This window comes from Seongchinamella unica (assembly GCF_004354085.1).
Taxonomy (GTDB): Bacteria; Pseudomonadota; Gammaproteobacteria; order Pseudomonadales; family Halieaceae; genus Halioglobus; species Halioglobus unicus.
Map to the genome: position 1 here is coordinate 1,036,818 of NZ_SMSE01000002.1, position 44,574 is coordinate 1,081,391.

Here is a 44,574-nt window from a genome sequence, read left to right on the forward strand (position 1 = left end):
TGTCTGATTCATTCAATGACTCCTTTGGTTTCGACGGCGCCGATCGCGGCGCCCTGGAAAACACTCTAGTCAAGACGCCGGTAAAGCTCTTTACCAACCGGGTTAAGAATTGTTAACAGCGGGTGACAAATGGCAGGGGCTTCTACACACTGGGATCATGCAAGAACGCGTATTGATCATTGATGACGACCTGGAACTGTGCGCCCTGCTCGGTGAGTACCTCCAGTTACAGGGTTTCGCCGTTGCCGCCATTCATGACGGCAGCGAGGCGATCCAGCACCTGAAAAATACGCGTTACGATGTACTGGTGCTGGATATCATGCTGCCGGGAACCATGGGCCTCGATGTCCTGCGCACCCTGCGACAATTTGATAAAACCCCGGTACTGATGCTCACCGCCAGAGGCGAGGATACTGATCGCATTGTCGGCCTGGAGCTTGGCGCCGATGACTACCTGCCCAAGCCCTGCAACCCCCGCGAGCTGGCGGCAAGATTGCGGGCGATATTACGCCGCGTGCAAAGCAGCGGCTCCGGGGCCGCTGCGGTGGAGCTTGAGGTCGGCGCCACCCGACTGAACAGCGCCAGCCGCACCGCCAGCCACCGGGGACAGGAGCTTGGCCTCACCAGCGCCGAGTTCAACATCCTGCAGGTGCTCATGCAGCACGCCGGAAAGGTCGTGGACAAGGACATCCTCAGCCGCAAGGCCCTGGACCGGCCACTCTCCGCCTACGACCGTAGCATCGACGTCCACATCAGCAAGGTTCGCCGCAAACTGGCCGCTGCCGGCGGCGATGACATCATTCTCAGCGTGCGAGGCCGCGGCTACCAGTTTGTCGCAGACAGGACCGCCTGAGGTGCGCGGCAGCCTGTTTGTCAAAACCTTCCTGGGCTTCTGGCTGGTGTCTGTGGCCATACTCGGCAGCTGGTTATTGATCAGCCGGTATATTGACTCACTGCCCCCGGCAGAACAGCACCGGCCCTCCCATGGCCCGCCCGAGCGATTCGTGCTCAAGCTGATCTACGAGTTGCAGAATATCCCGCGCGCCCAGTTACCCGCGCTCATCAAGGAAGCCCGTGACGAGCACAATGTCCGGGTCTGGTTGCTTGACAGGCAGGGCAGCGACCTGGCCGGGGCCGATGTCCCGCCAGCGGTTCACGACCTGGCGCGCGAGCTGCAGGGACGCAAACGTCGCGCCTTTTCCCGCAGCCCCGACGGCCCCATGGTGGCGCACAAGGTCTTTCTGGAAGAGAGCGGCGTTACGCGCATGGTAATGCTCTTCCCCAAGCCCCGGCATCGGGTGCTCGGTGCCATCGTCGCCAATCACTGGCTGCGCCTGCTCATCGCGGCCCTCGTCAGTGGCCTGGTTTGCTATGCCCTGTCCCGACTGCTGACCAACCGCCTGCGAGAACTGCGCAGGGCATCCCGCCAACTTGCCCGGGGAGAGCTGCAGACCCGCATTCAGGTACGCGAACGCGGCGGGGACGAAACCGATGAACTTGCCAGGGATTTCAACACCATGGCGGAACAGCTGCAGCGGCGCATGCAGTCACAGCAACAACTGTTAAGCGATGTTTCCCACGAACTCCGCTCCCCGCTGGCGCGGATGCGCGTTGCCCTGGCCCTCGCCGAGGAAGCGCCGGACAAGCGCCCGGACTATCTCGACCGCATGGAACAGGAAACCCTGCGGCTTGAAGAGCTGATCAGCCAGTTACTGTCCACCGAAGACGACACGCTGAAACTGGATACGCACATCGATCTTGTGGCCCTGCTGGAACAGCTCTGCAGCGATGCCAGTTTCGAGGGTGCGGTGGTCGACAAAGCGGTGGCCTTCAGCAGCGAAACCGGCGTTGCTGTCATCGCCAGCAGCGGCGACCTGCTGCACAAGAGTTTTGAGAATATTATTCGCAATGCCCTGCATCACACCGCCGAGGGCACAACCGTGAGGGTGACACTGGAACTCCGGGATGGGTGTTACCGCGTCAGCGTGGAGGACGAGGGTCCCGGGGTGGACGAGGACGCACTGGAGCGCATCTTCGACGAATTTTATCGCCTGGACAGCGCCCGCAGTCGCAAGGATGGCGGCTTCGGGCTGGGTCTCGCCATCGCCAGGCGCGCCATACGCCGCCATGGTGGCGAACTGAGGGCAGAAAATTCAGCCCGCGGTTTGATTGTTCGGGCCACCCTGCCCGTGGATCAAGCCCCCGAGTAGTTCCCAGGGGTGAGCCCGGTGCTAGAATAGCCGCTCTATCAGGAGTAGGGACACTATGCTCGATATCAAACCAATGGCGGGCGCCCTGGGCGCTGAAATCTACGGACTGGACCTGGGCCAGGCGCTGGGCGAAAGCGACTTCCTGCGCATCCGCAAGCTACTCAACGAATACCAGGTGATTTTTTTCCGGGACCAGGCGATCAACCCGGCCAATATGAAAGCGCTGGCCCTGTCTTTCGGCCCGGTGCAGACACACCCGGCATACGAGACCGTGGTCGGTTTCCCGGAGATTACCATCCTGGAAAGCACCGCCGAAAAGCCGACCAAGATCGAAGCCTGGCACACGGACATGACATTCCGGCCACACCCGCCCATGGCAACCATGCTGAAGTCGGATATTGTCCCGGACCGCGGTGGCGACACCCTGTGGTCAAGTATGACCGTCGCCTACGACGCCCTGTCTTTCCATATGCAACGGTTTCTCGAGGAGTTAACCGCGGTGCATGACTTTTCCTGGGGGTTCAAGGAGAGCCTCGCCGAACCCGGCGGCAAGGAGCGACTGGCAGACGCGGTGGCGGCCAATCCACCGGTGCGGCACCCGGTGATCCGTACCCACCCGGAAACGGGCAAAAAGGCCATTTTTGTCAACTCCCTGTTTACCACCCACATCGAGGGACTGCGACGGGAGGAGAGCGACGCCCTACTGGCATTCCTGTTCCGCCACGTCACCACCGATGAATTCACCTGCCGTTTCCGGTGGCGCCCGGGAAGCCTCGCTATCTGGGACAACCGCTGTACCCAGCACAAGCCGGTTAACGACTATTTCCCGGCACACCGCCGCATGGAGCGCATCACCATCGACGGCGACAAGCCCTATTAGGGGCGGCGGCTCGAGAGCTAGACTTCCAGGGCACGAAAGCCCAGCGAATCATCCGCCGCCAGCAACTGCCCCAGTTTTTCCAACTGCTGGCTGCCGTTGCCGAGGGTGTAGCTGAGCTGTTTGGCCAGCAGGTAGAAGCGGTGTATCGGGTATTCCACGTCCGCGCCCATTCCCCCGTGCAGGTGCTGGGCCGTGCAAACCACCCGGTGCGCGGCGTCGCAGGCCCACCACTTTGCCGCCCGCACTTCCGCACGGGCGTCCCTGCCATTGCTGAGTCGCCACAGGGCCAGCCAGTAGGTCGTGCGAATCGCTTCCACGTCGATGTAGCTGTCGGCCATGCGCATGGCCAGGGCCTGGAAGCTGCCCAGCGGCACGCCAAACTGCTTGCGCTCACTGACATAGGCCGCGGTGCGCTTCATGGCTTCTTCCGTTACCCCCACCTGCTGGGCGCACTGCGCGACGTTGGCCCGCTGCTCCAGCCAGTCGAGAATGTGCTCTCCCTGGCCGGCCTGCCCCAGCAGCGCATCCTTATCGAGCTTCACCCCGACCAGTGACAGGTGGGCGGCCCGCTGACCCGAAATACCAATCTCCACCGGCGTCAGCGATACGCCGTCGGCAGCCGTGGGCACAATGAATACGCTGGTCTGTCCGTCCAGTTCTGCCGGTACCAGGATGTAGTCGGCCACGGCGCCGTCGGGCACCGCGGCCTTGACCCCATCGAGCACCCAGCCTTGATCGCCAGCGCTGGCAGTGACCGTCGTCCTTACCGCGCTGTTCATTCCCAGGTCGGCCACCGCTGCACTGAGCTTCACCTCGCCGGCGGACATGCTGGCCAAAAGCTGCTGTTGATCTGCCGTGCCGAATTCAGCCAGCGGCAGGCCGCCGAGTACCAGGCTGGAAAACAGCGGTACCGGCGCAACGCGCCTGCCCTGCTCTTCCAGCACCAGGCACAGTTCGGTAAATCCCAGGCCACTACCGCCTGCCGTTTCGGGAACCGCGATACCCAGCAATCCCTGCTCAGCCAACGTTGTCCAGAGCTGCTCGTCGTAGGCATGGTCTCCCCGGGAGAATGTCAGCATAAACTCGTCGGTCGCCCGGTCAGTGAATATCTGGTAAGCCAGCTCACGAATCGCGTTCTGGTCGTCGCTAAATTTGAAGTCCATGACGTTATGCCTCTGTCAACGCCTCGCCGGTCACCTTGCCATGGCTGCGAGGTTGCGTGTGTAATGAAGCTGCTTCTCCTCGGGATGTTCGAGAAACAGGGCGCGATAAAACATGGTGGACATCAGTTCTGCGAACTGCTCCACCGTCAGCTTTGCAGCGAGTAACGGCTCGCTGCGGTTAATGAAATATTCCCGTATCAGGCCCTCACCGATTCCGGCCAGGGAATACACCACCATCAGTGCCTGATGACGCTTGAAGTGCACGTCCCGGAACAGGACCGGCATCAGGTCCACCAGCCACATCAGCTGGCTGCGGTAGTTTTCCCGCAGCATGGCCCCGAACTCGGGATCCTCATCTGCCAGCTGCAACAGGCAGCGCATGATGCCTGGTCGCCTGGCATAACTGCGCACGATCACCAGGTTGTGGGCGTATATCCGGCTGTACCAGTCCCCGGGCTGGACGTCTTTCTCGATTTCCGCGGGGTCCTGGTTTGCCCGGGAAAACTCGGTCAACACCTCGACGGTCAACGACTTCAGGTCGTTGAAATAGTGATAGAACAGCCCCTGGGCCATCCCCGCCTCGCGGGTCACATCCGCGATGCGCATCCTGTGGTAGCCATCCCGCTCCAGCACGGTCAGTGCCGCGTCCTTGAGCCGGGCACGCGCTTTCTCACCCTTGGCACTGAGGGGCTTCATTGCGCTGGTCTTTGTCGCTGTCGATCTGGCCATGACAATAAAATAGTTGAATTTGAATTCAATTTCAATAATATTATGCAGTCTCGACACGAGGAAACTGCCATGCACGTTGAATACACCGACGCCCAGAAAGAATTAAGGCGGGAATTTCGCGCCTATTTCTCCGACCTGATCAAACCGGAGTACCGCGAGGAACTGCGCAACGCCGAAAGCGGCGATCTGTATAAGGAACTCATTCGCCAGCAGGGCAAGGACAACATGCTGGCCGTCGGCTGGCCCGAGGAATACGGCGGTCGCGGGCTGACCCAGTCGGAACAACTCATCCGCTACGAGGAAGCCCTGCTGGCGGAAGCACCCACCCCCTTCGTGACCCTGAATACGGTTGGCCCGGCAATCATGAGCCGTGGTACGGAGGAACAGAAGAAGCGATTCCTGCCCGGAATCGCCGCCGGTGAGCTCCACTTTTCCATCGGCTACAGCGAACCCTCTGCGGGAACGGACCTGGCGGCACTCACCACATCTGCAGTCAGGAACGGTGACCATTATCTCGTTAACGGCAGCAAGGTCTTCACCAGTGGCGCCGAGGGTGCCGACTACATTTTCCTGGCCGCGCGCACCGACCCGGATGCCCCCAAGCACAAGGGCATTTCGATCCTGGTTGCGGACACCAGCGATCCCGGTTTCTCCCGGGGTGACATCCACACCATGGGCGGTGTGCACACCAACGTCACCTACTACGAAAACGTCAAGGTTCCCCTGGACATGATTATCGGCGAGGAAAACGCCGGCTGGCGGCTGATTACCGAACAGCTCAACCACGAACGGGTAGGACTCGCGGCCTGGGGAATACAGGGCTGGAAGCTGTTCCGGGATGTGATGAGTTGGGCCAGGAATACCCGGGGTGCAAACGGTGAGCGGGTAATTGATGACCCCACGGCCCAGCGCAACCTCGCCGAGGTCTATTCCCACCTGGAAGCGATGCGGGTCATGAACGCGCGCATGTCGTGGCAACTGGACCAGCAGACCATGGACCCGGTCTTTCCCTCCGCCATCAAGGTCTACTCCACCGAGATCATGCTGGAAATCTGCCGCCTGCTGATGGACGTGGTCGGGCCGCATTCCCTGATCGCCGGTGGCAGCGAGGGCGCGGTACTCCATGGCAACCTGGAGCATGAATACCGCCGGGCCACGATCAATACCTTTGGCGGCGGGGTGGTGGAAGTGCTGCGCGGGCTGGTGGCGACTCACGGCCTTGGCATGCCCCAGCACCGCTGATCATTCGCAGTACCGGCAACAGGAACCACACTGAGGTTTAGCAATGACACCAGAAGAACAAAAAGCGTTCGAAGACAGAATCTACGCCTACGTCGGTGTAAAGGTCTGTGAGCGAACAGCAGCCAAGGACGCGGTCAACCCGGCCATGATTCGCCACTGGGCCGAAGCGATGGGCGACACCAATCCCGCCTATACCGACGAGACCTGGGCAGCGAACAGCAGGCGCGGCAAGACCATCGCACCGCCAGCCATGATGTATGCCTGGAATCAGGAGGGCTTTACCGTCACCCGCGGCCGCGCCTCTGATCCGCAAACCGACATGGTCGAGTTATTTAACGAGTACGGGTTCACCGGCGTTCTCGGGACCAACGTGACCCAGGAATATTTCAAGGAGGTGAGCCCGGGCGACACTCTCTACCTGGAAATGGAGATAGACAGTATTTCCGAGCGCAAGGCCACTGCCCGTGGTATCGGGTACTTCTTCGAAACCCTGGCGACCTTCAGTGACCAGAACGGCGAGAAGGTCGGCACCCAGCGGTTCCGGGTGCTCAAGTTCATCCCCCAGGAACAGCCGACAGCAGCGACCGGCGACGACAAGCTGGAAGTCCCCACCCGCATTCCCTCCCCCCGGGGCCATGACAATGGCTGGTGGTGGCAGGCCGTGGACGAGGGCAAGCTGTTGATCCAGCGCTGCAAACGTTGCCAGGTATTGCGCCACCCGCCACGCCCGATGTGCGGGGAATGCCAGTCCCTGGAATGGGACTCCATCGAATCAGGCATGGAGGGCGAGGTGATCTCGTACACCTGCCTGCGTCACCCGGCGATCCCCGGCTACCCGAAGGATCCAGTGTGCGCCGTGATCAAACTGGCGGAAGGCACCAACCTCGTTGCCAACATCGTCGGCTGCGACTATGACGACGTGTTCATCGGCATGAAGCTCAAGGGCAGGATCGAACAGGTCGATGAAAAAACCACGCTGCCGCAGTTCTATCCGGCATAAGGAGAGCCAGGCAATGAGTGAGTACACCACACTGAATTACGCCGATGTCCACGTCGGCGACAAACTCCCGGAACTGGCGATCGACATTACCACCGGCCTGATCGTGGGCGGGGCAATGGCGACCCGGGACTATGAGCCCGTACATCATGACAAGTCTGCGGCCCAGGCAACCGGGCTGCCGGACGTGTTCATGAACATCCTGACCAGCCAGGGCCTGATGAGCCGCTTTGTCACCGACTGGAGTGGCCCGGAGGCTGTGATCAGGAAACTGGACCTGAAACTGGGGGCGCCCAACCTGCCAGGCATGGTGATGACGATCAGCGGCGAAGTCACTGACAAGGATGACAGCAGCGGCCAGGTCAGCATTGCGGTTGTCGGTGAGAACAACATCTGGGGCATGCACATGCAGGGCACCGTCACTATCGCATTGCCGCAGGAGGCCTAGACCGTGGTAGCCAATATCAGAGACAAGGCCGCCATTGTCGGCGTGGCCAACACAGCGTTTTCCAAGGACTCCGGCGTTTCCGAACTCAGCCTGGCCGTGCAGGCCATCAAGGGCGCCTGCGACGACGCCGGCATTCATCCCCGAGAAATAGACGGCTTTGCCACGTTCACCCTGGACACCAACGACGAGATCGAGGTGGCCCGCGCCCTGGGCTGCGGCGATCTCACGTTCTGGGGACGTTCGCACTATGGCGGCGGCGCCGCCACCGGTTCGCTGCACCAGGCGGTAATGGCAGTGGCCACCGGCATGGCCGAGTGTGTCGCGGTGTTCCGCGCCCTCAACGGTCGCTCCGGACACCGCTACTCCCAGGGAGTATCGGGCGAACTGCTGACAGCGGACGCCATCCACTGGGGCTGGTATACACCCTATGGACTGCTGACCCCCGCCTCCTGGACAGCCATGATCACCCAACGCTGGATGCACCGAACCGGTGTCACCAAGGAGGCAATGTTTGAGGTGGCCCGCTGCACCCGGGAGTACGCGGTCAGCAATCCCAACGCCTTTTTCCACGGCCAGCCGCTGGATCGTGACACCTACTTCAATGCGCGCATGATCGCCGATCCACTGCAGCTGTTCGATTGCTGCCAGGAGAGCGATGGCGGCTCGGCCATCATTGTCACCACCCCGCAAAGGGCCCGGGACCTGAAGCAACCCGTGGTGACCGTCAAGGGCGTGGCCCAGGCCTCTGCCCAGGGCCAGGAACAGATGACCTCCTTTTACCGCGACGAAATCTCCGACGTCAGCGAACACCGCATCGCCGCGGGTGACTGCTACGAAATGAGCGGTCTGCGCCCAAGCGACATCGATGCCGCGGTTATCTATGATGCATTCACGCCCAATGTGCTACTGCAGCTCGAGGCCTGGGACTTCTGCAAATTCGGTGAGGCGGGAGACTTTGTCCTGGACGGCAACCTCCGCCCGGATGGCCGCCTGCCCACCAACACCCACGGGGGCCAGTTGAGCGAGGCCTACATCCATGGTGTTAACGGCCTGGTGGAGGCCACCCGCCTGGTCCGCGGCCAATCGGTCAACCAGCCGGGCAAACAGGTTGATCACGCGCTGGTCACCTCGGGGGTGGGTATTCCCACCGGCGGGGCCATCCTGGGCAAACTCGACTAGTGGATTCTCCAGGACCAGGGCCCGCCGCCCGGTCCGCTAAGGCCGGCTACTGCCGGCAATCGCATACAAAGGTGATCACATGTTCCAAGGCTGGAAAGTAGTAGGTGGCGGCTTCACCGCGCAATTGTTCGTGGTGGGCTTCCTCACTTATGCGGTAAGCCTGCTGGTAACGCCGGTACAGGCCGAGTTCGGGGTTAGTCTGGAACAGGTGATGTACAGCCTGACCGCCGCCACGTTTCTCGGCCTGTTCATGCAACCCGTAGCCGGCGCGATGATCGACCGCTTTTCGGTACGCGGCATCATGATCGCCGGCTCGGTTCTGTACGCCCTGGGGCTTTACCTCACCTCCATCGCCCAGTCTATCGGCCAGTATATCGCTGCCTTCGCCCTCACCATGGCCATCGCCAATGCCCTGGCAGGCTCGATGTGCAGCTCCGCCGTTATCTCCCGCTGGTTTGTCGCCAGCCGCGGTCGCGCACTGGGCATTGCCGCCCTGGGAACCTCGGTCGGCGGTGTCGTTATTCCGGCACTGGTCAGTTACTGGCTGGGCACCGACGGCTGGCGGGGGGCGCTGGAAAACCTGGCCTGGTGTGTACTGTTACTCATGATGCCGGTGGTGGCCCTGAGCGTTCGCGATCACCCGGCCGACCTGGGGCTCCACCCGGAAGGACTCGCCGAATCCCCGCCGGAGCCCACCGGTACAGCGCCCAACCAGGACATGCGCGGTATTTTGCGCTCCCCGCCATTCTGGTATCTCGGGCTGGCCCTGGGGCTGCTGTTCAGCGCCTACTCGGCCGTACTGTCCAACATCAGCCCTTACGCCATCAACCTGGGCAGCAGCAAGGAACAGGCGTCCGCGCTGATCATGGCGGTGGCGGTCACCGGCTTCATCGGCAAGATACTGTTTGGCATTGCCGCCGACCGCTTCAGCCTGAAGGCCGCCCTGTGGACGGCACAGGGGCTGGTTGCCGCGTCTTTCCTGGTGCTGGCACAGGAACCGGGGCACGGCGTGATGCTGCTGGGGACATCGCTGCTGGGACTGGCTGCCGGCGGCATGCTGCCCGTATGGGGCGCGATGATGGCGCAATTGTTCGGCCTGGGGAGTTACGGTCGAGCCATGGGGCTGATGGGACCGGTTATTACGCTCTGCGTCATGCCGGGTTTTGCGGTGATAGGCCGCATGTATGACAGCCTGGGCAGCTATACGCCCAGCCTCTACTTCTTCGCCGGGGTCTGTGCCGTCTCCGCGCTGCTGCTGGCGCCCCTGCGCTTACCGGCCAGGCGCGACTGAGTGCCACCGGCAGGACCGGGGGCACCGCCAACCCTGCCTACATGTAAATAAACATCAGTTCGTAGATCAATGCCGGGCGATCATCCTGGCCTACCACGTGCACCTGCTGCTCCAGCACCATCCTGGTGCCCTTGGGAGTGGCACTCACCTCTTTTACCCGGCTGCGACTGTGAATCGAGCACCCCACCGGAACCACACCGGTAAAGCGCAGCTTGTCGGAGCCGTAGTTGAGCATGTTGTTGAAGCCGGTGACCTCATAGGTTTGCTCCGCGCGCATTTTCGGCAGCAATACCAGGGTAAGAAAGCCGTGCGCAATCGTGCAGCCGAAGGGGCTGTCAGTTTTCGCCTTCTCCGGATCGGTGTGAATCCAGTAGTCGTCACCGCTCAACTCGGCAAACTGGTTGACCATGTCCTGGGTTATTTCCAGCTCGCTGCTCCAGGGACCGAACTCGTCGCTCACCAGTTCCTGCATGGCCTCGACATCGTCGTACTTATACTGCTTCATAAGGGATGCTCCGATAGTTTCCAAAGCCCGCATTCTAAGCGCGCAAGGCCCGGACAGGAGAGCAAAAACCGTAGCGAAGCGAGCGCGGGATAACCTGCTAAACCACTGTGTTTTATCGATTTTCCCAGCTGTAGCCGGCAGGCTCAAAACGGCAGAATAGGTAGCCTTTAATGACGCAATCTGTCATTGCCCCGGATTTCCAGTGCAGTAGACTGATGCACCCCGATTTTCCGTTTTGCACCTGCGGGTGCGCTTCCAAGAGGATGTGTAATGCGTGAAGCAGTTATCGTAGAAGCAGTCAGGACTCCCATCGCCCGCGGCAAGCCCGGTGTCGGTGATCTCAGTGGATTCCATGCCGTGCAGCTGCTGGGATTATCGCTGCAAGAGATCGTCAAGCGAACCGGCATCGATTACAGCGACGTGGACTACCTGGCTGGAGGCTGCGTCACCCAGGCTGGCGAGCAGGCCGGCAACATCACCCGTAACGCCTGGCTCAACCTGGGCAAGGACTACAGCGCCGGGGGCACCACCCTGGACAATCAGTGCGGTTCGGCGCAGACGGCCAACCACATGATTTCATCCATGATCGCCACCGGCTCGATTGACATCGGTATCGCCTGTGGCGTCGAGTCCATGAGCCGCGTTGGCCTGGGCATGAATGTCTACAATGGTCCCGGCTACTACATTCCCCAGGACTGGCCCTGGGATTCCACCCCCGACCAGTTCTCCAGTGCCCAGCGCATCGCCGACAACCGCGGCATCACCCGGGAGATGGCGGATGACCTCGGCTACAACTCGCAACTGCGCGCCAAACAGGCCTGGGCCGAAGGCCGGTTCGACCGCGAGACATTTACCGTCGAGGCGCCGGAAATCGACGCCGAGGGCAACCCTACCGGTGCAACCCGGACCGTAACCCGGGACCAGGGCCTGCGTGATACGCCCCGTGAAGCCCTGTCCGAGCTGCGCACTGTCACCGAGGGCACCATCCATACCGCTGGCAATTCCTCACAGATTTCCGATGGTTCCGCCGCCGTGCTGTGGATGACTGCCGAGGAAGCCAAAGCGCGGGGACTCAGGCCCCGGGCCCGGATTATTTCCGATTGCGTGGTGGGTACCGACCCTTACTACCTGCTGGACGGCCCGGTGGACGCCACCGCGCGACTGTTCAAGCGCAGCGGCATGACCATGGACGACATCGACCTGGTGGAAATCAACGAGGCCTTTGCCGCCGTTGTGCTGTCCTGGGCACAGGTCTACAACGCCGACCTGGACAAGGTTAACGTCAACGGTGGCGCCATCGCCCTGGGCCATCCGGTAGGTTCTACCGGCGCCCGGCTGATTACCACCGCGCTGCATGAGCTGGAGCGCGCCGACAAGAACACCGCCCTGATCACCATGTGCTGTGGCTCCTCCGTGGGCACCGGCACCATCATCGAACGTATTTAAGGAGAACACTGCATGGGAGACCTGACCGGAAAAGTCGCCGTCATCACCGGAGCCGGCCGCGGACTCGGCCGCGAGGAGGCAATCCAGCTGGCCAGACAGGGGGCACGCGTTGTTATCAATGACATCGACCTGCCCGACGCCAGGGAAGCGGCTGAATCCGCCGTCGAGGAAATCAGGGCGCTGGGGGGCGAGGCCATTGCCGTTTACGGTGATTGCGCAGATTCCGCCGATGCCGAAAACCTGTTGCAGACAACGCTCAACACCTACGGCGACATGAATATCATGGTCAACAATGCCGGTTTTTGTCGCGACAAGACCATATTCGGCATGTCAGACGAGGAGTTCGATTCGGTGGTGCGCGTTCACCTGCGGGGCCACTTCGTCAACATGCGCAACGCCACCCGCTACTGGCGCGACAAGGCCAAGTCGGGCGAGGAAGTCTACGGCAGGCTGGTCAGCACCTCCTCCGAGGCGGCTTTCTACGGCTCTGCCGGCCAACCCAACTACGCCGCCGCCAAGGCCGGCATCATCGCCATGACCATGGGTGCCGCCCAGCTGTTGATAAAGTACGGCATCACCGCCAACGTCATCATGCCCCGCGCCCTCACCGACATGACCGCCGGCGGCCAGACTGCCGAGATGTTCGCCCCGCCCGCCGATGGTGGCTTCCACACTTTCGACCCTGCCAACGTGGCGCCCCTGGTGGGCTACCTGGCGTCGCCGGAGGCCGGCAGGATTTCCGGCGAGGTGTTTGTGGTCTGGGGCAACGAGGTCCAGGTCGCCCAGCGCCCTACCCTGCGCGATGCGTTCGTCAATCCGAAGGGGGCGCAAAAGTGGGAAGTCGAGGATCTGCACTCCACCATGGCGTCTCATTATGACGAGAACTACCTGCCGGTCTGGGGTGGGTTCTCGGTGCCGCCGGTCTGAGGGCTGAACCCACCTTGGCTCGCGCCTTATCCATCGAGAAGGCGCTTTAACCTTTAATGCTAAGCGGTCACCGCGGAAGTGCCTGAACTTCCCCGGCTCGCCTTTCGTGACGCCAAATACGCCGACGCCACCTGGATACACAGCGTGCTCGATGGCGAGGCGGGCGAGCGGCTGAATCGGTTCTCGCAAACAGAGCGCAGAGGGAGCGGCGCGAGACAGCGCTTTTCTGGCTCGCAACCGACCGAGGGTACCCCGGAGGGGCGCTCATGTGAGAGGACCTATTCAGGCACTCGCACGGCGACTCGGCGCTTCACCGACAGCATAGGTAGTGGATAGTCGAGTGCAAATGGACGGAGGCCGTCGGGGATGGGATAGACCTCAAGAGGGAGTGTGCTTTTCGACCGAATGAGGTCTATCCCATCCACGGCGACCGCTTAGCAATAAAGCAATAAAGCAATAAAGCAATAAAGCAATAATGCAATAATGCTCGACTGAATTATAAAAAATACCCACAGGCGAGCAAAGAAAAAGGGGCCCGAAGGGCCCCTTGGTGTCTCAAGCGTCAGCTTCAGGAGAAGCGACGACGCAGACCGCTGAGCATGCCACCCAGGGCCAGGAAGGCACCGCCAACCGCGCCGATCAGGAACAGCGGCGAAGCAGTAGTCGGCATTTCGACGACTTCTTCCTCGATCACGATCAGGTCAGCTGCGTCCGGGCCGTCGTCGTCATCCACCGCCAGGGCGAAACGATCCTGGGGCAGGTACACGTTCAACTGCTGACCGCGCATCAGGTCGCTGGCGCGGTAGCTGCGGCCACCGATTTCAGCGCGCCATGAACTGTCCACCTGGATTGAACGGGTGTCACCCATGGTGCCGTCAGTATGCAGCGGACGGAACGTCATGCGGTTACCGCGCACGCGGATAACTTCAACGGTGGCCTTGGCATACAGTTCACCGTCTTTCTCATACACGGACTGGCAGGACTCGGCGATATCAGGATTCATTGCCAGAACTTCCGCAGACCAGTTCAGGTCGGCGCAGGTTACCGTGCTGCTTACCGCCTTGTCCTGTGCCATCAGCGATCCCGCTGATACCGACAGGGCCATACCTACCGCTACTACCATCTTCTTATTCATGTCAATTCCTCCTTAATTGTGGTTGACATAGGTTGTGTCGAGTGACGCTGTCACGATGAATCGCTGCGGCGCATTTCCGACAAAATAAAACGGGTAACAAGTGACCAGGGTGACGGTCGTGTCACGGGTGTCCTTTAACAACTGCGTATCCGTTTTGTCGACGATATGAATCGCGTCGACCGTGAACCTTTTCTCTCCTTCCAAAGTCTGCAGCACGATGCTGTCACCGACTTCGACATCTTTCAGCACCCGGAAGTAACCATCGCGGTGACCGGAAATTCCGATGTTGCCACCCTCGTGAGGATAGGCCATTCCGTCGATTACGCCAGCGGCCCGGTCCATCACCATGTCCGAGGCGGTCTGGTAAACAGGGACTTTCAAATCAATGTCAGGGACTTCCAGCACACCGAGAACCGGTGGCAGGTCGGCCGACAGGCTGGCCTGGTAATCGGCGATGCGACCCGGGGCCCAGAGCGTCATATCGGGCTCGCCGGCGTCAGAAAAACGTTCGTTTCCGGAAGGGCTTACGGTTTGCCAGGAAAGCCGGGTGTCCTCGACAGCAAGCATCGCCCGCTCTTCAAAAGCGGCAATACGACCCTGCCGTTCCACCTCGCCCTGGGCGAGTTGCACGGCGAAAAAGCCGGTCAGGGCAATACCCACCGAATAACTGAGCACTTCCACGGTTCGGAAGGCTAATGTACGCAGATTTACTGACATACAGCGTTGTGGTTTCCCCTGTCACCAGACTGAATGTTCTTCGACTGCACAACCCGCAGACCCTTGGCCAATATTCTAGTACGTTCTAGTGAAAGCGCTAGTTTAGACACTTTTCGTTAAGGTATTACTAACATATCCTAGGGATAGCGGTATTGTCTAAACAATGCCCCGGTTTATTGACCCCGATCAAACCATAACGAGGACCCCGACGTGAGCCCCCAGGTGCGCCCATTCACGATAGCGATTGAAGACTCTACCCTCGAGGAACTGCGCCGGCGCCTGCTGGCAACGCGCTGGCCGGATGCGGAAACCTGCGCCGACTGGAGCCAGGGCATGCCGCTGGCCTATAGCCAGGAACTCGCGACCTACTGGGCCAACGATTACGACTGGCGACGCTGTGAAAATACGTTAAACAGCTGGCCCAACTACCTCACCGAAATCGATGGCCTCGATATACACTTTATTCACCGAGCCAGTTCCCACCCGCATGCCATGCCACTGATCATCTCTCATGGCTGGCCCGGTTCGGTGATCGAGTTTACAAAAATCATCGACGCGCTGGCCCAACCGGAGCTGCACGGCGGCGACCCGGCGGACGCCTTTCACGTGGTAGCACCGTCACTTCCCGGTTTCGGTTTTTCCGGCAAACCCACCGAGACTGGGACAGGCGTGGAAAAGATCGGGCAGATGTGGGGCGAACTGATGGCCCGCCTCGGTTATGACCGTTACGTCGCCCAGGGCGGTGACTGGGGCTCGATCATCACCCAGAGCATGGGCCAGACGCAGACCCGCCACTGCGCGGGCATTCACGTCACGATGCCGATCGTGGCCCCGGACCCGGAGACCATGGACGACCTCAGTCCGCTGGAGCAATCCGCGCTGGAGGGAATGACCTACTACCAACAACACGATTCCGGCTATTCCAAGCAACAGTCAACCCGGCCGCAGAGCCTGGCTTACGGGCTTGCGGATTCACCCGTCGGCCAGATGGCCTGGATCGTGGAGAAATTCTATGCCTGGACCGACTGTGAAAAAGACGGGTTCAAACATCCGGAACACGTCCTGAGCAAGGACGAATTGCTCGACAATGTCATGCTCTACTGGCTGAACAACTGTGCCGCAAGTTCCGCTCGCCTGTACTGGGAGAGTTTTAACAGCCCCAACCTCGACCCGATTGACATGCCCGCGGGCTGCTCCATCTTTCCCTGCGAAATATTCCGTTCCAGCCGCCGCTGGGCGCAAAAGCGTTTTAGCAATCTGATTCACTGGCAGGAACTGGACAGGGGTGGGCATTTCGCGGCCCTCGAACAGCCGGAAGTCCTGGTCCGGGAACTACGGGACTGCTTTCGCCAGCTGCGCTGAGGACAGCCTAGAGGTCATCGAAGTCAGCGGTGTTCAGGCTGCTGGAGAACGGACGGTTGGGGATAATTTCCGGTTCTGGCTCGGCCTCGGGTTCGGGCTCTGCCTCAACTTCTGCCACCGCCGGCTCCATGCCGCTGGCGGGGGAAAGCCTCGCGTCCAGCGGCGACGCCGCCGGATCGGGCGGCATGCGGTAATCGGAGTCGTCCACGCAATCTATTTCAAACTCGGGGCTGTCGGTCGGCAGGGCCGGCGGCGGACTTTCCCGGGCGTCGATGTCCGGCGACACAGTCATCGACTCAACCCGATACCCGGTGCTGTCCAGCGGGTGCGGTTTCACTCGCGACAGCGAGGGAGCATCAGCTTGCGATGGCCCCGGGGCACGCTCAGGCGGCGGCTCCGGCGGCCCGGTTTTCACTGGGTCCTCTGCGGCTACCGGCTCCTCTGCTTCAACTGGCGGCGCTGCTTCGGGTAGACGACTGGCGGGGGCAGGGCCGTGCCTGCCGATACTTGGCGCCCTGGTACTGCTGCCGATAAACTCAAGATTCTGCAGCGCAGAATCCAGCAGATTTCCGCGTTCGCCGGCAGGCCGGAACGTTTCCCCGGAGGTTTGCAGCGCCCGGGGTGTCAAATGCCGCGCCTGGGATGCCAGGGTATCTCCCACCGGAATGCCCCGTGAACCGAAACTCCTGTCCTGCCTGGCCGCCGCGGATGGTTCCGGCGCCGGTGCCTCGGCGGTGGCCTGCAGCGGCAGGCTCTGCTCCTGCGGTTCCTGCTCGACAACGTCCGGTGTCTCGTCCTCACCGCGCAGTGCGCGCTGTTTCAGCACTTCGTTGGCACACTCTGACCAGCGGCCGAAATGGGCAGATTCCGCCGGATCGGGCATCCGGTGCTTGCGGAAATCACGCATGGCCTGCATGAAGCGATGCTTGACCGCGCGGTAGTGGTATATATGGTCTTCGGTTTCCAGCGGCAGCAGGTCGGAGCCGCCGCGGATAATCAGCATTTGCGGCGGCAGCTGGCCCTGCAGGCTGTGCAGCAGGTCAGCGAGGAAACAGAGACGGAAAGCCGAATTCAGCGTGGTCTTGGCCTGGGTGTCGCAGGGGATATAGAGGTAGTTGCCGAGCTCCGAGTATCCGCTGGTGCGCATCAGCAGGTTGGCGGAGCCGGATAGCGGGCCCAGCGCCAGCTGCCCGTTAACAATAAAGTCGACGCCATGGCGCATGGCTTCGAGGGTTGCTGTGCGCCGCGACGGCTCATCCGCCTCCCAGTCAACCAGGATGACGCGCTTGCCCTCGGCACGCAGCGTTGCTGCCAGTTCATCCTGGCGTTCCATGTAGTTACCGGGGGGAGTGCTGTCGCGGTCTGGCGGGATGCCGTGGTCGGGATTTTCCAGGGTCAGTCGTTCCATCCAGCAGGCGAACGGTGACTCCCTGAACAGGACAATGTCTTCTGAAGTGTAGGTTACGGCATTATCAACACTGTAGCGGTACATGAGCGGCTGTTTGCGTCCCCCAACGGTTGCCAACAGCATAAGTTGTCAAAGTACTTAGGCCGTTTGCATAGTTATATAGGAATGCCCGGCGGGAGGCAACGGCGGCGAGGAAATTGCTGCCACCGCTGCCCCATATGGGGGTTACTGGTAGCGGTAAATGGTGGCGCCGCCGATCAGGGTGCGCTCGACCAGCAGTTCGCGCATGTCCATGGGAGACTCCAGCGGACTGCCCGAAAGCACGATCATATCCGCCAGTTTGCCGGGCTCCAGGGAGCCGATGCGGTCTTCCTGGAAGACCTGCCAGGCGGCGTCGATTGTGACCGCCCGCAGCGCCGACATCACGTCGATGCGCTGCTCCTCACCGATCACATCACCGCCGTGGCTGAGACGGAACACCTGGCTCCAGACCGCCTGCAGCGGCTGCATCGGAACCACCGGTGTATCGAGATGGGAGCTGAACACCAGGCCGTAATCCTGTGCCCAGCGCGCCGGACTCATGGCCGCCGCCCGCTCCGGCCCCATGAAAATATCCCGGTGGCGATCACCCCAGTAGTAGGTGTGGGCGGAGAAGAAACTGGGGGTCACACCCAGTGCTTTCATCCGTGCCACCTGGTCCTCACGAGCCATTTGCGAGTGAATCAGGATCATCCGCGGGTCCTCCTCCGGATGCGCCTGCTGGGCGGCCTCAAAGGCGTCGAGAATATCCTCGATGGATTGGTCGCCGTTGCCGTGGATTGCCAGCTGGTAACCCTCGCTGTGCAGCTCTTTCACGCGCTCGATCAGCGTATCCCGGGGAATGGCCGGGTAACCCCGGTAATTCTCGTCGCCCTTGTAAGGCGTATGGTAGGGATGACTCAGATACCCGGTGTAGCCCTGGATACTGCCATCCGCCACCAGTTTGATGGCCGGCATGCTCACCCTGTCGCTGGTGTATTCGGCGGGATCAAATTCGCCGGTATCAATAAGCTCGGCAAACTCGTCATCAAAGGCAAACAGCACCAGTCGCTGGGGAACAATGCCGAACTTGCTGGCGTAAAGCATACCCGTGGCAGAGCTCGGGGTGGTGCCGCCGGATTGCGCCGTGGTCACGCCCACCCGGGCATACTCCCGCACCGCCGACTTGATCACCTGATACAGGTCTACCGCGGACATGTCCTGCAACCTCATCATGATATCCATGCGGGCTGTTTCTTCCAGCAGGCCATTGGGCTCACGGCTACCCTCGCGACGTCCAATGACCCCGCCGACCGGGTCTTCCGAGTCGGCGCTGATTCCGGCCAGTTCCAGCGCCATGCTGTTGGCCACCACCATATGTGCCGACACGTGCACGGCCACTACCGGGTGCTCGGTGGAGATAGCATCCAGTTCGGCGCGGGTCGGGTGGCGCTGTTCCGCCAGCAGGGTGTCGTCATAGCCGGTACCGAACACCCACGCCCCGGGCTCCGCTGATTCTACCTGCGTCCTGAGCGCAGCAAGGACCTCGTCCATGGTTTGCTTGTCACCCACTGGTGGACTGGAGAGATCGGCGGCTACCGCCGTCAGGCCGGATCCGGGAAAATGCCCGTGGGCATCGACAAACCCGGGCATCAGGGTGCGACCGCGCAGGTCAGTGACCTCGGTGGCCGGCCCGACCAGAGCCATGATCTCGTCGTTGCTGCCCACCGCCTCGATCCGCTCGCCGCGCACCGAAACCGCCTCAACGATGCGGTTCTGCGCGTCCATGGTAAGGACCTCACCGTTAATGAACACCTGGTGTTCCGGCGGCGCGGGCAGACGGGTGGCTATCTTCACCAAAACCGTCACACCACCCAGCAGTGCCAGCAGTACCAGTACGCCTGTTTTCCAGTTCATTCTTTGTCTCCGTATCACTGCGCCGTCAGGCGGCGTTGTCTATCAGCAGCTCCGCCAGCCGGGCGCGATGCCACACCGCATCACCCCACAACATCTCAGTGTGCTTCTGGCGCTTGAAAAACAGGTGCACATAGCACTCCCAGGTGAAGCCGATACCCCCGTGCATCTGCACCGAACGGCTGCTGGCAAAGGCCGCCATGTCGGATGCCGAGGCCTGGGCCATATGGGCATAACGGGCCGCTTTTTCGACTTCGCAATCCACTGCGCAGGCGGCGTTGTAGACCAGTGACTTGGCCTGGTCGATCATCACCATGACGTTCACCAGGGGGTGCTTCACCGCCTGGAAGAACCCCAGGGGCTTGTCGAACTGCTGGCGCTGGTTAACGTACTCCACCGTGGTCTGCAGTTGCCACTCACCGGCGCCAACCATGTCCGCTGCGTACAGGGTCCAGATCGCCGGCATGGCCTCAGACAGCGCACTTGCGGCATCGGTGCACACCCTGCGGGCCGCGGCCCCGTCAAAGCTGATATGGGCCTGGTCGCGGGTGAGATCGACAATGGCGTCCTGGGCCACGGTCACCCCATCGGTATCGACCGGCAGCCAGTAGAGGGCCGGCCCCGATTCGGCGCTGGCACACACCAGCAGGTGGCTGACCTTGCCGGCGTCCTGGACAAAGTATCCCGTACCCTGGAGCGAATCGCCCTCCCCGCTTACGGACGTCTCCGCCCCGGTCCAGGATCCGTGTTCGTTGGAGATGACCAGTGCCGCCGTGGCGCCGCCGGCGATATCCGCCAGCGCGGCCTCGCCCCCGGCGCCGGCCGCCGCGAGGATATAACTGGCAGATAGCGTTGACAGCAGTGGACAGGGGAAGGCCGCTCGCCCGGCCTCTTCCACCAGCCCCGCCACCCCCACCAGTGGCATGCCTACCCCGCCCTGGGCTTCAGGCACCGCCAGCAGGGTCCAGCCAAGGTCGACCATTTGTTGCCACAGTTCCATGTCCCACTGCACCTGCGGCGCGCGATTGGGGTCGGGATCGCCCGCCACCAGTGCGTGCAGGGTGCCGGCGCTGAAGTGCTCGCTGAACAATTTCCGCGCGGACTCTTTCAGCAGCGCGGCTTCTTCACCAAATCCAAAATCATCGGGTTGTGCCATGCCTGTTCTCCTTATTTTGACTTGGCCATGCCGAGCACACGCTCGCCAAGAATATTGCGCTGGACCTCGCTGGTACCGGCGGCGATGGTGAAGCCGAAGGAATTCATGTAGGACATGGGCCACTGGCCGCCAGCCGGGGCAGCGTCATCCGCCAGGTACAGGGACGCTGCGGCGCCCTCGATTTCCATGGCGATAGCGGCGGTGTCCTGGGCGATTTCGCTCATCAGCAATTTATTCTGCAGGGCCAGGCGCATGGGGTGATCCTGCAGCGCCGTCACTCTCGAGCGGCGCTGGTTGGCGGCCATGCCCTCCTCGCGGATAACCTGCTGCATCATACGATCGCGGATAATCGGGTCCTCGCAGGCCGGCGCACCGTTGCGCCAGGTCTGCCGGGACAGTGCTACCAGGGTTCGGGCACTGGTGATGTGGGCCGAGCGGGTCTGCATGCCACCTGAGCGCGGCGTGACCAGGTCACCGGCCCCGCGCTCGTGTAACAGCGTGGTCATCGCCACCTGCCAGCCCTTGCCGAGTTCATCCAGGCGATAGCTGTCCTCCACCTCCAGGTCTTCGAAAATCACCTCGTTGAAACCGGTCTCCCCGGTCATTTTAATCAGTGGGCGCACAGTGACTCCCTTGCCCAGCGCAGGGCGGATGGGGACCACAAAATAGGACAGGCCGTCGTGCTTCACAGACTTGTCGGTGCGCAGCAGCAGAATCATCCACTCGGCGAAATGGGCCAGGGAGGTCCATACCTTGTGGCCGTTAATCACCCACTTGTCGCCCTTGCGCTCGGCGAAGGTCTGCACGTTGGCCAGGTCGGAACCGGCCCCGGGCTCACTGAATCCCTGGCACCAGATATCCTCGCCGGAGAACAGCCGCGGCAGTAACCGCCGCTTGAGTTCCTCCTGGCCGTGATAGAACACCGTGGGGGCGGCCATGCCCAGGCCGATCACGTTGGGCAGGAACGGCGTGCCGGCGGCCATCATTTCCTCGTTGGCAATGCGCTGGCAGTTCGCGCGCCCGCCGCCACCCACTTCCACCGGGTAGTCACAGCCAATAAGGCCCGCATCGTAGGCGGCTTTCTGCCAGGCCTGCAGGTAGTGGAGCTGGTCTTCGGTCATGATCTCCAGCGGCGTCAGCGGCATTCGAACCGGCGGCTCCCCCGGTGTGTTTTCTGCCAGCCAGGCTCTTGCCTGTTGCCTGAATTGCGCCTGCTCCGGCGTATCCTTGACACCCTGTTCTGCCATGCAATCTCTCCTTTTCTATCGTTATTAACTGTTTGCGGGTCAATCGATCAATAGTGGGGCGGCCTTTCATTGGCCGCCGCGCCGCCCTGGTCAAGCTGCGCGGCCTGTTCTTCCTGGCGCTGTTTCAACAGCGTCAGTTGCTCCCGCAGCACCAGTATCTCCCGCTGCTGATCGGCAACGGCCTCATTCAAGGCTGCGATGGTGTCCTCCTGGAAGGCCATCTGGCTCTGCAACTCCACTAATTGGGCCAGCAGGTCCTGGGTATCCGTCATCGGGCGTTTCCTGTTTGCCTTCATCAAGCGGGCTAATATACTGCCCCGCCAGACGGATTGACACGACAGCGCTTAGACCATGGCAAAAAAACCTTCCCAACGTCTTGTTTATTCAACCGACGGCGGCCGCCTCTGCCCCCAGTGCCACCGGCCGGTTGCCGACTGCGTCTGCGGCAAGGACCGCCCGGCTGTCACCGGGGACGGCATCGTCCGCCTGCAGCGGGAAACCAAGGGCCGGGGTGGAAAAGCAGTCACTGTTGTGACCGGCGTGCCCCTGGCTGGCAAGGAATTAAAGGCCCTTGCCAAGCTTTTGAAGCAGAAATGTGGCGTCGGCGGGGCCCTCAAGGGCGAAAACATCGAAATCCAGGGGGATCAACGGAACGCAATAAAAGCAGAACTGGAAAAACGCGGATTTACCGTCAAAATTGCTGGAGGATAGATTTTTTATCGACGATAACTGCTTTTAGTCATATTTTGTCGGCAAGTACGGCGACGTTTTTCACAGAAGCGTCGCCTTTCTTATGCCTTGCAGGACCACATAAACCGGAGTTACGATCTATTCCCGAAATATTTATTAATTAAACGCCGCAAGGCTTTATTTTTATTGGATTTTATTTTTTTCTGTGTTAAAAAGTATCTTGTGAGCACGGAACTGCGGGGAAACGGGATAGTTCTCGCGACATAAACCAGGCCACAAAAGAACCATAAGTGAAACGGCAGTATCTGACGGATTTGACATCCCTGCGAGGTAGTAGGTTATGTACGTTACCGCAGAACACCTGAGAGACCAGGTCATCCGGCCTACTCTCAAATATCTGGGAAAATGGACGCCGGCGAGTGAATCTTTTCTGCTCAACGCCGCAGTAGACGCCCCGGACCTGGGGTTGTTCTCCGCACGCAATGACGGCCTCGGGCTGTTCCACATCACCGCGTCACAGCACCGCGACCTGTGGGACCGTTACCTGGCCTTCAATCCGGACATGGCAAGCCGGGTGCGGGGGCTGGCCAGCCAGCGGGCGTTCCTCAGCGACCCCGATGGCGAGTTGCAGACCAACCTGAGCTATTGCACCGCAATCGCCTGGCTGCTCTACCAACGTGCCGGTCTGGCCAAGGAAACCGGCGGCGTCGACAACAGCGAAGTGGCCATGGCCTGAGCCGCCAGGGGCCCTGCCCCACCCGGCTCACGCCTCCAGTTCCACCAGTGCCCGCCACAGGGCCAGGTCTTCGGGCCGATCAATATCCTGCAGCTCTGCCAGTGGTTGCCATCCAGCCCCCGTCCGCTCGAACCTGGCCACCGTTTCTGCGAAAACCCCGGCAGTACCCCATTTCACCCCCGCGAACCAGCGCACGTCCACCTGGCGCACCCCGATCAATACATAGCCGCCATCCGTCGCCGGTCCGAGCACCACATCCCTGCCGTCCAGGGCGTCGATGGCGGACGCCAGGTAGTCGCGGTCAATCTGGGGGCAATCACTGCCCACCAAAATCACCTTGTTATGGGTCTGCAGGCCGGCCGCCAGGGCATGGCACATGCGCTGGCCAAGGTCGCCACCCTGTTGCCTGCGCACCGCCCGTACGCCGAGACGCTCGCACTGCCGGAACAGGGGTGAGGCGGTATTCCCGGCAACCGCCAGTTCCACCCGACCCAGGCCGGCACTGGTCAGTTTGCGGGCAGTCCAGAGGACTAACTCCCGGTGCAGATGGCAGGCCTCGGCGGGCGCGAGGGCGGGTATCATTCGGGTTTTCACCCTGCCCGGGACCGGCTCCCTGGCAAACTGGATCAACAGCACATCACCCACGCTGACTGCCTCCATAGTAGTGACGCCACAAGCGCTGCGGTGAAACACCCAGGGCATAGGCCAGCCGCAGCGCCCACATGGTGACGACGGTTTTGACCACGCCGTGCTGGCGCCAGCGACGGCTGGAGGTGGTGACCGGCTCGGCAATCACCAGCGGCGCAGCCTGGCGCCGGAAGCGCTTGCAGATCGCCACGTCCTCCATCAGCGGGATATCGTCAAAGCCCCCCGCCCGCAGCAGTTCTTCGCGCGCAAAAAACAGCATCTGGTCCCCGGTGGCAACACGGGTCACCCGGGACCGTCCGTTGATGAACGCGCTGATCAGCCGGAACTGCCATTCCCCACCACTCAGGCGCAGGTGACAAAACCCCCAGCGGGGACCACTGCCAAGGTAGCCTGCCAGGGCCTGCTCAGACACCGATGGCCGGCTGTCGGCATGGAGGAAAAACAGGTAGTCACCGCTGGCTGCCTGCAGCCCGGCATTCATCTGCCGGGCGCGCCCGGGCAGTGACTGCAGCAGTTGATCACAGAGGGGACGAGCCAGGGTACAGGTCGCGTCACTGCTGCCGCCGTCGACGACCACCAGTTGCGCCTGCGGATATTGCGAACGCAACCGGGACAGCAGGTCGGCAATCGTTCCGGCCTCGTCGAGGGTGGGTATGATAAAACTACAGGCGGTTGGCGCCACGCCTACAGCGCACCACCACAACTGCTGCCCTGGCCCGCGGTGCAGCCATAGCAGTGCTCTCCGGTCACAATGGCCTTGCCGGTGAGACGGGTCCCGGCGAGCAGGTCGCGCAGGTGCAGCCGGGAATCGCTGGCCAGCACCGGCAGTTGCAGCATCTGGTTGAAGTCACAATCGTACACGTAGCCCTGCCAGTCCACGCTGAGCAGGGACTTACACATCAGCCCCGCAAGGTTGCTCTCACTGAAGTTCTCCCGCAACAGGCTCATGTAATCCGTGTACTGCCCCTGGGCGAGCAACACCGCGCCAAAGCGGCTGATCGGCATATTGGTGATGGTGAACAGCTGGTTGAAGCGAATGCCAAAGCGCTCGCCCAGTTCGCGCTTGTAGTCAGCTTCCAGCGCCTGCTGCGGTGGCGGTAATACCGGGCCCACCGGGTTGTAAACCAGATTTAACTGCAGGCGGGGGTCCGCACCGTAGCCGAGCTCATTCAATGTGCGAACAGCGCGAATACTGGTGTCGTACACGCCCTTGCCGCGCTGCTCCTCGACATTTTCCTCCAGGTAGCAGGGCAGCGACGCGGTAATTTCCACTCCCTGCTCGGCGAGAAACTGCGCCAGGGATTCCTGGCCGGGCTCGAACAGGACGGTGAGGTTACAGCGGTCGATGACGTGAAGGCCGAGGGCACGGGCCTCGACCACAAGCCGCCGGAACTGCGGGTTCATCTCCGGTGCGCCGCCAGTCAGGTCGAGGGTATGCACGCCCGCTGCTGCCGCAACCTGCAACACCTGGTCCACGGTTTCGGCGGTCATCAACTCGGTACGGCTGGGGCCGGCATTAACGTGGCAATGCACGCAACTGAGGTTACACAGGTAGCCGAGGTTCACCTGCAGGGTTTCCACCCCCTGGCGAATCAGGGAGGGAAAATCACTCTCCAGCAGCAGCGGCCGTGTGTCCTGCATCAGCGGTTCCCGGTGGCGTGGCAATCAGTAGAGCGCTGTGCGCTCCGCGTCGGTCAGCAGGCTGAGAGTATCCCCCAGCCGGTACTGGAATACCACGTTATAGGACAGTACCGCCTGGACATAGTTGCGGGTTTCCCGGTAGGGAATGGTCTCCACCCAGATATCCACCGGCACCTGGTCTCCCCGGGGGTTACGCCAGCGGTCGACCCGGTGTGGCCCGGCATTGTAGGCGGCCAGGGCGAAGATCCGGTTGCCGTCAAAACGGTCCAGCAACTGCCGGTAGTAGGCACTGCCCAGCAGGATGTTGTGCTCCACCTCGTACAGTTCGTCCCGGCTGTGGGGACGGCCGATCCTGGACGCGACAGCCTTGCCGGTAGCGGGCATGATCTGCATCAGCCCCTGGGCACCTACCGGCGAGCGCGCTTCGGGGAAGAAGGCACTCTCCCGGCGGGCAATCGCCATCAGCTCGGTGTGGGGCACCTGTTGCACGACCGCATACTGCTGGAAGGTGTCCTCGTAGGGCGTGGGAAAGCGGACATCGAGCGCGTCCCAGGCCTGCGCCCGGGTGGCGGCATCAATCGCCATGCGGTGCCAGCCCTGCTCTGCCGCCAACCGCGCCAGGGCCTGCTGCCGGTCGGGTTCCTGGGTGTCCTGCAATACCTTGAACCACTCCGACTGGGCGTTGCGCTGCTCCTGGTGAAAAGTGAGCTCACCGATGCGCTGCACGGCAGGTAACTGGTGTAACGGCCCTGTGCCCGCAGACTGCAGCACCAACGGCTTGTAGTTAAATGCGTAGGGCTTGCGCAGGCGGTCCGCCGCGAGGAAGCCGTAGTAGTCGCGTTCCCCCGCCAGTTCCTCCAGCAATTGCCGGGAGGCCACGTCGTCTCCGGCCTGGGCATAAGAGCGTGCCTGCCAGTAGCGCCAGACCTCCTTTTCCCTGGCCCCGTCCGACAGCAGGGGCAGGGTCGCCGCCAGTGCCGGCCAGTCCTGCTCAGCCAGCGCCCAGCGCAGCCTGATTTCCACCAGCTGGTCTTCGCCCAGGCGTTGCAGCGCACCCGGTAACCATTCCAGGTTGGCCTCGGTTCTGGCGAACAGGCTTTGCCGGGCGATGGCGTATTCCACCTGCCGGCGTTGCTCTTCGTTAAAGCGCAACCGGCCGCGGTAGTACTCCCAGTCATCCAGTGCCCTGGCGGGGTTGTAACGGGCCAGGTAGGCCAGGCCGTGGGTGGCGATGTCCGCCGAATAGGGTTCGTCGGCAGGCAGTTTGTGGCTGCGTAGCTTTACGGGCTGCCGGTAAACGGCCAGCAGTTTATCGGACCAGGGGCGGAGCTGGTCGCTGCCCTTGCGCGCCACATAGGTCATCAGCGAGCGCTGGCGGGCGTCAAATGCCTTTAACAATCGCGCCCAGACTGCCTCGTCGCTGATCTGGCCCGCTTTCAGCCAGGCATCGAACAGCGGGTCGCACTGCTTGGGCCGGGACTGGCCGTGCACCCAGAGGCGTTCGGCCCCCTCCCAGGCCGCCAGAGTGTCACCCGTGGCGAGTTTGGCCCGGAAATAATAACACTTGAGATCGACACTGACCGGTTCATCCGGCTTTACCGCCAGGAAATCCTGCCAGCGCCGGTCTTTCCCGGCCTGGCGCAGGTAGGTACCGAGGAAGCGGTTGGGTAAGGGAGTGTCCTCACTGAGGCTGATGAAGCGCCGGGCGTCTGCCGGGCGCACCTTGTGCACCTGTCGATTGAGCTGGTAGTAGTCGAGATAAACCGCGAGCGGGTAGTCTTCCAGACCGGGACGCAACTGCCGGTACTCGGTCCACTGGCCGCGATCGATGGCCTCCACGGCAGCGGAATAGCCGTCTCGCGAAGCGTCCAGTTGCTCGGGCGGCGCCGGAATGGCGAGGGCCGGCAGGCCGATCAGGAGGAGGAAGGCATAGCCCGCAACTCTGGCCTGGTACCGCAACACAAAACACCCTCAGCGCTAAGCTGTCATTGAACGTGCCCCCGGGACGGGGGCGCTGACTGGCTACAGATTGATACGAGCCGGGCGGGATTGCAACAGGTGCCGGCAAAAATTCCCGGTTAGAACAGCAGGCCAACGGTGGGAAAGTTGATGTCCGCGTAATCCAGCACCACGTCACGCTGGCGCAGCCGATAACCGTCGCTCCCCGCCAGCAGCGTATCGCGCCGCTGGCCGCTGTACAGAAAGTCCGCCGACCCGGGCCGGGCGTAGAACAGGTGGAAATTACTGAGCACCTCCAGCGCCTCGCCCTTGCGGGCCATCAGTTCCACATTGCCGACGATTCTGCGGGTCCGGGGAGGCGGGTTTTCCGACCAGGAATTGACCTTGAACGCGCGCTCCACCCGCAGCATCAGGTGCACATAGGTTTCTTCCCGCAGCGGACAGCCAAGGGAATCGGCGCCTTCGAGTTCGCGCTCCACGCTGATCATGTCCTCACAGCCCCGCTGCCGGTTATCGACCATCAGGTTGGTTCGTGCTGGCAAGCGGTAGCTGATATCGGGGCACAGCAGCGCCAGCCACTGGCGGTACTGGCGATTGTCCAGCAACCGGGCCTCATGGAAGTAAAAGCGTTCCAGCGCGCGCTGCTCCTCGGGGGTGGTCTGCAGCGACACCGTAGTCATTGCCCGCCCTCCACAGACTGCAGGTCGTCGCGCCAGCGCCGGAAAAAGTGGCGGGCGTAAAACTCATTGGCCGTCACCGAGACCAGCCCGGGCAATTGCGGGTGCCCGGCTTCCTCCCCGAGCCCGAGGCCGTAGAAGAATGGGCGGTCGTCGGCAAAGTCGATACTGGCCCCGCGATACTGCTGCACCCACACCTCCGAGTCCTCCTGCTCCAGGATGCCCCCGGGACCGAAAAAGGAGCTGTAGTTGCGGCGCAGGGTCTGCTTGATGGTGTCCGGCGCATCGGCAGGAACGACCGCCCAGCTCCAGTACTCCACCTTGCCCGGGCCGCGGGGATGGGAGACCTTGAACGAGGTGTTGGACCAGAGGAAAGACAGGTTGGGGTAAATGCCGTAGGTCAACCCTTTCATGCGGGCCCGCAGATCCCCTACCCGCTCCGCCGCCTGTGCCTGGACGTCGCGCAGGTACTGCCTGACCTCGTCAGTGCCGAGTATGGCGCCCATGCCTTCCATGCCCCAGGCCACCTCGTCCACGGGGGCGTCCTCGGGCATCAGGCGAAAGGTAGCGCCGTGACCGGGTGCGGTGACCGCACTGTAGCCGATCGCCTCGATCTGCTGCTGAATCTCCCGGGGAATGATCGCCGCGTGCAGAAAGGCCCCGTGGTTGACATCGCCGAGCTGGTTTTCAACCGGCAGTTTCCAGTTGGCGTCCATCACCCAGCGGTGCGGGGCCCCCAAAAATTCGATGCCGCCGGGAAAACGGCCGAAGAAGGCATCCAGGTAAAATCGCATGTCACCCAGGTAATCCTCCAGCGGAATGATGGCTTCGTCAAAGCTACCGAACACCAGGCCGCGCCAGCTCTCCACCCGGGGTACCCGTTTCAGCCCGAGCGCGGACTTGTCCGGCTTGCACCTGACCTCACTCTCCTGGGGAATAGTGACCAGGTCGCCCTCAACCGTGTAGGACCAGCTGTGATAGGGACAGACAAAGCGCCGGGTATTGCCATGGCTGGCCCGGCACACCGGCAGGCCCCGGTGGGTACAGCTGTTGATACTGGCGTGAATGCCGCCATCGCCGCCGCGGGCGAGAATCACCGGCGTTTCGCACATATAGGCCTGGACAAAATCCCCCGGTTCACGAATCTGCGACTCGTGCCCGAGGAACAACCAGGCGCGACCGAAGATGCCCCGCTTTTCCAGCTCGTAAACCTGCTGATCGGCCCAGCAGCGCCGGCTGATAAGGGAGGCATCGTCATTGACAAGATCGGCGACACGCACGGACAGACTCCTGTTATATTATCGTGTATTAATTTTTATAGCGTATAACGGGTGAGAAGTCGAAATATCGGCCGCAATATGGTATTTACTGCCTAAATTATGACAATCAGTTGATAATTTATGCCGGAACAGGCCCGTAAGCTGACCAAAGGCCAGCGCACCGCCAGCCGACTGATGGACGCGGCAGAGGAATTGTTTGCCCGCCAGGGCTATGAGGGAACCAGCCTGCGCCAGATAGCCGCCGCCGCAACCATCAGGGAACCCGGCATCTACAACCACTTCAGCGGCAAGCAGGGGCTGTACGAGGCGGTACTGCACCGTGCGCTGGCGCCCATGGCCAGCGCCATGACGGAACGCCTGGATCAGGCCGAAGGATTGCGGGACTACACCGACCTGCCCTCGGTCATGACTGACCTGCTGCTGGCCCATCCGCAAATGGCAGCCCTGTTTCACCAGGCGCTGCAAAGTGACAGTGACTCAGTAGGAAATCGGCTGGTATTGCGCTGGCTGGACGAACTGTTCCGGCAAGGCATGCTGAGCATGGAAGACCTGCGCGCCGACGGCGACCGGGAAACCCTGGCACTCAACGTGATTGCCATGTTCAATATTGTCACCGGCTACGTGCTGTCCCAGCAGGCGTTCGCCTCCATGACCGGCGGCGATATAAGGCACCCGGCCACCCTCGACAAGCAGAAACGCCTCCTGCGCAGGGTGATCCGGGCGATGCTGATCAGCTGACCGCCCGCGGGGACGGCCAGCGCCAGCGATCAGTTGATTTCGATCCGTCGCCTGACCGGGGGCTTCTCCACCAGCTTGGGCGCTTTCAGCTTGAGCACGCCATCGCTAAACGAAGCCTCGATATCCTCTTCATGGACATCGCCGCCCAGATTGAAGCTGCGCATAAACTTGCCATAGCGCCGCTCCTGGCGAATGATCTTGCCCTCTTTCTCTTCCTTGTCTTCCTGGGTGTTTTCCGCCTCCAGGGTCAGGATCCCGTCCTTCACGTGGACGTGAATATTCTCCTTGGGAATACCGGGCAACTCCGCGGTGATCTCGTAGTGATCGTCCGCATCCTTGATATCTACCCGCGGGGCAAAGAAGTCGCCCATTTCACGGTCCGCGACACGCGGCCAGTTATCACCAAAAAAGCGATCGACATCGAACAAACTGCTACGGGGAACTAAAGACATCCGACACCTCCTGTTTTCATGTGGTTTGTCTTTTCCTGTAACAGTAGATAGGTCTGAAACTGCTGGTTTTCAAGGCATGATAACTGATTGCTCCTGAACCATTGATTTACATCAAATCGCAGGATTTACCGGATTGCCCCCGTTGTGGAAGCCTATGGACATAGAGCAGGCTTGCCAAGCTCCGCGCCAAACGGAATAATGCGCCCTCCTCATTACCCGCCTGTAGCTCAGCTGGATAGAGCAGCCGCCTCCTAAGCGGCAGGTCGCAAGTTCGAATCTTGCCAGGCGGACCAACTTCTATAGATTCATGGACTTATAGCGACTGCACCTGCCGATTCTATGGGTGGGTATGCCGCTCTTTGTCGGTGGGTCTATGTGTATCCCGAGAATGTCCGCTGTTACCTCGGGAAGGAGACGTTCTCCTTGCCAGAGACCAGGCACGGCCCGTTGTCAGCTTTCGCCTACAGGCGGTCATCGGTCTATCCTTTTCAGAGGTCTAACAACACGGAGAATATGATATGACCGAGTATGAAATCGTGGACGTCATCAACAACGCGACTAGTAATATGATTGCTGCTCAAGCGCTATTTATTACGGTTGTCTCTGCTTATGTAGTGGTCGCATACACTGTTGGGAAAGACCTGACGCTTTATCAAGTATCTTTTGTCAACTTTGGATTATTACTTTTTGTCTTCATTTCGGTCCAAAGCGCGCTGGGCTTGACAGGCATAATCTCACTTCATATAGACAAGTTAATTGAATATAGAGGGATCGGCGAGTCAGAGGCAGCTTCGATGGCAGTTATGAAGGTTTTCCTTGTCGGTGTGAGAGCCATTTTGATCATCGGGGCCTTTATCTTTATGTGGCAGGTTCGCCACCCAAAGACCGAATAATTCGCTCTTTGAGGTGCGGTCCATCGTCTATGCTTTTTTGGGAGAAGAAATATCTAAGGGGCAAACATGTATGATTGATTACGATCTAATTAGTGCTCGAGAGGCTATTGCGCAAACTGCAGTGGCTATGGCTGAGGTCCAAGCAAGCCATATTGCTATATATCTAACGATCATCTTCGCCTACATCTCAGTCGCATACATTGCTGGCAGCAAGCTGAGTCGCCTGCAATTAGTTTTAACAACCTTTCTATTTGTAGCTGCCTCTATCCGTCAAATAGTCGGAATAGTTACGCTTTCTCAGGTGATACTTTTGAAGCATTCTCAGTTGGTTGAGCTGGCGGGTGGAGCTGCCGTGGGGATGGGGGTTCAGCACTCACCCTGGTGGCCTGCAGCAATTTGGTCAACTGGTTTGTTCGCAGCCTTGTTGTTTATGTGGAGCGTACGGCATCCTGCATCTGAGTGACCTATGTAGGGTGAAAGCGGTCATCATCACTGGCCTGGGGCTGATCTAGCCCAAAAGGTTTGCTCCGCCCATTCGGAGACCCATCGGCTACACTGAATGTGAGCATTTGGCTCACCTAAGCCTATGGGAGGAAAGCTTATGTTGAGGTCCTTTGTTTTTATGTTTGCGCTGATGGCAATAACCACACACGTTAACGCCGAGTCGGAATTTCCATCGCGAGACGTTATAGATTCAACCTTTACCGAAATGCATCGTTTCGGTGGCGTAGGAGACTATGAGTCGTGGATTGAGTTTCTAGCCGAAGACGCGACCTTCGTAAATTCAGCGCTGCCAGAGCCTATTGTTGGTAGAGCCGCTATTTTGGAGGCTGCGAAAATGTGGCCACGAATAGAAAATGTCATTGAGTGGAAGGTCATAGAAGGCGAACGAATGGCCATTGCCTGGCGTGAGCGGCAAATACTAGAAAACGGCAAAACAAGCGGCTGGTATCGAGGATTCTCTTCTTTCGTTTTCAATCGCAATGGAGAAGTCCAGGAGTATGAAGGGATGTTTAACCTGCTTTCGATAAAGGCGGCATTGGAGCAAGTTGAGTGATCTCGATGGCTCTCTGTCCGTCAGCTTTGACCTATTAGGCGCCATCTAACGCTCTCGGTCTATTGGAATTCGCTACGCTCGTCGCTGAAAATATCCATGTCCGAAGACGAGTTTCGCAAACATGTTTATACAGCCTACGCGCGGGAAAAATTAGACCGGTGATTGAAGAGATAGTCAACAACACTTCCACTAGAAGGTGAGCATTCAATTGACCAACGCAAAACCCCACCAACCATAATACCCTCTTCCCAAGCAACAAAAACCAGGAAAGCAATCAATTCGAATTACGGGTGCGGATATCTATCAGACTGTGCTGCTCGTTTTCTCAACAGCACTTACCATAGACAACGCCTTTTCAAACTCAGATGATCCAATCCCCCGCCATGGAGACTCCTGCCCCACCGGCTATTACCGAGCAGGCGAATACTGTCAACCCCTGTCCTCCACCCACGACAACCACGCCATCGTCAAACAGGGCAAATCCTGCTCCAGGGGGCTCCATGCTGCCGGAGATTTCTCCTATTCACTGTCGCTGTCCAAGGACCTTGTGATGTCGATAGACGACATTCAGCCACTGACAGCTTACAGTTGTATCCAGATGTGCGTCGATTGTGGACCAGACGGGGCTGATTCGGCAGTCATTGGCTGACAAGCTTAAGCGGCAATTTGTGAATCCCGGCACGCGTCGGCGCGTGACGTACGGCGCCATAGTCCAGTGTACGCCAGCGCACAGACTGAAATCTCCAACTGTGTCAGATTACCACCATGGACAAGGTTATTGTCCACTGATTGTCCCGTTCGATCGGCACCACCGGTTCGGTCGAACTATAGCTGGAAGGAGTAATTTATGGCTGGCGTACTGGTAGTGGTTGTGCTCGCTCTGTTGATTGTTTATCTGGCAGACAGGTTATAAAAACCGTATTCTGTCGCCGGCGTCAACAGATGACATCGTGGGAGAAAGCACTCCCGGAGACCATCCGCAGTTCGTTAGAATCTCCCATCCAACTGGATGTCCGGGGCCTTTCCAAAGTTTACAAGGAAAACCGGGGGCTGCTCGCCACCAGCTTTTGCGTCGCTAAAGGCGAGCTGATTGCTGTGGTGGGACACAATGGCGCCGGGAAGTCGACGCTTTTGAAACTGTTGGGTGGGTGGTTGGTTCCCGATAGCGGAGAGGTCCGGATCGATGGAATCGATCTCGAGAACCGGCGGGCCCTGGTGAGAAAAATCGGTTTTGCTCCAGAAACCCCGGCTCTATTCGATTTTTTCTCGGTCGAGTACAACCTCGCACTATTTGCGCGTCTGTTCCGGATACCGTTTTCCCAGGTGGAGGCCGTGATGGACGAATTCAGTCTGCTCCCGTTTCGGCAATGTAAGGTGAACTTTCTGTCGAAGGGCTTGAAGCAGCGGGTCAGCATCGGCCGCTCGCTGCTGGCTGATCCGTCGCTTCTTCTCTTCGATGAACCTACCTCGGGGCTGGATTTTGAAATGACCAATGAGGTCTACGTCCTACTGGAAAAGATTCATTCGTCCGGAAAGACCATACTGTTTACTTCGCATCGACCAGAGGAGATCCAGGCCCTCGCCACCCGGATTATGGTTCTCCATCAGGGGACCATCGTCTTCGATGGCTCACCTGCGGACTACTTTGAATCGCGTGTTCACCAACACCTCTATTCATGATCAGAAATGTCGCGATTCTGGCAGGTAACGATCTGGCTATCGGCGTCAAAAACAAGACGCTTTACCTGATACTCTTTATCCCGCTGTTTGTCTTCCTGGTACTGCGGCTGGTCGATGGCGACAAAGCTGATTTTGCGCCGGTGAATATCGGTCTGCTCGAGGGGGAAAACTACTCCCCGGCAATGATTCACGGCCTGCAGTCAGCCGAACGGGTATTCACGATATCCTGGCTGCCGGACGAGAATGCAGCAAAGCAGTGGCTGGGCGAGCGGCTGGGCGACGGCATACTGATACCCTCGGCGGCCGGGGCTAGTGATTGTGCCCTGATTGTGCTGGAGAAAACATCCCTGCAAACGGTGGCCATCGTCGAGAGTGTCACCGCCTTGCAGCGCTCCCTGGAGGGAGGTAGCGGAGGCTGGATAGCGGAGATCCGTCCCCTCCGAGAGAGCAAAATACAGAGACAGATGCTGCCTACCTGGATCCTGGTGCTCGTCCTAATGGTGGGCTTCATAGTCCTGCCCTCGCAGGTGGCTGAGGAGAAGGAAAAAAAGCTCCTTCTTGGATTGCTGCAAACACCCGTCCACGAGGTCGAGTGGTTGCTTGCCAAGGTGGCATTTGGAATGACTTCGATTTCCATTGCGGCCGTGCTTCTGCATTTCCTGACTGGAGATGGCGCGGGTCCCGACATCAGTTTGAGCTATCTGGTTTTCCTAATGGCGGGGGGATTCTGTTTCAGTGCCTTCGGTATTCTGGTCGGTTTTTTGTGCCGTACCCAGGCCACAGCGCGAACATTGGGGGTCCTATTCTATCTCCCGCTCCTGCTTCCTTCCGCACTGGCTGATTTTTCGAAGACTCTCAACAGCGTGGCACCGCTGCTGCCTTCCTATCAATTCTACCGGCCGGTCAAGTCGATATTACTGGAAGGCAGTGTGGCTGCGGATTTTTTCGTGGAACTGTTGATGCTTTCGGGATTTGGCGCTCTATGCCTGCTCGCTTCCTATCTGCTGATGAAGCGACGGTGGTTGATGTAGTGTGGCAGGCTAACGGTAAGTTTTAGGGTAACCCTACAACCAGTAAAAGTCTGGTTGGTTATTGCCGAGAGACGCGAGGATTTCGCCCAGGGCTGTCTTTGTCTGCTTGAGGATCAATTGATTTTCCACAGAGATCACACCGGTGGTGCGGGCGGAGAGTAGTCCTGTTGTATGACGATCTGGTTATCGACGTCGGTGATGCCGGATACGCCCAGGGCAATCTGCTTTGCCAGGTCCCTGTTGACGCCGTCCTCGACTGTGCCCGTGAGTGTAGCCCTGCCATTGCGCACGGAGACCTTCAGGTCAGTGGCGCGCAAGTATGAACTGAGCGAATAGGTGGTCGAGATCTGGGTTTCCTGGCGTGCATCAGTGAGTTGCTGCGCCATCTTGTCGGCCGCAATCGCCGAACTGCCGCCGGCAAGCGACAGCATAATAGTGGAAGCCAGCATCATCGCGCCGGCGACCCCCAGCATCAGACTGGACCCGAGGATCATTTTCTTGGGATCAGAGTACATTGCATATCTCCATGTGATAGTCGGTATCACGGTAGACTTTGAAACGGCCGGTCGACCGTTTCGCTGATTGTTGAACAAGGATCAGGAAGTGAGTTTCGCGAAGAAGTCCTTGACCTGCCGGTCCGCTTCGTCCCTGGTAACTGCGTAGCGCTCCTGGATTGCGCCAGCCAACTTGTCCTGGCGGCCTTCGACTCTCAACAATTCGTCTTCGGTTAACTCGGCCCAGGCAACCTTCGCCGCGCCCAAATGTCGTTTCCAACTGCCTTTCATCTCATCGGCACTGGGTATGATTGGTTTACTCATAACTACCTCTTTTACTCCAGATCCCTGCCTACGTTGTGCGAGGCATCAGAATACGGAGTAATGGAAGAATAGCGATATTAGTCTGCGGGGTCGGTGCGATGACGCACATTGTTTGAATCCGCTAAACGCCTCGACCCTGGATCACACGCAGCACGATGACCACGACCGCGACCACCAGGAGGATATGGATCAGCCCTCCCATCGTATAAGAGGAAACCAGGCCGAGCAGCCACAGCACCAGCAGTAATACTACGATAGTTTCAAGCATAAAATTGACTCCTTATCAGGACATTATCTATTGTCCCCGCTGGCGGCGTCCTGGACGGCCTCACCGGCGTCTTCGACATGGTCACCTACCGACTCTGCGGTCTCGTCGAGGCTCTTGCCGACTTTTTCTGCCGGGCCTTCCTGTTTCATGCAGCCGGGCAATGCAATGAGCAAGGCGCCCATGAGCAGCACTGAAGTGATGGTCTTAACTGGTTTCATTAACTAATCTCCTGATAATGATTGCCCCTGCTGGCCTTGGACACGCTATAGGTCATGATCGCCCACGTGGCAGGTTTGATGCGCACAGGACCGACCGCTTCGGTGGCTGACCTGTCGACCGGAAGGCCGCTCACGGCTGCTATCGCAGGTTTCCGTATTGGCTCCCATGTTCGATAGGGTACTGATAGCCATGCTCAACGTCTGTCTGCTGGCATACATAGCCGCCACTGGCTACCGCTTCATTATCCGGTTGTAGCTGATGGTGTCGGCGGCGTAACAGACGCAGGCAGCATCTTCCAGGCCGGCCCGGTCCAGAATCGTAATATTCCCGCGGCTATAGCGGATCAGGTTTATATTCTGCAGAGCGGTGGCAGCCTGGGTCACGCCGACACGACGCACACCCAGCATGTAGGCGAGAAATTCGTGGGTGAGGTGAAAAACGTTTGAATGTGCCCGGTCCTGTGTCATCAGCAGCCAGCGGGCGAGACGCGCCTCCACCACGTGAAAACGGGTGCAGGCGGCGGTTTGCGCGAGCTGACTGATTGTCACATAGATATAACGCTTCAATTGCCGGGTCAGGGCGGGACTCTGGGCAAGCAGGCGGCGAAACGGGGCGACGTCCATGCGCAATGCCGTGCCTTTTCCCTGGACCACAGCGTGCAGCGGTGATATCTCTACCCCGAGCAGGACGGATATACCGAGCATGCCCTCGTCGCCAACCAGCCCGACTTCCAGACAGGCGCGGGTTTCAATACGCGTCATCTGGGAAATGAAACTGTCGGTAGGGAAATAAACGTGCCGAATGCGGTCTCCGGCTTCGCTCAGGACGTCGGCGAAGGCGAGCTCAACCGGTTCACAGCCAGCCAGAATCTCATTGCGAACCCGGCCGGGCAGGCCTGCAAGCAGGCGGTTGGCAGCCGGGGCAGATCCGGTAATCGACACATCTATTCTCCGGGCGTGTGAAAATCCGGCCAGCGGCACATCCATAACCGGTAGCGCATTCCTGATCCTACCCAGTTTGATATGAGACCTGATGGCTGTCGGGGCGGTAGCGCACATACGCAGATCTGACCCGGGCAGTCGTGTCTCGTCAGCGGTAGAGTTTTTCTTAAGTCGCGGTCCCGGCATCAAGCGCCGTTGGTCGCATCGCGCGGGCATGAATTGCAACCATTGTCGTGCGATTTTTATAGATCTTTACGGTGACATCGACGCGCATGACCAGGCTCTCATCGGGCTGCCGCTCGACGGTTTCCGACCCCAGCGGAGTCTCGTTCATCAGCGTTTCGTTCGCGTTTTTCTTTGATCGCGTCGATCTGCGCCGGAATCGATTCCAATAACCGCATTATGGCCAGGAGTCTCTTCTGTGCGAGGTGCCTTCTTTGAGCTGTACCAAAAACACAGGCGGGCCGGGTTTTCCCCTGTCCGCCAACGGACGGAAATCACTGGTCATTGAACGTAAAGTGTCCACTGGGAAACGTGCCGAGCACCATTGACCGGTTTTGCCGGGATAGTAAGCAGCCTGCAGTATCTGGTCTGTACGCTACTGTACAAAGGCCAGGAAAAGCCACATTATGGCTTGCAGCGCAACCAGTATCTGTTGCTGGCTCAAACATCGCTTCATAGGATTTTTCTGGGAATGCCAAATGTCTGATAACCCCGACCCCCGCCAGAACCACCTGCTCGATGCCCTGCCGCCCGCAGAGCGAGAACGCCTCCTGCCCCACCTGGAACTGGTTGCCATGCCACTCGGCCAGGCCGTATCGGAGTCGGGCATGCACATGCGCCACGTCTATTTCCCCACCACCTGCATCATTTCCCTGCTGTATGTCATGGAGGATGGGTCCTCCGCTGAAATCGCCGTGGTTGGCAACGAGGGGATCGTCGGCGTGTCCCTGTTCATGGGCGGCGAAACCACGACCAGTCGCGCCGTGGTGCAGAGCGCAGGCCATGCCTACCGACTGAAGGGACAATTGTTGAAGGACGCGTTTCTTCGCGCCGGTCCCATGCAGCGGCTGCTGCTGCGTTACACGCAGGCGCTGCTGACCCAGATGTCGCAAACCGCCGTATGCAACCGGCATCACCGCCTGGACCAGCAACTGTGTCGCTGGCTGCTGCTGAGCCTGGATCGCCTGCCCTCCAATGACCTGACCATGACCCAGGAACTGATCGCCAACATGCTGGGTGTACGCCGCGAAGGCGTCACCGAGGCGGCAGGTGATCTGCAGCGTGCCGGGTTGATCCGCTACAATCGCGGCAAGATCACCGTGCTGGATCGGGCGGGGCTGGAGGCACGGGTCTGCGAATGCTACCAGGTGGTGAAGACGGAGTTTGACCGACTGCTGCCGGCACAGCATATTCTTTGACCCGCATTGAAGGGTTCTGGCCGAACTGCTGAGGCGGCCTGGCAGCGTGCGCTAGCGCCCAGACGCCATCGATCGTCGGACAATATGATCATCGGCATTGAAATCCCGCCTCAGAGTGCGCCAGCGTACAGATGAAAGAAACCAATTGGTCCATTATGCGGTCACGAAGTTGGCAAAAACGTAATCAAGAGGAAAAGGCTATGGCTGGCGTATTAGGATTGGTTGTTCTGGTGCTTCTGATCGTGTTCCTGGTTAATCGCGTTTAGCGACCCGGGATCGCGTCCCTGCAGTTGCAACATTGATACTCGCTATTTATTGAAGCCGGGCGCCTGGGCGACCGCAGGTAACACTGCGTGTCGCTGTCGGCGCAGGTTTCCCCCCCCACTCGCTTCCCCAGCCTTTTCTGCGGCAGCCGACGCCAGATGGCAATCGACTATCCTAAATTATTACAGCGCGTGAAAAAATATGAGCTTCTATCTTTCTTGTATTAACCAAACACATTCATGAGACAGGAGTATTTGGCGGGTCGGCGATATCCTTCGTTCACAGAAGAGTCTGCGACCTAGTTCAGTACCTTTGCTCGAATTACTCGAAGCGACGAAAACGGCAAAATGCAATGTCATGTGGGACAGCGGCTAGCCAACGGCCGTAGGCGTGCTACTGGCCTGCCGACTTGTGCTACCAGCCCAAATGCGTTGGCTGTGGCTACAGGGGTTTCGAGGCCTGATCCCACAGGATATGACTGTATTCGCTTCGTTCCCGGGTTTTGCAACTTTCATCCGCATATTTTGAACCTTCTCAACTAAGTGCGCTGACGTACAGACCTTCGCAGAATCGGAGAGGACAATAGTGCATTGAAGAATTGTTCCCATGAGAGAAGCGATATGCCTGTATCAAGATCAAGCCGAAAAGATCGAATTAGTGTAGCAGCCAGCCTGGCCGGAGTCATGTTGCTCGTCGCTGGCTGCGCGAGTGCGCCGATGGCGCCGACAGCGTCGCTTGGTGATGCTAAATCAGCGATTCGCGCCGCTGAGAAGGAAGGCGCACGTCAATATGCCGTGGCCGATCTGGATCAAGCGCAACAGAAACTCATAATGGCCGATCGAGCCGTTGCAGCAGAAAAAATGCTTCTGGCCGAGCGGTTCGCAAGGGAATCGATCGTCACTGCGGAACTGGCTGCGGCAAGGTCGGAAGCGACCAAAGCAGAAGCGATTAACGAAGAAATGCGCCGGAGTGCCACAGCCCTGGCAGAAGAAATGCGGCGTGCAGGAGACCAGCAATGAACACATCAATCTTCAGGCATGCGCGGGTTGTCGGCATACTGGCTTTTACGGTAGCAACCTCTTTTCTGGTCGCAAGTTGTGCGACTGCACCACAAAGCCCATCAGGTTATGCTGAAGTACGCAGCAAACTCAGTGCGTTGCAGTCCAACGCCGATCTGGCCAATAAAGTGCCAGCCGAGATCAGAGAGGCAGAAGGCGCCGTTCTCGCTGCTGAAGCACCGGTCGGCAAAGATGTTGCACTCGGTGAACACCGTGTCTACATGGCCGATTACCTGGTTGAGATAGCGCGGGCCAAAGCCGAAACCCGTTATGCTGAAGACCAACGAGTCGAACTGAGCCAGGCGCGGGACGATGCTCGCCTTGATGCCCGCACCCGTGAGGCAGATAAGGCACATCGCGAGACTGCAACGGCAGAACGTGCGGTCGACGCCGCGCGAGCTTCTGCAACAAGCGACGCAGCTGAAGCAGCAATGGCCGCCGAAGCCGCGCGCGCCTCTGCGGCAAGCAACGCGGCTGAATCGGCCAGAAACGCGGACGAAGCGGCTCGCAATGCAAAGGAATTGCAGCGACAGATCGATGTACTGCAGGCCGAGGCCACAGACCGTGGCCTGGTGCTTACGCTGGGTGACGTGCTTTTCGCCACCGGTCGGTCTGATCTAAGTTCGGGCGGCAACAAATCACTCGACAAGCTTATCGTGTTCCTGAATGAGTATCCGGATCGAAATGTCGACATTGAAGGTCATACGGATGATGTTGGCAGCCTCGATATGAACCAGACGCTATCGCAGCATCGTGCAGATTCGGTGAAATCCTATTTAACGCAAAACGGAATCCGGTCCACGCGGCTTGCCGCAACAGGGCTGGGCGAGACGCAACCGATCGCAGAAAACTCGTCCAATACCGGCCGACAGAAAAATCGCCGTGTCGAAATCATTATCAAGAACCCGCCATCAGTAATACCTGTGGCGTCAACCAACTGATCGGCAAGGCTCATGGTGTAACCAGTGATGTGGCTGGAGTGGGCTTATTTCCTTGTTTGAAGAAAACAGAACGCACCGAGCATCAATGCGTTTGCGGGATACTGACAAGTTAACTCCTCCAGGCCCAAGAAATCTATCTATCATCTTCAGGCGGCCGCCCTACTCCACTGACTGAACGCACTTACCCTGGGATCTCGATAGTGCCGATCACGGACCAGCTGCCTTCCAAAATTGAATGGATTCTCTACTGCAGCATGGGCACCTAAGAATCGCTGAGCTTTAATGACCTGACCCCCAAGATCGTATCCCGCTTGTTAGGGAAAACTTTTACCCACAAGACGGAGTATCCGATCATGGCAACAAAAGGGTTCAAGCCCGAACAAATCTTCCACTTGCTGCGCGAAGGAAAGATCAGGCTGGTCAGTGCCAGCATTGTCGGCGAGGTCTGCAGGGCCCTGAGCTTCTCGGAGCAGTCCGATTATCGTTGGCGCAAGGAATACGGCAGCATGCAGGTGTCCCATGCCAAGAAGCGGAAGCATTTGGAACGCGAGAACACCCGGCTCAAGAAACCGGTCACCGACCAGGCCATCGAAAAGGCTATTCTTGAGGAGGCCCTAAAGGGACAACAGGATCAAAAAGGAGAATCTACTAGAGTCAAAAATAATGGCGCTCTCACTTTAACCCTGGCACCGGTCGTGGGGGCGGGTCAAACTGTTCTCTATGATTCACTGCTAGCGCTTGACCGTCGGAACGACTTTTTATGATCACAGGTCAACAAGCAAACTCCGGAGTCACCCGACTACCTAAGGAATTTGTTGATCGGCTGACAAACCCGTTTGTGCGCTTCCTTCGCATTGAGACAGCGGGTGGAGCAATTCTTCTATTTTTCACTGTTGCCGCGCTCGCTCTATCCAACTCACCATGGTATGACTCGTTCGAGCACCTATGGGAGACGCAGGTAGGTCTTCAGTTTGGTTCACTCGAGTTTGCCCGTTCTCTGCGGGAATGGATCAACGATGGCCTGATGACGCTTTTTTTCTTTCTTGTCGCATTGGAACTTAAGCGGGAGTTGGTTCTCGGAGAATTGAGCAAGCCTCGCATGGCCGCGCTATCCATAGCCGCTGCCCTGGGCGGCATGATCGTTCCCGCTGCGATCTATCTTGCACTGCAAGCAGGACAGCCCGGCCAGCATGGATGGGGCACTGTCATGGCAACTGACACGGCGTTTGTTATCGGTTGCCTTGCCCTGCTTGGCTCGCGCATTCCTCAAAGCTTAAGGGTGTTTATGCTGTCGTTAGCGATTATTGACGATATTGGCGCCATACTTGTCGTCGCAATCGGCTACAGTAGCAATATTGCCTGTTGGCCGTTGGTGGTGGCTGCGTTTGGCCTGGTAATTATCCGTGCAATCGCAATGCTAGGCTTTCGTGGTTATCCTCTCTACTTTCTGGTGGGCGTGGTCATCTGGTTTGCAGTGGATGCGTCCGGGATCCACGCTACCATCACAGGCGTGATTCTCGGCATGATGACGCCAGCGCGTCGATGGGTCAGCGATGAGCGTTTATACGCGATATTGGACCAGGTTATTGCACATCCAGCCAGCAGCGAAGGCAGCGGGGATACGAAGGACCGAAAAACATTACAGATGGCCGAAATAGCCGCGCGTGAAACGCTATCTCCCGTGGAGCGTCTGGAGATCGCGCTACATCCCTGGGTAGGTTTTGTCATCATGCCCCTGTTCGCGTTTGCCAACGCTGGGTTGCCACTCACGTTAAGTGAATTGGGAAGTTTGCTCACCGTGGCGATTTTCCTGGGATTTGTGCTTGGCAAGCCTATTGGTATTCTATTGTTCTGTTGGCTGTCTCTACGTTTGCACATTGCGATTCGCCCACCAGAACTTAGCTGGAGCCTACTCTTTGGCGGCAGCTTGCTCGCGGGAATCGGCTTCACTATGGCGCTGTTCATTGCGAACATAGCTTTCGACAAGAGTCTGGTTGACAGCGCCAAGCTGGGAATTTTCCTCGCATCCGTTTTCTCTGCAGCGGCGGGAATTGCACTTTTGATGCGGTTACCTGCAAGTGTAAAAACACCTTGACTGTGCCACATATGAAAGCTCTTCATTGAGTTTCCGAAGGCGCCGGAGAGGCTCAAGCCCTGTGGAGACTGCGGGGCACTCAACCCAATGGCGGCTGAGTCCTGCCACGCCTGGCGTGCATCTTTCGAACACGACTTCACCCTGACCCTGGACGAAGCATTACGTACAGGAGCCATTGTGCGAGGAATGGATATCGAAGAAGCGGATGTTCAGACCGCCGAGGATATCGCGCCCGTCGTGCGGGGTCGAATTCTGCGCAGCAGTTATCAGAGACTGGTCAATATTATCCAGACGCTCCCTGATGAAAGCTGGGCGAGATTGAAGTCGATTTTTGAAGCTGACTAAAGTGGAACCCCGCCTGATCTCATCAGACCTGCAGGGGCAGAATAGCTCAGACCGCCTGTAGCCTCAGTTTTAGTCAGTGCGTCGGGTGAGACGGGTTGGTCGCCAATAACTCCCCCCCCCTACTCCCCCTTTTGCTAACTTGTAGTGGTCTAATAAACTCGGACACCAACATGGGTGGTAAAATCGCCACCAGAGAGGTGTTCAATGGCAAGATTGAGACGATCATTTTCAACAGAATTCAAGCGTGAGGCGGCCGCCCTGGTGGTTGATCAGGGGTATTCGGTAGCCGAGGCCTGTCGGTCACTGGATGTCGGCGAGACGGCGCTCAGGCGCTGGGTTGATCAGCTCAGGGCTGAACGTGGCGGCATCACGCCCAAGACCAAGGCGCTGACGCCGGAGCAACAGCGCATCCAGGAGTTGGAACGGCAGGTGAACCGACTGGAACGGGAGAAGTCGATACTAAAAAAGCTACCGCTCTCTTGATGTCCGACGAGATGAATCACTCGCGCTGATCGACAAGTTAAGAGAGCACGAATCGGTCGATTTCATTTGCAATACCTTTCAGATTCCGCGCTCAAGCTACTATGACTATAAGCAGCGGCAGGCGGTCATTGATGTTGAGCGGCTGCAGTTGCGCAGCCAGGTCAATCAACTGTTCAACGACAGCCGTGGTGCCGCCGGAAGTCGCAGTATCGTGACAATGTTGAGAGACCGGGGTACTCACATTGGTCGATTCAAGGTTCGTGCG

The 44,574-nt window shown here is 59.3% G+C and carries 49 protein-coding genes, 1 tRNA gene and 1 pseudogene (1 of these 51 cut by a window edge); 27 read left to right on the forward strand and 24 right to left on the reverse strand.

From position 1 onward, the window contains the following. Positions 1 to 12: the 5' end (the start) of a Spy/CpxP family protein refolding chaperone gene (locus E2F43_RS11830; protein ID WP_133212841.1), read on the reverse strand. Its footprint begins 441 nt before the window's first position; only the first 12 of its 453 coding nucleotides appear in the window; its start codon is at positions 10 to 12; the stop codon falls past the left edge of the window. 145 nt (positions 13 to 157) lie between these two features. Between E2F43_RS11830 and E2F43_RS11835 the strand changes: the two genes are divergently transcribed. From E2F43_RS11835 to tauD, 3 genes are read left to right on the forward strand one after another with little or no spacing between them, the layout of a single operon-like run. Continuing rightward, entirely contained in the window at positions 158 to 853 is a 696-nt protein-coding gene (locus E2F43_RS11835) for a response regulator transcription factor (protein ID WP_133212843.1), read from the forward strand. Beyond that, a complete protein-coding gene (locus E2F43_RS11840; protein WP_133212845.1) occupies positions 792 to 2,210 on the forward strand; it encodes an ATP-binding protein in 1,419 nt (472 codons plus the stop codon). The genes E2F43_RS11835 and E2F43_RS11840 overlap by 62 nt, the downstream gene beginning before the upstream one ends. A gap of 55 nt (positions 2,211 to 2,265) precedes the next feature. Beyond that, on the forward strand, positions 2,266 to 3,090 hold the full coding sequence (tauD, locus tag E2F43_RS11845) for a taurine dioxygenase (RefSeq protein ID WP_133212847.1): 825 nt from the start codon (positions 2,266 to 2,268) through the stop codon (positions 3,088 to 3,090). 17 nt (positions 3,091 to 3,107) lie between these two features. Here the strand turns inward: tauD and E2F43_RS11850 are convergent, their stop codons facing one another. Both E2F43_RS11850 and E2F43_RS11855 read right to left on the reverse strand, forming a co-directional pair. Beyond that, complete coding sequence (locus E2F43_RS11850) at positions 3,108 to 4,253, reverse strand: acyl-CoA dehydrogenase family protein (RefSeq protein WP_133212849.1); 1,146 nt, start codon at positions 4,251 to 4,253, stop codon at positions 3,108 to 3,110. 30 nt (positions 4,254 to 4,283) lie between these two features. After that, positions 4,284 to 4,949 (reverse strand): TetR/AcrR family transcriptional regulator, encoded by a 666-nt coding sequence (locus tag E2F43_RS11855; RefSeq protein ID WP_165954283.1) that lies wholly within the window; start codon positions 4,947 to 4,949, stop codon positions 4,284 to 4,286. A 102-nt stretch (positions 4,950 to 5,051) separates the two neighbouring features. Here E2F43_RS11855 and E2F43_RS11860 point away from each other — a divergent pair, with 102 nt between their 5' ends. The 5 genes from E2F43_RS11860 to E2F43_RS11880 all read left to right on the forward strand — a co-directional run bounded on the left by E2F43_RS11860 (position 5,052) and on the right by E2F43_RS11880 (position 10,139). Further along, positions 5,052 to 6,224: an acyl-CoA dehydrogenase family protein gene (locus tag E2F43_RS11860; protein WP_133212853.1), complete on the forward strand. Its 1,173-nt coding sequence runs from the start codon at positions 5,052 to 5,054 to the stop codon at positions 6,222 to 6,224. A gap of 43 nt (positions 6,225 to 6,267) precedes the next feature. Next, a complete protein-coding gene (locus tag E2F43_RS11865; protein WP_133212855.1) occupies positions 6,268 to 7,224 on the forward strand; it encodes a bifunctional MaoC family dehydratase N-terminal/OB-fold nucleic acid binding domain-containing protein in 957 nt (318 codons plus the stop codon). A gap of 13 nt (positions 7,225 to 7,237) precedes the next feature. Further along, positions 7,238 to 7,669: a MaoC/PaaZ C-terminal domain-containing protein gene (locus E2F43_RS11870; protein WP_133212857.1), complete on the forward strand. Its 432-nt coding sequence runs from the start codon at positions 7,238 to 7,240 to the stop codon at positions 7,667 to 7,669. 3 nt (positions 7,670 to 7,672) lie between these two features. Next, positions 7,673 to 8,848, forward strand: coding sequence for a thiolase C-terminal domain-containing protein (locus E2F43_RS11875; protein WP_133212859.1), 1,176 nt, complete (start codon positions 7,673 to 7,675; stop codon positions 8,846 to 8,848). Positions 8,849 to 8,927: 79 nt separating this feature from the next. Then, entirely contained in the window at positions 8,928 to 10,139 is a 1,212-nt protein-coding gene (locus E2F43_RS11880) for an MFS transporter (RefSeq protein WP_133212861.1), read from the forward strand. Positions 10,140 to 10,176: 37 nt separating this feature from the next. Here E2F43_RS11880 and E2F43_RS11885 read toward each other — a convergent pair whose 3' ends face one another. Continuing rightward, positions 10,177 to 10,644 carry a MaoC family dehydratase gene (locus tag E2F43_RS11885; RefSeq protein WP_133212863.1) on the reverse strand — a complete coding sequence of 156 codons (468 nt, stop codon included), beginning with the start codon at positions 10,642 to 10,644 and terminating at the stop codon, positions 10,177 to 10,179. A 270-nt stretch (positions 10,645 to 10,914) separates the two neighbouring features. Here E2F43_RS11885 and E2F43_RS11890 point away from each other — a divergent pair, with 270 nt between their 5' ends. Together E2F43_RS11890 and E2F43_RS11895 are read left to right on the forward strand one after the other, a co-directional pair. Further along, entirely contained in the window at positions 10,915 to 12,090 is a 1,176-nt protein-coding gene (locus E2F43_RS11890; RefSeq protein ID WP_133212865.1) for a steroid 3-ketoacyl-CoA thiolase, read from the forward strand. 12 nt (positions 12,091 to 12,102) lie between these two features. After that, the gene (locus tag E2F43_RS11895) at positions 12,103 to 13,017 is read left to right on the forward strand and encodes an SDR family NAD(P)-dependent oxidoreductase (RefSeq protein ID WP_133212867.1); all 915 of its coding nucleotides are present in this window, start codon (positions 12,103 to 12,105) and stop codon (positions 13,015 to 13,017) included. Positions 13,018 to 13,585: 568 nt separating this feature from the next. Here the strand turns inward: E2F43_RS11895 and E2F43_RS11900 are convergent. Beyond that, a complete protein-coding gene (locus E2F43_RS11900) occupies positions 13,586 to 14,152 on the reverse strand; it encodes a hypothetical protein (protein WP_133212869.1) in 567 nt (188 codons plus the stop codon). A 12-nt stretch (positions 14,153 to 14,164) separates the two neighbouring features. After that, on the reverse strand, positions 14,165 to 14,869 hold the full coding sequence (locus E2F43_RS11905) for a class D sortase (RefSeq protein ID WP_238946871.1): 705 nt from the start codon (positions 14,867 to 14,869) through the stop codon (positions 14,165 to 14,167). Positions 14,870 to 15,079: 210 nt separating this feature from the next. Here E2F43_RS11905 and E2F43_RS11910 point away from each other — a divergent pair, with 210 nt between their 5' ends. After that, positions 15,080 to 16,231 carry an epoxide hydrolase family protein gene (locus tag E2F43_RS11910; protein WP_133212871.1) on the forward strand — a complete coding sequence of 384 codons (1,152 nt, stop codon included), beginning with the start codon at positions 15,080 to 15,082 and terminating at the stop codon, positions 16,229 to 16,231. A 7-nt stretch (positions 16,232 to 16,238) separates the two neighbouring features. Here the strand turns inward: E2F43_RS11910 and E2F43_RS11915 are convergent, their stop codons facing one another. The 5 genes from E2F43_RS11915 to E2F43_RS11935 all read right to left on the reverse strand — a co-directional run bounded on the left by E2F43_RS11915 (position 16,239) and on the right by E2F43_RS11935 (position 22,246). Next, the gene (locus E2F43_RS11915; protein ID WP_133212873.1) at positions 16,239 to 17,723 is read right to left on the reverse strand and encodes a hypothetical protein; all 1,485 of its coding nucleotides are present in this window, start codon (positions 17,721 to 17,723) and stop codon (positions 16,239 to 16,241) included. Positions 17,724 to 17,864: 141 nt separating this feature from the next. After that, positions 17,865 to 19,574 carry an amidohydrolase gene (locus tag E2F43_RS11920; protein ID WP_133212875.1) on the reverse strand — a complete coding sequence of 570 codons (1,710 nt, stop codon included), beginning with the start codon at positions 19,572 to 19,574 and terminating at the stop codon, positions 17,865 to 17,867. A gap of 25 nt (positions 19,575 to 19,599) precedes the next feature. Beyond that, positions 19,600 to 20,727, reverse strand: coding sequence for an acyl-CoA dehydrogenase family protein (locus tag E2F43_RS11925; RefSeq protein ID WP_133212877.1), 1,128 nt, complete (start codon positions 20,725 to 20,727; stop codon positions 19,600 to 19,602). An 11-nt stretch (positions 20,728 to 20,738) separates the two neighbouring features. After that, positions 20,739 to 21,974, reverse strand: a complete 1,236-nt coding sequence (locus E2F43_RS11930; RefSeq protein ID WP_133212879.1) for an acyl-CoA dehydrogenase family protein — start codon at positions 21,972 to 21,974, stop codon at positions 20,739 to 20,741. 47 nt (positions 21,975 to 22,021) lie between these two features. Further along, positions 22,022 to 22,246: a SlyX family protein gene (locus E2F43_RS11935; protein ID WP_133212881.1), complete on the reverse strand. Its 225-nt coding sequence runs from the start codon at positions 22,244 to 22,246 to the stop codon at positions 22,022 to 22,024. Between the two features lie 79 nt (positions 22,247 to 22,325). Here E2F43_RS11935 and E2F43_RS11940 point away from each other — a divergent pair, with 79 nt between their 5' ends. Together E2F43_RS11940 and E2F43_RS11945 are read left to right on the forward strand one after the other, a co-directional pair. After that, positions 22,326 to 22,685 carry a translation initiation factor Sui1 gene (locus E2F43_RS11940; protein ID WP_133212883.1) on the forward strand — a complete coding sequence of 120 codons (360 nt, stop codon included), beginning with the start codon at positions 22,326 to 22,328 and terminating at the stop codon, positions 22,683 to 22,685. Positions 22,686 to 23,004: 319 nt separating this feature from the next. After that, positions 23,005 to 23,400 carry a hypothetical protein gene (locus E2F43_RS11945; RefSeq protein ID WP_133212885.1) on the forward strand — a complete coding sequence of 132 codons (396 nt, stop codon included), beginning with the start codon at positions 23,005 to 23,007 and terminating at the stop codon, positions 23,398 to 23,400. Between the two features lie 27 nt (positions 23,401 to 23,427). Here E2F43_RS11945 and E2F43_RS11950 read toward each other — a convergent pair whose 3' ends face one another. The 6 genes from E2F43_RS11950 to E2F43_RS11975 form a co-directional block, all read right to left on the reverse strand. Beyond that, positions 23,428 to 24,060, reverse strand: a complete 633-nt coding sequence (locus tag E2F43_RS11950; protein WP_165954284.1) for a TIGR04282 family arsenosugar biosynthesis glycosyltransferase — start codon at positions 24,058 to 24,060, stop codon at positions 23,428 to 23,430. After that, entirely contained in the window at positions 24,038 to 24,730 is a 693-nt protein-coding gene (locus E2F43_RS11955; protein WP_238946872.1) for a TIGR04283 family arsenosugar biosynthesis glycosyltransferase, read from the reverse strand. Before E2F43_RS11955 ends, E2F43_RS11950 begins: the two co-directional genes overlap by 23 nt. A 2-nt stretch (positions 24,731 to 24,732) precedes the next feature. Next, positions 24,733 to 25,689, reverse strand: a complete 957-nt coding sequence (arsS, locus tag E2F43_RS11960; RefSeq protein ID WP_133212891.1) for an arsenosugar biosynthesis radical SAM (seleno)protein ArsS — start codon at positions 25,687 to 25,689, stop codon at positions 24,733 to 24,735. 24 nt (positions 25,690 to 25,713) lie between these two features. Beyond that, entirely contained in the window at positions 25,714 to 27,651 is a 1,938-nt protein-coding gene (locus tag E2F43_RS11965; protein WP_133212893.1) for a transglycosylase SLT domain-containing protein, read from the reverse strand. A 116-nt stretch (positions 27,652 to 27,767) separates the two neighbouring features. Then, entirely contained in the window at positions 27,768 to 28,328 is a 561-nt protein-coding gene (locus E2F43_RS11970; protein ID WP_133212895.1) for an aromatic-ring-hydroxylating dioxygenase subunit beta, read from the reverse strand. Further along, positions 28,325 to 29,605, reverse strand: coding sequence for an aromatic ring-hydroxylating oxygenase subunit alpha (locus E2F43_RS11975; protein WP_238946873.1), 1,281 nt, complete (start codon positions 29,603 to 29,605; stop codon positions 28,325 to 28,327). The genes E2F43_RS11970 and E2F43_RS11975 overlap by 4 nt, the downstream gene beginning before the upstream one ends. A gap of 120 nt (positions 29,606 to 29,725) precedes the next feature. Between E2F43_RS11975 and E2F43_RS11980 the strand changes: the two genes are divergently transcribed. Further along, a complete protein-coding gene (locus E2F43_RS11980) occupies positions 29,726 to 30,343 on the forward strand; it encodes a TetR/AcrR family transcriptional regulator (RefSeq protein ID WP_133212899.1) in 618 nt (205 codons plus the stop codon). A 29-nt stretch (positions 30,344 to 30,372) separates the two neighbouring features. Here E2F43_RS11980 and E2F43_RS11985 read toward each other — a convergent pair whose 3' ends face one another. After that, positions 30,373 to 30,795, reverse strand: coding sequence for an Hsp20/alpha crystallin family protein (locus E2F43_RS11985; protein WP_133212901.1), 423 nt, complete (start codon positions 30,793 to 30,795; stop codon positions 30,373 to 30,375). Positions 30,796 to 31,011: 216 nt separating this feature from the next. On the opposite strand from E2F43_RS11985, the gene E2F43_RS11990 reads away from it, so the two are divergent. From E2F43_RS11990 to E2F43_RS12015, 6 genes are all read left to right on the forward strand, one after another. Beyond that, positions 31,012 to 31,088, forward strand: a tRNA-Arg gene (locus E2F43_RS11990). Between the two features lie 225 nt (positions 31,089 to 31,313). After that, positions 31,314 to 31,688 carry a hypothetical protein gene (locus tag E2F43_RS11995; RefSeq protein WP_133212903.1) on the forward strand — a complete coding sequence of 125 codons (375 nt, stop codon included), beginning with the start codon at positions 31,314 to 31,316 and terminating at the stop codon, positions 31,686 to 31,688. Positions 31,689 to 31,758: 70 nt separating this feature from the next. After that, positions 31,759 to 32,151, forward strand: a complete 393-nt coding sequence (locus E2F43_RS12000; RefSeq protein ID WP_133212905.1) for a hypothetical protein — start codon at positions 31,759 to 31,761, stop codon at positions 32,149 to 32,151. A 138-nt stretch (positions 32,152 to 32,289) separates the two neighbouring features. Further along, positions 32,290 to 32,745: a nuclear transport factor 2 family protein gene (locus E2F43_RS12005; protein ID WP_165954286.1), complete on the forward strand. Its 456-nt coding sequence runs from the start codon at positions 32,290 to 32,292 to the stop codon at positions 32,743 to 32,745. Between the two features lie 942 nt (positions 32,746 to 33,687). Beyond that, the gene (locus E2F43_RS12010) at positions 33,688 to 34,425 is read left to right on the forward strand and encodes an ABC transporter ATP-binding protein (RefSeq protein ID WP_133212909.1); all 738 of its coding nucleotides are present in this window, start codon (positions 33,688 to 33,690) and stop codon (positions 34,423 to 34,425) included. After that, entirely contained in the window at positions 34,422 to 35,456 is a 1,035-nt protein-coding gene (locus E2F43_RS12015) for an ABC transporter permease (protein WP_133212911.1), read from the forward strand. Before E2F43_RS12010 ends, E2F43_RS12015 begins: the two co-directional genes overlap by 4 nt. A 134-nt stretch (positions 35,457 to 35,590) precedes the next feature. Here the strand turns inward: E2F43_RS12015 and E2F43_RS12020 are convergent, their stop codons facing one another. The 6 genes from E2F43_RS12020 to E2F43_RS19070 all read right to left on the reverse strand — a co-directional run bounded on the left by E2F43_RS12020 (position 35,591) and on the right by E2F43_RS19070 (position 38,036). Next, on the reverse strand, positions 35,591 to 35,971 hold the full coding sequence (locus E2F43_RS12020) for a BON domain-containing protein (protein WP_238946874.1): 381 nt from the start codon (positions 35,969 to 35,971) through the stop codon (positions 35,591 to 35,593). Between the two features lie 81 nt (positions 35,972 to 36,052). Then, positions 36,053 to 36,274: a CsbD family protein gene (locus E2F43_RS12025; RefSeq protein ID WP_133212913.1), complete on the reverse strand. Its 222-nt coding sequence runs from the start codon at positions 36,272 to 36,274 to the stop codon at positions 36,053 to 36,055. 121 nt (positions 36,275 to 36,395) lie between these two features. Further along, complete coding sequence (locus E2F43_RS12030) at positions 36,396 to 36,542, reverse strand: lmo0937 family membrane protein (protein WP_133212915.1); 147 nt, start codon at positions 36,540 to 36,542, stop codon at positions 36,396 to 36,398. Between the two features lie 23 nt (positions 36,543 to 36,565). Then, positions 36,566 to 36,760: a hypothetical protein gene (locus E2F43_RS12035; RefSeq protein ID WP_133212917.1), complete on the reverse strand. Its 195-nt coding sequence runs from the start codon at positions 36,758 to 36,760 to the stop codon at positions 36,566 to 36,568. 231 nt (positions 36,761 to 36,991) lie between these two features. After that, complete coding sequence (locus tag E2F43_RS12040; RefSeq protein WP_238946875.1) at positions 36,992 to 37,702, reverse strand: Crp/Fnr family transcriptional regulator; 711 nt, start codon at positions 37,700 to 37,702, stop codon at positions 36,992 to 36,994. A 166-nt stretch (positions 37,703 to 37,868) separates the two neighbouring features. Beyond that, positions 37,869 to 38,036, reverse strand: a complete 168-nt coding sequence (locus E2F43_RS19070; RefSeq protein WP_165954287.1) for a hypothetical protein — start codon at positions 38,034 to 38,036, stop codon at positions 37,869 to 37,871. 367 nt (positions 38,037 to 38,403) lie between these two features. On the opposite strand from E2F43_RS19070, the gene E2F43_RS12045 reads away from it, so the two are divergent. From E2F43_RS12045 to E2F43_RS19280, 7 genes and pseudogenes are all read left to right on the forward strand, one after another. Continuing rightward, positions 38,404 to 39,123, forward strand: a complete 720-nt coding sequence (locus E2F43_RS12045) for a Crp/Fnr family transcriptional regulator (RefSeq protein ID WP_133212921.1) — start codon at positions 38,404 to 38,406, stop codon at positions 39,121 to 39,123. An 884-nt stretch (positions 39,124 to 40,007) separates the two neighbouring features. Continuing rightward, positions 40,008 to 40,406 (forward strand): DUF4398 domain-containing protein, encoded by a 399-nt coding sequence (locus E2F43_RS12050; protein ID WP_133212923.1) that lies wholly within the window; start codon positions 40,008 to 40,010, stop codon positions 40,404 to 40,406. Continuing rightward, positions 40,403 to 41,386 (forward strand): OmpA family protein, encoded by a 984-nt coding sequence (locus E2F43_RS12055; RefSeq protein WP_133212925.1) that lies wholly within the window; start codon positions 40,403 to 40,405, stop codon positions 41,384 to 41,386. The genes E2F43_RS12050 and E2F43_RS12055 overlap by 4 nt, the downstream gene beginning before the upstream one ends. Positions 41,387 to 41,739: 353 nt before the next feature. Next, positions 41,740 to 42,150, forward strand: coding sequence for a transposase (locus E2F43_RS12060; RefSeq protein ID WP_133212927.1), 411 nt, complete (start codon positions 41,740 to 41,742; stop codon positions 42,148 to 42,150). Then, positions 42,147 to 43,481 carry a Na+/H+ antiporter NhaA gene (gene nhaA / locus E2F43_RS12065; RefSeq protein WP_133212929.1) on the forward strand — a complete coding sequence of 445 codons (1,335 nt, stop codon included), beginning with the start codon at positions 42,147 to 42,149 and terminating at the stop codon, positions 43,479 to 43,481. Before E2F43_RS12060 ends, nhaA begins: the two co-directional genes overlap by 4 nt. A gap of 87 nt (positions 43,482 to 43,568) precedes the next feature. After that, entirely contained in the window at positions 43,569 to 43,826 is a 258-nt protein-coding gene (locus tag E2F43_RS12070; RefSeq protein WP_238946876.1) for a hypothetical protein, read from the forward strand. 204 nt (positions 43,827 to 44,030) lie between these two features. After that, positions 44,031 to 44,574: pseudogene (locus E2F43_RS19280) on the forward strand (transposase); the annotation flags it as partial.

Bases quoted from the DNA above. Each gene is read 5' to 3' on its own strand.
- E2F43_RS11835 (WP_133212843.1), top strand. From the start codon at position 158: ATGCAAGAACGCGTATTGATCATTGATGACGACCTGGAACTGTGCGCC.
- E2F43_RS11840 (WP_133212845.1), top strand. From the start codon at position 792: ATGACATCATTCTCAGCGTGCGAGGCCGCGGCTACCAGTTTGTCGCAG.
- E2F43_RS11985 (WP_133212901.1), bottom strand. From the start codon at position 30,795: ATGTCTTTAGTTCCCCGTAGCAGTTTGTTCGATGTCGATCGCTTTTTT.
- E2F43_RS12015 (WP_133212911.1), top strand. From the start codon at position 34,422: ATGATCAGAAATGTCGCGATTCTGGCAGGTAACGATCTGGCTATCGGC.
- E2F43_RS12025 (WP_133212913.1), bottom strand. From the start codon at position 36,274: ATGAGTAAACCAATCATACCCAGTGCCGATGAGATGAAAGGCAGTTGG.
- E2F43_RS11950 (WP_165954284.1), bottom strand. From the start codon at position 24,060: ATGGAGGCAGTCAGCGTGGGTGATGTGCTGTTGATCCAGTTTGCCAGG.
- E2F43_RS11880 (WP_133212861.1), top strand. From the start codon at position 8,928: ATGTTCCAAGGCTGGAAAGTAGTAGGTGGCGGCTTCACCGCGCAATTG.
- E2F43_RS12050 (WP_133212923.1), top strand. From the start codon at position 40,008: ATGCCTGTATCAAGATCAAGCCGAAAAGATCGAATTAGTGTAGCAGCC.
- tauD (WP_133212847.1), top strand. From the start codon at position 2,266: ATGCTCGATATCAAACCAATGGCGGGCGCCCTGGGCGCTGAAATCTAC.
- E2F43_RS11850 (WP_133212849.1), bottom strand. From the start codon at position 4,253: ATGGACTTCAAATTTAGCGACGACCAGAACGCGATTCGTGAGCTGGCT.
- E2F43_RS11860 (WP_133212853.1), top strand. From the start codon at position 5,052: ATGCACGTTGAATACACCGACGCCCAGAAAGAATTAAGGCGGGAATTT.
- E2F43_RS11895 (WP_133212867.1), top strand. From the start codon at position 12,103: ATGGGAGACCTGACCGGAAAAGTCGCCGTCATCACCGGAGCCGGCCGC.
- E2F43_RS11915 (WP_133212873.1), bottom strand. From the start codon at position 17,723: ATGTACCGCTACAGTGTTGATAATGCCGTAACCTACACTTCAGAAGAC.
- E2F43_RS11900 (WP_133212869.1), bottom strand. From the start codon at position 14,152: ATGAATAAGAAGATGGTAGTAGCGGTAGGTATGGCCCTGTCGGTATCA.
- E2F43_RS11940 (WP_133212883.1), top strand. From the start codon at position 22,326: ATGGCAAAAAAACCTTCCCAACGTCTTGTTTATTCAACCGACGGCGGC.
- E2F43_RS12020 (WP_238946874.1), bottom strand. From the start codon at position 35,971: ATGTACTCTGATCCCAAGAAAATGATCCTCGGGTCCAGTCTGATGCTG.
- E2F43_RS11995 (WP_133212903.1), top strand. From the start codon at position 31,314: ATGACCGAGTATGAAATCGTGGACGTCATCAACAACGCGACTAGTAAT.
- E2F43_RS11890 (WP_133212865.1), top strand. From the start codon at position 10,915: ATGCGTGAAGCAGTTATCGTAGAAGCAGTCAGGACTCCCATCGCCCGC.
- E2F43_RS11980 (WP_133212899.1), top strand. From the start codon at position 29,726: ATGCCGGAACAGGCCCGTAAGCTGACCAAAGGCCAGCGCACCGCCAGC.
- E2F43_RS11925 (WP_133212877.1), bottom strand. From the start codon at position 20,727: ATGGCACAACCCGATGATTTTGGATTTGGTGAAGAAGCCGCGCTGCTG.
- E2F43_RS12010 (WP_133212909.1), top strand. From the start codon at position 33,688: ATGACATCGTGGGAGAAAGCACTCCCGGAGACCATCCGCAGTTCGTTA.
- E2F43_RS12005 (WP_165954286.1), top strand. From the start codon at position 32,290: ATGTTGAGGTCCTTTGTTTTTATGTTTGCGCTGATGGCAATAACCACA.
- arsS (WP_133212891.1), bottom strand. From the start codon at position 25,689: ATGCAGGACACACGGCCGCTGCTGCTGGAGAGTGATTTTCCCTCCCTG.
- E2F43_RS12070 (WP_238946876.1), top strand. From the start codon at position 43,569: ATGGCGGCTGAGTCCTGCCACGCCTGGCGTGCATCTTTCGAACACGAC.
- E2F43_RS12035 (WP_133212917.1), bottom strand. From the start codon at position 36,760: ATGAAACCAGTTAAGACCATCACTTCAGTGCTGCTCATGGGCGCCTTG.
- E2F43_RS11945 (WP_133212885.1), top strand. From the start codon at position 23,005: ATGTACGTTACCGCAGAACACCTGAGAGACCAGGTCATCCGGCCTACT.
- E2F43_RS12060 (WP_133212927.1), top strand. From the start codon at position 41,740: ATGGCAACAAAAGGGTTCAAGCCCGAACAAATCTTCCACTTGCTGCGC.
- E2F43_RS11870 (WP_133212857.1), top strand. From the start codon at position 7,238: ATGAGTGAGTACACCACACTGAATTACGCCGATGTCCACGTCGGCGAC.
- E2F43_RS11885 (WP_133212863.1), bottom strand. From the start codon at position 10,644: ATGAAGCAGTATAAGTACGACGATGTCGAGGCCATGCAGGAACTGGTG.
- E2F43_RS12045 (WP_133212921.1), top strand. From the start codon at position 38,404: ATGTCTGATAACCCCGACCCCCGCCAGAACCACCTGCTCGATGCCCTG.
- E2F43_RS19070 (WP_165954287.1), bottom strand. From the start codon at position 38,036: ATGAACGAGACTCCGCTGGGGTCGGAAACCGTCGAGCGGCAGCCCGAT.
- E2F43_RS11855 (WP_165954283.1), bottom strand. From the start codon at position 4,949: ATGAAGCCCCTCAGTGCCAAGGGTGAGAAAGCGCGTGCCCGGCTCAAG.
- E2F43_RS12000 (WP_133212905.1), top strand. From the start codon at position 31,759: ATGATTGATTACGATCTAATTAGTGCTCGAGAGGCTATTGCGCAAACT.
- E2F43_RS11930 (WP_133212879.1), bottom strand. From the start codon at position 21,974: ATGGCAGAACAGGGTGTCAAGGATACGCCGGAGCAGGCGCAATTCAGG.
- E2F43_RS11970 (WP_133212895.1), bottom strand. From the start codon at position 28,328: ATGACTACGGTGTCGCTGCAGACCACCCCCGAGGAGCAGCGCGCGCTG.
- E2F43_RS11865 (WP_133212855.1), top strand. From the start codon at position 6,268: ATGACACCAGAAGAACAAAAAGCGTTCGAAGACAGAATCTACGCCTAC.
- E2F43_RS11905 (WP_238946871.1), bottom strand. From the start codon at position 14,869: ATGTCAGTAAATCTGCGTACATTAGCCTTCCGAACCGTGGAAGTGCTC.
- E2F43_RS11920 (WP_133212875.1), bottom strand. From the start codon at position 19,574: ATGAACTGGAAAACAGGCGTACTGGTACTGCTGGCACTGCTGGGTGGT.
- E2F43_RS12055 (WP_133212925.1), top strand. From the start codon at position 40,403: ATGAACACATCAATCTTCAGGCATGCGCGGGTTGTCGGCATACTGGCT.
- E2F43_RS11935 (WP_133212881.1), bottom strand. From the start codon at position 22,246: ATGACGGATACCCAGGACCTGCTGGCCCAATTAGTGGAGTTGCAGAGC.
- E2F43_RS12030 (WP_133212915.1), bottom strand. From the start codon at position 36,542: ATGCTTGAAACTATCGTAGTATTACTGCTGGTGCTGTGGCTGCTCGGC.
- nhaA (WP_133212929.1), top strand. From the start codon at position 42,147: ATGATCACAGGTCAACAAGCAAACTCCGGAGTCACCCGACTACCTAAG.